This is a genomic window from Hyphomonas sp. J20-32 (genome assembly GCF_055808555.1).
The window spans coordinates 57,672-112,372 of sequence record NZ_CM147873.1 but is presented as its reverse complement, the minus strand read 5'-3'; the positions used below and the strand labels follow the sequence as shown (position 1 = coordinate 112,372).

At 63.1% G+C, this 54,701-nt stretch carries 54 protein-coding genes, 1 tRNA gene and 2 riboswitches (2 of these 57 cut by a window edge); of the genes, 33 read left to right on the top strand and 22 right to left on the bottom strand.

Going from position 1 to position 54,701, the window contains the following annotated elements; genetic code table 11:
- Positions 1-349: the 5' portion of an NUDIX hydrolase gene (locus tag AC0L7I_RS00500; protein ID WP_473397571.1), read on the bottom strand. Its footprint begins 110 nt before the window's first position; 349 of the gene's 459 nt are visible here — the first part of the coding sequence; its start codon is at positions 347-349; the stop codon falls past the left edge of the window.
- Positions 346-1,377 carry a glycosyltransferase family 2 protein gene (locus AC0L7I_RS00495; RefSeq protein WP_473397570.1) on the bottom strand — a complete coding sequence of 344 codons (1,032 nt, stop codon included), beginning with the start codon at positions 1,375-1,377 and terminating at the stop codon, positions 346-348. The genes AC0L7I_RS00500 and AC0L7I_RS00495 overlap by 4 nt, the downstream gene beginning before the upstream one ends.
- Positions 1,378-1,540: 163 nt before the next feature.
- Here AC0L7I_RS00495 and AC0L7I_RS00490 point away from each other — a divergent pair, with 163 nt between their 5' ends.
- Positions 1,541-2,545, top strand: coding sequence for a patatin-like phospholipase family protein (locus AC0L7I_RS00490; RefSeq protein ID WP_473397569.1), 1,005 nt, complete (start codon positions 1,541-1,543; stop codon positions 2,543-2,545).
- Here AC0L7I_RS00490 and rsmD read toward each other — a convergent pair.
- Positions 2,542-3,102, bottom strand: coding sequence for a 16S rRNA (guanine(966)-N(2))-methyltransferase RsmD (gene rsmD, locus AC0L7I_RS00485; RefSeq protein ID WP_473397568.1), 561 nt, complete (start codon positions 3,100-3,102; stop codon positions 2,542-2,544). The two genes, AC0L7I_RS00490 and rsmD, sit on opposite strands and share 4 nt — an antisense overlap.
- A 73-nt stretch (positions 3,103-3,175) precedes the next feature.
- Between rsmD and AC0L7I_RS00480 the strand changes: the two genes are divergently transcribed.
- The 4 genes from AC0L7I_RS00480 to AC0L7I_RS00465 all read left to right on the top strand — a co-directional run bounded on the left by AC0L7I_RS00480 (position 3,176) and on the right by AC0L7I_RS00465 (position 7,450).
- On the top strand, positions 3,176-3,616 hold the full coding sequence (locus AC0L7I_RS00480; protein WP_473397567.1) for a nucleoside deaminase: 441 nt from the start codon (positions 3,176-3,178) through the stop codon (positions 3,614-3,616).
- Positions 3,617-3,664: 48 nt separating this feature from the next.
- The gene (locus AC0L7I_RS00475) at positions 3,665-5,389 is read left to right on the top strand and encodes a cation:proton antiporter domain-containing protein (protein ID WP_473397566.1); all 1,725 of its coding nucleotides are present in this window, start codon (positions 3,665-3,667) and stop codon (positions 5,387-5,389) included.
- Positions 5,390-5,486: 97 nt separating this feature from the next.
- The gene (locus tag AC0L7I_RS00470; protein WP_473397565.1) at positions 5,487-6,155 is read left to right on the top strand and encodes a crotonase/enoyl-CoA hydratase family protein; all 669 of its coding nucleotides are present in this window, start codon (positions 5,487-5,489) and stop codon (positions 6,153-6,155) included.
- A gap of 206 nt (positions 6,156-6,361) precedes the next feature.
- On the top strand, positions 6,362-7,450 hold the full coding sequence (locus AC0L7I_RS00465) for an SMP-30/gluconolactonase/LRE family protein (RefSeq protein WP_473397564.1): 1,089 nt from the start codon (positions 6,362-6,364) through the stop codon (positions 7,448-7,450).
- 12 nt (positions 7,451-7,462) lie between these two features.
- On the opposite strand, the gene AC0L7I_RS00460 is transcribed toward AC0L7I_RS00465, so the two are convergent.
- Positions 7,463-8,356 (bottom strand): LysR family transcriptional regulator, encoded by an 894-nt coding sequence (locus AC0L7I_RS00460; RefSeq protein ID WP_473397563.1) that lies wholly within the window; start codon positions 8,354-8,356, stop codon positions 7,463-7,465.
- Between the two features lie 167 nt (positions 8,357-8,523).
- Positions 8,524-9,270 (bottom strand): TSUP family transporter, encoded by a 747-nt coding sequence (locus tag AC0L7I_RS00455; protein WP_473397562.1) that lies wholly within the window; start codon positions 9,268-9,270, stop codon positions 8,524-8,526.
- A gap of 154 nt (positions 9,271-9,424) precedes the next feature.
- Between AC0L7I_RS00455 and AC0L7I_RS00450 the strand changes: the two genes are divergently transcribed.
- The 4 genes from AC0L7I_RS00450 (at position 9,425) to AC0L7I_RS00435 (ending at position 12,886) form a co-directional block, all read left to right on the top strand.
- Complete coding sequence (locus AC0L7I_RS00450; RefSeq protein WP_473397561.1) at positions 9,425-10,726, top strand: acyl-CoA dehydrogenase family protein; 1,302 nt, start codon at positions 9,425-9,427, stop codon at positions 10,724-10,726.
- Between the two features lie 151 nt (positions 10,727-10,877).
- Positions 10,878-11,594, top strand: coding sequence for a hypothetical protein (locus AC0L7I_RS00445; RefSeq protein WP_473397560.1), 717 nt, complete (start codon positions 10,878-10,880; stop codon positions 11,592-11,594).
- A gap of 13 nt (positions 11,595-11,607) precedes the next feature.
- On the top strand, positions 11,608-12,306 hold the full coding sequence (locus tag AC0L7I_RS00440) for a PepSY domain-containing protein (RefSeq protein WP_473397559.1): 699 nt from the start codon (positions 11,608-11,610) through the stop codon (positions 12,304-12,306).
- Positions 12,307-12,385: 79 nt separating this feature from the next.
- The gene (locus tag AC0L7I_RS00435; protein WP_473397558.1) at positions 12,386-12,886 is read left to right on the top strand and encodes a DUF2165 family protein; all 501 of its coding nucleotides are present in this window, start codon (positions 12,386-12,388) and stop codon (positions 12,884-12,886) included.
- Here the strand turns inward: AC0L7I_RS00435 and ttcA are convergent.
- Complete coding sequence (gene ttcA, locus AC0L7I_RS00430) at positions 12,883-13,770, bottom strand: tRNA 2-thiocytidine(32) synthetase TtcA (protein WP_473397557.1); 888 nt, start codon at positions 13,768-13,770, stop codon at positions 12,883-12,885. The two genes, AC0L7I_RS00435 and ttcA, sit on opposite strands and share 4 nt — an antisense overlap.
- Before the next feature lie 375 nt (positions 13,771-14,145).
- On the opposite strand from ttcA, the gene AC0L7I_RS00425 reads away from it, so the two are divergent.
- The 3 genes from AC0L7I_RS00425 (at position 14,146) to AC0L7I_RS00415 (ending at position 16,764) form a co-directional block, all read left to right on the top strand.
- A complete protein-coding gene (locus tag AC0L7I_RS00425) occupies positions 14,146-14,688 on the top strand; it encodes a MarR family winged helix-turn-helix transcriptional regulator (protein ID WP_473397556.1) in 543 nt (180 codons plus the stop codon).
- Positions 14,685-16,025 (top strand): S41 family peptidase, encoded by a 1,341-nt coding sequence (locus tag AC0L7I_RS00420; protein ID WP_473397555.1) that lies wholly within the window; start codon positions 14,685-14,687, stop codon positions 16,023-16,025. Before AC0L7I_RS00425 ends, AC0L7I_RS00420 begins: the two co-directional genes overlap by 4 nt.
- Positions 16,026-16,392: 367 nt before the next feature.
- On the top strand, positions 16,393-16,764 hold the full coding sequence (locus AC0L7I_RS00415) for a hypothetical protein (RefSeq protein WP_473397554.1): 372 nt from the start codon (positions 16,393-16,395) through the stop codon (positions 16,762-16,764).
- Positions 16,765-16,840: 76 nt separating this feature from the next.
- Here AC0L7I_RS00415 and AC0L7I_RS00410 read toward each other — a convergent pair whose 3' ends face one another.
- Positions 16,841-17,263 carry a GIY-YIG nuclease family protein gene (locus AC0L7I_RS00410; protein ID WP_473397553.1) on the bottom strand — a complete coding sequence of 141 codons (423 nt, stop codon included), beginning with the start codon at positions 17,261-17,263 and terminating at the stop codon, positions 16,841-16,843.
- Positions 17,264-17,331: 68 nt separating this feature from the next.
- Entirely contained in the window at positions 17,332-17,922 is a 591-nt protein-coding gene (rnhB, locus tag AC0L7I_RS00405; RefSeq protein WP_473397552.1) for a ribonuclease HII, read from the bottom strand.
- A gap of 92 nt (positions 17,923-18,014) precedes the next feature.
- Here rnhB and AC0L7I_RS00400 point away from each other — a divergent pair, with 92 nt between their 5' ends.
- The 3 genes from AC0L7I_RS00400 to AC0L7I_RS00390 are packed head-to-tail and all read left to right on the top strand — an operon-like array spanning position 18,015 to position 20,939.
- A complete protein-coding gene (locus AC0L7I_RS00400) occupies positions 18,015-18,791 on the top strand; it encodes a TerC family protein (RefSeq protein WP_473397551.1) in 777 nt (258 codons plus the stop codon).
- Complete coding sequence (locus tag AC0L7I_RS00395; protein WP_473397550.1) at positions 18,792-19,763, top strand: quinone oxidoreductase family protein; 972 nt, start codon at positions 18,792-18,794, stop codon at positions 19,761-19,763.
- Positions 19,764-19,772: 9 nt separating this feature from the next.
- On the top strand, positions 19,773-20,939 hold the full coding sequence (locus AC0L7I_RS00390; RefSeq protein ID WP_473397549.1) for a winged helix-turn-helix domain-containing protein: 1,167 nt from the start codon (positions 19,773-19,775) through the stop codon (positions 20,937-20,939).
- 28 nt (positions 20,940-20,967) lie between these two features.
- On the opposite strand, the gene AC0L7I_RS00385 is transcribed toward AC0L7I_RS00390, so the two are convergent.
- From AC0L7I_RS00385 to AC0L7I_RS00375, 3 genes are all read right to left on the bottom strand, one after another.
- A complete protein-coding gene (locus tag AC0L7I_RS00385) occupies positions 20,968-21,399 on the bottom strand; it encodes a DUF2267 domain-containing protein (RefSeq protein WP_473397548.1) in 432 nt (143 codons plus the stop codon).
- A gap of 105 nt (positions 21,400-21,504) precedes the next feature.
- Positions 21,505-22,407 (bottom strand): M23 family metallopeptidase, encoded by a 903-nt coding sequence (locus AC0L7I_RS00380; RefSeq protein WP_473397547.1) that lies wholly within the window; start codon positions 22,405-22,407, stop codon positions 21,505-21,507.
- The gene (locus tag AC0L7I_RS00375; protein WP_473397546.1) at positions 22,404-22,616 is read right to left on the bottom strand and encodes a DUF2093 domain-containing protein; all 213 of its coding nucleotides are present in this window, start codon (positions 22,614-22,616) and stop codon (positions 22,404-22,406) included. Before AC0L7I_RS00375 ends, AC0L7I_RS00380 begins: the two co-directional genes overlap by 4 nt.
- Before the next feature lie 156 nt (positions 22,617-22,772).
- On the opposite strand from AC0L7I_RS00375, the gene recA reads away from it, so the two are divergent.
- Both recA and alaS read left to right on the top strand, forming a co-directional pair.
- A complete protein-coding gene (gene recA / locus AC0L7I_RS00370; RefSeq protein ID WP_473397545.1) occupies positions 22,773-23,870 on the top strand; it encodes a recombinase RecA in 1,098 nt (365 codons plus the stop codon).
- Between the two features lie 197 nt (positions 23,871-24,067).
- Positions 24,068-26,707 (top strand): alanine--tRNA ligase, encoded by a 2,640-nt coding sequence (gene alaS / locus AC0L7I_RS00365; protein WP_473397544.1) that lies wholly within the window; start codon positions 24,068-24,070, stop codon positions 26,705-26,707.
- A 16-nt stretch (positions 26,708-26,723) separates the two neighbouring features.
- Here alaS and AC0L7I_RS00360 read toward each other — a convergent pair.
- The 4 genes from AC0L7I_RS00360 to AC0L7I_RS00345 form a co-directional block, all read right to left on the bottom strand.
- Positions 26,724-26,800: transfer RNA gene (locus tag AC0L7I_RS00360), tRNA-Pro, on the bottom strand.
- Between the two features lie 48 nt (positions 26,801-26,848).
- The gene (locus AC0L7I_RS00355; protein WP_473397543.1) at positions 26,849-27,496 is read right to left on the bottom strand and encodes a glutathione S-transferase; all 648 of its coding nucleotides are present in this window, start codon (positions 27,494-27,496) and stop codon (positions 26,849-26,851) included.
- Positions 27,493-28,434: an oxygen-dependent tRNA uridine(34) hydroxylase TrhO gene (trhO, locus tag AC0L7I_RS00350; RefSeq protein ID WP_473397542.1), complete on the bottom strand. Its 942-nt coding sequence runs from the start codon at positions 28,432-28,434 to the stop codon at positions 27,493-27,495. Before trhO ends, AC0L7I_RS00355 begins: the two co-directional genes overlap by 4 nt.
- Positions 28,435-28,594: 160 nt before the next feature.
- Entirely contained in the window at positions 28,595-29,260 is a 666-nt protein-coding gene (locus AC0L7I_RS00345; protein WP_473397541.1) for a lysostaphin resistance A-like protein, read from the bottom strand.
- Between the two features lie 86 nt (positions 29,261-29,346).
- Between AC0L7I_RS00345 and AC0L7I_RS00340 the strand changes: the two genes are divergently transcribed.
- A complete protein-coding gene (locus tag AC0L7I_RS00340; RefSeq protein ID WP_473397540.1) occupies positions 29,347-29,898 on the top strand; it encodes a PadR family transcriptional regulator in 552 nt (183 codons plus the stop codon).
- Between the two features lie 88 nt (positions 29,899-29,986).
- Here AC0L7I_RS00340 and AC0L7I_RS00335 read toward each other — a convergent pair whose 3' ends face one another.
- Together AC0L7I_RS00335 and ispH are read right to left on the bottom strand one after the other, a co-directional pair.
- Positions 29,987-31,618 carry a DUF389 domain-containing protein gene (locus AC0L7I_RS00335; protein WP_473397539.1) on the bottom strand — a complete coding sequence of 544 codons (1,632 nt, stop codon included), beginning with the start codon at positions 31,616-31,618 and terminating at the stop codon, positions 29,987-29,989.
- A gap of 131 nt (positions 31,619-31,749) precedes the next feature.
- Complete coding sequence (gene ispH, locus AC0L7I_RS00330; protein ID WP_473397538.1) at positions 31,750-32,697, bottom strand: 4-hydroxy-3-methylbut-2-enyl diphosphate reductase; 948 nt, start codon at positions 32,695-32,697, stop codon at positions 31,750-31,752.
- A gap of 111 nt (positions 32,698-32,808) precedes the next feature.
- Here ispH and AC0L7I_RS00325 point away from each other — a divergent pair, with 111 nt between their 5' ends.
- The 8 genes from AC0L7I_RS00325 to gcvPB all read left to right on the top strand — a co-directional run bounded on the left by AC0L7I_RS00325 (position 32,809) and on the right by gcvPB (position 42,036).
- Positions 32,809-33,366, top strand: a complete 558-nt coding sequence (locus AC0L7I_RS00325; RefSeq protein ID WP_473397537.1) for a hypothetical protein — start codon at positions 32,809-32,811, stop codon at positions 33,364-33,366.
- A 3-nt stretch (positions 33,367-33,369) separates the two neighbouring features.
- Positions 33,370-35,139 carry an arginine--tRNA ligase gene (argS, locus tag AC0L7I_RS00320; protein ID WP_473397536.1) on the top strand — a complete coding sequence of 590 codons (1,770 nt, stop codon included), beginning with the start codon at positions 33,370-33,372 and terminating at the stop codon, positions 35,137-35,139.
- A 68-nt stretch (positions 35,140-35,207) separates the two neighbouring features.
- On the top strand, positions 35,208-36,335 hold the full coding sequence (locus AC0L7I_RS00315; RefSeq protein WP_473397535.1) for a DUF697 domain-containing protein: 1,128 nt from the start codon (positions 35,208-35,210) through the stop codon (positions 36,333-36,335).
- 90 nt (positions 36,336-36,425) lie between these two features.
- Positions 36,426-36,517, top strand: a riboswitch (glycine riboswitch).
- A 1-nt stretch (position 36,518) separates the two neighbouring features.
- A riboswitch (glycine riboswitch) is annotated at positions 36,519-36,645 on the top strand.
- A gap of 55 nt (positions 36,646-36,700) precedes the next feature.
- Positions 36,701-37,858 (top strand): glycine cleavage system aminomethyltransferase GcvT, encoded by a 1,158-nt coding sequence (gcvT, locus tag AC0L7I_RS00310; protein WP_473397534.1) that lies wholly within the window; start codon positions 36,701-36,703, stop codon positions 37,856-37,858.
- A 16-nt stretch (positions 37,859-37,874) separates the two neighbouring features.
- Positions 37,875-38,246, top strand: a complete 372-nt coding sequence (gene gcvH / locus AC0L7I_RS00305; RefSeq protein WP_473397533.1) for a glycine cleavage system protein GcvH — start codon at positions 37,875-37,877, stop codon at positions 38,244-38,246.
- Between the two features lie 3 nt (positions 38,247-38,249).
- Entirely contained in the window at positions 38,250-39,593 is a 1,344-nt protein-coding gene (gene gcvPA, locus AC0L7I_RS00300; RefSeq protein ID WP_473397532.1) for an aminomethyl-transferring glycine dehydrogenase subunit GcvPA, read from the top strand.
- Entirely contained in the window at positions 39,593-40,468 is an 876-nt protein-coding gene (locus AC0L7I_RS00295; protein ID WP_473397531.1) for an alpha/beta hydrolase, read from the top strand. The genes gcvPA and AC0L7I_RS00295 overlap by 1 nt, the downstream gene beginning before the upstream one ends.
- Positions 40,465-42,036, top strand: a complete 1,572-nt coding sequence (gene gcvPB / locus AC0L7I_RS00290; RefSeq protein WP_473397530.1) for an aminomethyl-transferring glycine dehydrogenase subunit GcvPB — start codon at positions 40,465-40,467, stop codon at positions 42,034-42,036. The genes AC0L7I_RS00295 and gcvPB overlap by 4 nt, the downstream gene beginning before the upstream one ends.
- A gap of 5 nt (positions 42,037-42,041) precedes the next feature.
- Here the strand turns inward: gcvPB and AC0L7I_RS00285 are convergent, their stop codons facing one another.
- Positions 42,042-43,409: an acyltransferase family protein gene (locus AC0L7I_RS00285; protein WP_473397529.1), complete on the bottom strand. Its 1,368-nt coding sequence runs from the start codon at positions 43,407-43,409 to the stop codon at positions 42,042-42,044.
- Between the two features lie 140 nt (positions 43,410-43,549).
- Here AC0L7I_RS00285 and AC0L7I_RS00280 point away from each other — a divergent pair, with 140 nt between their 5' ends.
- The 5 genes from AC0L7I_RS00280 to AC0L7I_RS00260 all read left to right on the top strand — a co-directional run bounded on the left by AC0L7I_RS00280 (position 43,550) and on the right by AC0L7I_RS00260 (position 47,954).
- Complete coding sequence (locus AC0L7I_RS00280) at positions 43,550-43,903, top strand: hypothetical protein (protein WP_473397528.1); 354 nt, start codon at positions 43,550-43,552, stop codon at positions 43,901-43,903.
- Between the two features lie 89 nt (positions 43,904-43,992).
- Positions 43,993-45,387 carry an amidohydrolase gene (locus AC0L7I_RS00275; RefSeq protein ID WP_473399169.1) on the top strand — a complete coding sequence of 465 codons (1,395 nt, stop codon included), beginning with the start codon at positions 43,993-43,995 and terminating at the stop codon, positions 45,385-45,387.
- A complete protein-coding gene (locus AC0L7I_RS00270; protein ID WP_473397527.1) occupies positions 45,384-46,664 on the top strand; it encodes an amidohydrolase family protein in 1,281 nt (426 codons plus the stop codon). The genes AC0L7I_RS00275 and AC0L7I_RS00270 overlap by 4 nt, the downstream gene beginning before the upstream one ends.
- 125 nt (positions 46,665-46,789) lie before the next feature.
- Positions 46,790-47,527 (top strand): hypothetical protein, encoded by a 738-nt coding sequence (locus AC0L7I_RS00265; protein WP_473397526.1) that lies wholly within the window; start codon positions 46,790-46,792, stop codon positions 47,525-47,527.
- Between the two features lie 10 nt (positions 47,528-47,537).
- On the top strand, positions 47,538-47,954 hold the full coding sequence (locus AC0L7I_RS00260; RefSeq protein ID WP_473397525.1) for a DUF1489 family protein: 417 nt from the start codon (positions 47,538-47,540) through the stop codon (positions 47,952-47,954).
- A 2-nt stretch (positions 47,955-47,956) separates the two neighbouring features.
- Here AC0L7I_RS00260 and AC0L7I_RS00255 read toward each other — a convergent pair whose 3' ends face one another.
- A complete protein-coding gene (locus AC0L7I_RS00255) occupies positions 47,957-49,114 on the bottom strand; it encodes a hypothetical protein (RefSeq protein ID WP_473397524.1) in 1,158 nt (385 codons plus the stop codon).
- Positions 49,115-49,309: 195 nt separating this feature from the next.
- On the opposite strand from AC0L7I_RS00255, the gene AC0L7I_RS00250 reads away from it, so the two are divergent.
- Both AC0L7I_RS00250 and AC0L7I_RS00245 read left to right on the top strand, forming a co-directional pair.
- Positions 49,310-50,992, top strand: a complete 1,683-nt coding sequence (locus AC0L7I_RS00250; RefSeq protein ID WP_473397523.1) for an SUMF1/EgtB/PvdO family nonheme iron enzyme — start codon at positions 49,310-49,312, stop codon at positions 50,990-50,992.
- 31 nt (positions 50,993-51,023) lie between these two features.
- Positions 51,024-51,848 (top strand): sulfite exporter TauE/SafE family protein, encoded by an 825-nt coding sequence (locus tag AC0L7I_RS00245; RefSeq protein ID WP_473397522.1) that lies wholly within the window; start codon positions 51,024-51,026, stop codon positions 51,846-51,848.
- A gap of 3 nt (positions 51,849-51,851) precedes the next feature.
- Here the strand turns inward: AC0L7I_RS00245 and AC0L7I_RS00240 are convergent, their stop codons facing one another.
- The 3 genes in view from AC0L7I_RS00240 to AC0L7I_RS00230 are tightly spaced (each overlapping or abutting the next) and all read right to left on the bottom strand, a layout consistent with a single transcriptional unit that may run on beyond the window.
- A complete protein-coding gene (locus tag AC0L7I_RS00240) occupies positions 51,852-52,823 on the bottom strand; it encodes a HupE/UreJ family protein (protein WP_473397521.1) in 972 nt (323 codons plus the stop codon).
- Positions 52,820-53,647 (bottom strand): peptidylprolyl isomerase, encoded by an 828-nt coding sequence (locus tag AC0L7I_RS00235; RefSeq protein WP_473397520.1) that lies wholly within the window; start codon positions 53,645-53,647, stop codon positions 52,820-52,822. The genes AC0L7I_RS00240 and AC0L7I_RS00235 overlap by 4 nt, the downstream gene beginning before the upstream one ends.
- Positions 53,648-54,701, bottom strand: partial view of a DUF3604 domain-containing protein gene (locus AC0L7I_RS00230; protein ID WP_473397519.1) — the 3' portion only. It continues 854 nt past the right edge of the window; 1,054 of the gene's 1,908 nt are visible here — the last part of the coding sequence; its start codon lies beyond the right edge, outside the window — the gene reads right to left on this strand; it ends in the stop codon at positions 53,648-53,650.

Sequence of the window (54,701 nt, the reverse complement as noted above, 5' to 3'; positions counted from 1 at the left end):
CATGATCGGCATCGTCGCCGGCGACGGGCTCGCCCGCTTTCCAGACAGCGGCGTAGTCGAACAGGAGATAGTGCCGGCGCGCCTCGCCGGACCGGCGCGAGGTGAAAATGGCATCGACCACGTCAACGAAACCAACGAGGCGCGCGGTGATCCCGGTTTCCTCGTGCAGTTCGCGCAAGGCCCCGTCAGCGGTGCGCTCGCCGAATTCCAGCCGCCCGCCCGGGATCGACCAGTCGCCGGCCAGCGGCTTGGTGCCGCGCCGGATCAGGAGGACATCGTCCCCGCGAAAGCAGGCCGTCCCGACCGAGGGCACAGGCCGCCGGATGATCGCGTCCTGACGCGCTGTCATTTTGCTGTGCCAGCAGATGACCGGTCGAGGTCCGCGATCATGGCCATGATCGCCGGCGGGGCCGGGCGCCGTTTCGGGAACAGGGATCGCAGCCGGGCGGCAACGGGCAGGTAGAGCAGCGTGAATGCCGCGGGCTGGCGCACCAGAAGCGACAGGATCGTTGCGATATCCGCGCGCTTGATGGCGCCGACGAGCCGGTCGAAACCGATGGCCCGGCGGATGGATTTCAGCCGCGCCGAATTGGCCGATCGAGTTTCGGGCGATTGTCCTGGCGCAGCAGCAGCGGTCGCCGCCGTGGCCTCCAGGGCAGTCAGCGCGGTCATGTCGAGGCGGTGGGAAATCGAGGCCGAATGCTTGCGATAGAAATAAAGTGTCTCCGGCAGCGTGGCCATGACACAGCCCTTGCCGAGCAGGCGGACAATGAGGTCATAGTCTTCGCCGATGCGCATGGTTTCATTGTAGCGGATGCCGTTTTCCTCCAGCGCGGCGCGCCGGATGACCGGTTTGGCATAGCCGAGCTTGGTGCCTTTGCCGAACAGGAAATTGGACCGGATATAGGTCTGCTCACTGATCGTCGATGGCGTTGTCGCGAGCGTGCCGTCGAACATGGTATCGATGCCGGACGCACCATCGCCGCCGAAAATCGCGAGATCGTCGATCAGGATATCGGCGCCCGACGCATCAAGGGCGGCCAGCATGCGGGAGAACCGCTCAGGGTGGATCAGGTCGTCGCTGTCGACCACCGCGACCCAGTCGCCGCGCGCCTGGTCGAGCGCGAAATTCCGGACCGGCGCCGGCCCGCCGAACCGCTTGCCGCTGAACACGCGCAGGCGCGGGTCGCTTGCCGCGATGCGCTCTGCCAGCGCGACGCTGCCATCCGCCGACCCGTCATCGACGAGGATCAGTTCGAGCGACGTGAAATCCTGGCCCAGCACGGAGGCGATGGCGGCGGCGAGATAGGGCTCGCTATTGTAATTGGCCATCAGCACGGAAACGGCAGGATGGTCGTCGCGAGTTCCGGTCGTCATGTGTGCATTGATTCCATGCGATATTGAGGGTTTTCAGGGCCTATCACTACTCGGCCCTGATCAAAAGCACGTCATCCCGGCGCAAAAGGGCCGCGCGGCGCGTCCGGGCTCTTCAATGCCCGGTCTTTCGGCTATAGCCGGAACGCATCGCAAGGAGTCCGGCATGGCAAAGCAAACGCGCCGCAAGATCAGTCTGGCCCTGCAGGGCGGGGGCGCCCATGGCGCCTATACGTGGGGTGTGCTCGACCGGCTGGCCGAGGAAGAGAACCTCGAGATTGCCGCCATGTCGGCCACGTCGGCCGGCGCGATGAATGCCGTCGCCTGGGCGGATGGCATGGCCGAGCATGGCCCGGAAGGCGCGAAGGCGAAACTCGAAGCGATCTGGCGCAGCGTCTCGCAATCCGGCTCCAGCATGGCGCCCTATGGCGGGCTCAGCGCCATGGCGTTTGCCTATGCCAGCGCCCTGCAAAGCCTTGCCAGCCCGTATGACCTCAATCCGTTCAACCTCAACCCGCTGCGCCGGTCGGTCGAATCGGTGATTGATTTCGATGCCGTGCACGCGTCCGGCATCCTCCTGTTCCTGTCGGCGACGAATGTGGAAACGGGGCGCGTGAAAGTGTTCGAGCGCGGCGAGATCACGGCCGACGCCGTGCTCGCCTCGGCCTGCCTGCCGCAGACATTCCAGGCCGTGGAGATCGATGGCAGCGCCTATTGGGATGGCGGCTATATGGGTAATCCCAGCCTGTTCCCGCTGATCTATTCCGGCGCGCCGCGCGACGTGTTGCTGGTGATGCTCAACCCGCTGGCCCGTCCCGGCGTGCCGAAACGGGCGGCCGAGATTCAGGAACGGATCAACGAGATCAGCTTCAATGCCTCGCTGGTCGGCGAGTTGCGCGCCATCGCCTTCGTGCAGCACCTGATCGATGACGGCATGCTGAAGGAGCCGATGATGAAGAAATACCGTCGCCTGAACATTCACGCCATACGGGGTGGGCAGGACCTGATCGATCTCGACCTGCGCACCAAGATGGACACGAGCTGGCATTTTCTCACCGGCCTGCGCGACCAGGGACGGGACGCAGCGGACAATTGGTTGAGGAAGGATGCGCACCTTATTGGCACGACAAAATCGAACCTCGATATGCGCAAGGAATTCCTCGACATCTAGGCCTGTTTGAGGAAGCTCACCTTGGCCGCGCCATAGGTGCGGGTGTCGAGCAATTCCCAGCCAGTGAAGGCCATCGTCTCGTCGGCGCCGGTCTCGACAATGGCGATCGCGTCATCCGCCAGCCAGCCGCCACTGGCGAGTTGGGCGAGGGCGGGTTCGACAAGCCCCTTGTGATAGGGCGGGTCGAGGAAGGCGATGGTGAAGGGCGCGCCGACACCTGCCGGGATTGGGCCAAGGTCGGTGGCCGAGCGGCGCTGGATGCGCGTCGATCCGAACAGGCCCAGCGTTTCGCAATTGTCGCGGATCGTGCCGCGTGCGCCGGCATCGCTTTCCACGAATACGCAGAAGTCCGCCCCGCGCGACATCGCCTCAAGGCCGAGCGCGCCGGACCCGGCGAACAGGTCGATCACGCGGGCGCCTTCGAGCGGCGGGGCCCAAACGGCATGGGCGATCAGGTTGAACACGGCTTCGCGCGTGCGGCCACCGGTCGGCCGGGTCGACTGGCCCTTCGGCGCCGCAATGGGGCGACCCTTGAATTTGCCTGCAATGATCCGCACGGGGGAAGCACCTGCTCTTTACTTTCCCGGCGTGTAGGGCGATCTCAGGCTGATGACAATTACCCTCTCCCCCATGACCCGCGCCCTTGAACTCGCGGCAATGGCCACCGAGGCAGGCGAAGTGCCGGTCGGCGCGGTGATCGTCGACCCGGCGACGGGCGAGATCGTCGCCGAGGGCGCGAACCAGCCGATTGCGGGCCATGACCCGACCGCGCATGCCGAGATCGTCGCCCTGCGCGCCGCTGCGGCGAAGCTGGGCAATTACCGCCTCACCGATCTGCACCTCTACGTGACGCTGGAACCCTGCGCCATGTGCGCCGGGGCGATCAGCCTTGCCCGCATCGGCAAGCTGGTGTTTGCCGCCTGCGATCCGAAGGGCGGCGCGGTGATCCATGGGGCGCGCTTCTTCGAACAGCCGACCTGCCATTGGCGCCCGGACGTCGAGCAGGACGAAGCATCGGGCGAAACCGCCAGCGCCTTGCTCAAGGATTTCTTCCGGGCGCGTCGAGGGTAACGTCATGACCTGTCTGTCCTATTGCCAGCAAACCGGGGGCCCGACCTGATGGCCGGGCATGGATATGAAGTCCTTGTCAAGGATGTGCTGATTTTCCTGTTCGCCGCCGGCGTTGTGGTGCCGGTGTTCCGCTATCTCCGTCTGCCATCTGTGGTCGGCTTCATGCTGGCCGGCGTGGCGCTCGGCCCCTTCGCGCTGGGGTCGCTGGCGCACGTCCTGCCGCTGCTGGAATATGTTTCGATTTCCGATCCCGAAGCGGCCGCGCCCTTTGCCGAACTGGGCATTTTGTTTCTCCTGTTCCTGCTCGGCCTCGAATTCTCGTTTGAGAAGCTCTGGTCGCTGAGGCGTGCCGTGTTCGGGGCAGGCGGGCTCCAGTCCATGCTCAGCGCTGCGGCCATTGCGGGGGTTGTATACTGGGCGGGCCTTCCGGCCGAAGCGGCGATCATTTGCGGACTGGCGCTGGCCCTCTCATCGACCGCGATCGTCATGCAGATCCTGGTCGAGCAGAAACGGGCCGCCGGGAAGGTCGGGCGCACGGCGCTGAGCGTGCTCCTGTTTCAGGACATACTCGTCGCCCCCATCCTGATCTTCATCGGCTTCCTGGCCATGGCGGAGGGGGCCAGTGTTTCCGCTGTCCTGATCGAGGCGGCGGTCAACGGACTGATTGCGATCGCGTTCATCATGCTGATCGGGCGCTTCGCCCTGCGTCCGGTGTTCCGTCTCGCGGCGCAGGTGGGCGGACGGGATTTCCTGATGGCGCTGACATTGCTGACGGTTGTCGGCGCCGCGACGATCACCGCCACGGCGGGCCTGTCGCTGGCGCTGGGGGCGTTCCTGGCGGGTCTCCTGCTCGGTGAGACCGAATTCAAGCATCAGACGGAAGTCGATCTCGAGCCGTTCAAGGGGCTCCTGCTGGGCGTGTTCTTCATGACCGTCGGCATGGCGCTCGATCTTCCGTCACTGGTGACCCAGCCGGGGCTGATCCTCGGTGGGCTGGCCGCTTTGCTCGCCGCCAAGTTCCTCATCGCGTTCCTGGCCTGCCGCCTGTTTGCCGGGGACAGGCTTGTCTCTCTTGAAACCGCCAGCCTGCTGGCGCCGGCGGGAGAGTTCGCCTTCGTCGTGGTTGCCGCCGCTGGTGCGGCCGGCGTGCTGGATGCCGGAACGTCAGGCAACATCGCCGCGATTGCCGGCCTGTCCATGCTGCTGATCCCGGTGCTCGGCCGCCTTGGCAGGCTCGCTGCCGCGCGGCTCGAAGGCGAAGAACCGACCGCGCATCTGGACGCGGATTTCTCGGACCTGAAAGGCCATGTGATCATCGCAGGCTTCGGCCGGGTGGGAGAGACGGTTGCGCGCATCCTCAACGAGGAAGACACCGAGATCGTGGCGCTTGAACGCAGTGCCGTGCGTCTGGCCAAGGCCCGGAATCACGGCTGGCGGGTGTTCCTGGGCGATGCGGCCCGGCCGGAAATCCTGCATAGTGCCGGCGCAGATGGTGCGCGCCTGTTCGTCGTCACCGTGGACGATGTCGCCGCCGCAGAAGCCATGGTGACATCCTTCCACAAGCTGCACCCCGACGTGCCGATTGTCGTGCGCGCACGCGACCATGAGCACGCTTCGCGACTGCACCGGGCGGGCGCGAGCCACGTCATTCCGGATGCAATTGAATCCGGGATGCAGATGGCCGGGCGGGCACTGGCAGAGTTTGGCTACGACGCGGAAACCGTTCGCAACCGCCTCGCGGTCGAACGCACCGAGGAATATAGCCGGTCCTGACGGCGCCGGTGCCGGCGTTTTGGAACCCGCCCCTGCGTCAGGCTTGCTTCCCGCTGGGGCAGTGGGGGTCTATCGTGCCTGAAACAGGGAGACCGCCATGAGCGCCACGATCAAGATCGAGAACGAAATCGCCGTCATCACCATGGATGATGGCAAGGCCAATGCCATCAACCCGACCATGCTGGCCTCATTGAATGCGGCGCTGGACCAGGCCGAGAAGGAGGCCAAGGCCGTGATCATCACCGGCCGGGCAGAGCGCTTCTCCGCCGGGTTCGATCTCAAGCTGATGGGCGCCTCGACGCCGGAGGACGTGACTAAGCTGGTCAAGGGCGGCGGCGCGCTGGCCTTGCGGCTGTTTACCTTCCCGATGCCTGTCATCGCCGCGTGCACCGGCCACGGCATTGCCATGGGTTGCTTCATCCTGCTCGGATGCGACAAGCGCTATGGCGCGACAGGCCCCTACAAGATCGGCGCCAACGAGACACAGATCGGCATGGTGCTGCCGGTCTTCGCGCTGGAGCTTTGCAAGGCGCGGCTGAACCCGCTCTACATGACCGAGTCCGTGATCATGGGCACGTTGTTCAGCCCGGAAGAGGCCGTGACGGTCGGCTATCTCGACAAGGCCGTGGCGCCGGACCAGGTGATGGCCGAAGCCATGGCCGAGGCCGAACGCCTGAAAGCGCTGCCGGGCAAGGCGCTGGCCGGCAACAAGAAGATCCTGCGCAAACCGACTGTTGATGCCATCGCGCCGACGGTCGCGCGCTAGGCCCCCTCGCACGATTGCCGCTATTCACGCGGGGTCAAACCGATTAGCTTCCCGGCAGGCCATTTCGGGGGACAGGATGATATTGCGCTCATCCCGGACGCCTTGCGTAAGCGGAACCGGACCGCGATTGGCCACCTGAATGTCGATGTCGGCCTGTGCTCCGGCTTCGTCACAAGAGTTTCCGGGACATTTGGGAGGGAAAACAATTGAAACCACGTATCGCCCTGTTCGTTGCCGCGCTCGGCGTCGCCGCCTGCACGCCAACAATCGACGAAGATTCCGGCACACCGGAAGCGGTTGTCGAGGCAAGCGCCACGGCATTTGACGAAGCAAGCCTGTTTCCAGCCGATCGCTCGCTGGTGCGGCCTGAAGACGGTGTCGCGCTCGGCGATGGCACGCTGCTGGTCGCCGACCAGCGCTACGGCCTTGTCGCGCTGTCGCCGGACGGATCGACGCGGCCGTTCGGCGACTTCGCCGCAGTTGGTTATGTGCACGAACCGCCGACGAAGACAGCCGGGCCGAACGGTGTCGCGCTCGAACCGGACGGCACGCATGTTCTCGTCGCCGACGTGTTCACTGGCGCCATCTGGCGTACCGATATTGCCAGCGAAACGACGCAGCTTGCCTATCAGCACGCTTTCGGCGTCAACACCGCCGTGCGCGACAGCACGGGCGCGATCTGGTTCTCGCAATCGACGGAAAATATCGGGCCGCACTCGGAAGAACGCCTGTTCGAAGCCATCGACATGCCGATGGCGGACGGCGCCCTGTTCCGGATCGCGCCTGCATCCGACGACACGCCGCCCGTTGCCGAACTGAAGGCGTCCGGCCTCTTCTTCGCCAATGGCGTGGTCGTCGACGAGACGCGCGGTGTCCTCTACCTGGCCGAAACGCTGGCAGACCGCGTCAGCGCCTTTCCCCTGTCTGTCACGGACGGCGTGCTTGGCGAGAAGCGCCTCCTGGCCAATGTGCTGACGCCGGACAATGTGGAATTGGATGACACGGGCCGGGTCTGGGTCGCGTCACCGCTCGGCAACGCGATTCTCCGTGTCGACCCGGACAGCGGCGATGTCCGTTCCGTCTTCCATCCCGAGAGCGCCGAAAGCGATCGCATCGTCGCAGAATGGCACCGCCGGGGTGAAGCTGGCGAGCCACGGCTCGACCTGATGAGCCCGGCCATGTCGGCGCCGCTGCCCGGCGGGCTGACGGGCGTGATCCTTTCGCCTGATGGCGGACCGGCCTACGCGTCCGGTCTCGGCGACGCGCTGGTGAGGCTGGACCCGGCGGAACAATGATCCTGCGCCGCGTCAGAGCTGCGCTGCGGCCTCCTGAATGAGGCCGCGCAGCCAGGCGAGGGCTGGGTCTTCGGCATCCTGCCGGCGCCAGTAGAGCACGCTGTCGAGCGCGGTGAACATGTCCGGCAGCGGCCGCACGGCAAGCCCCGCCCCCTCTGCCAGGGGCAAGGGCACAGTGAGGGCAAGCTGCGTGGTCCGCACGATCTCCAGCGCCGGCATGTAATGCGGCAGGCGCATCACCGGCGTGATGCGGTGCCCTGCGGCGCGGGCGATCTCCTCGACATAAGACCGGCCTTCGCGGCGGCTGGACACGACGACATGGCGCAGGCCAACGAAGCGTTCCATCGTGAGGTCGGCGCGGACCTGCGGATGATCCTGTGCCATGACGCAGGCATAGGGCGTGACCAGCAGCGTCAGGCGCTCGAGGTCCGCGCCGCGCAGGCCTGGCACGTCAATGGCAAGGTCGAGGCGCCCGGAGGCGAGTTCGGTCGAAATGGCGCCGCGCTGGACCTGGCTCCACGCGATCCTGATGCCGGGCGCCGCCGCCTCCAGCCGCTTGGCAAGTCCCGGCGCGATCATGAACGACCCCGCGTCGCGGGCCGAGATATTGAATACGCGGGTCGAGCGCGCCGGTTCGAAGACAGAGCGCGGTTCAAGCCCCGCCCGCAGCCGGTCGAGCGCATCGCGCACCGCCGGCATCAGCGCGTCGGCCATGGCGGTGGGTTTCACGCCGCGCCCCTCGCGCACGAACAGGGGGTCTTCGAAATGCGTGCGCAGGCGGGCAAGGGCGTTGCTGACGGCTGGCTGGGTGATGCGCAGGGTTTCGCTCGCGCGCGTCAGGCTGCGCTCGGTATAGATCGCCTCCAGCACCGGCAGGAGATTGAGGTCGATGCTGCGCAGGTTCATGGCGGGCTCGCATTAATATCACGAATAGTGATGATAATGCTTCATATAATAAAGTTGCCGAATAGTCGAGTTTGCGCCATTCCGAACCGGAATACAGGCCGTGGCCGGGAGCCCGAATGCCCTCTGACAATGTAGAGAAGATGGAATTTGGAGCGCGCGTCGCCGCGCTAGAGCCAGCCTGCGGCCTTCACCAGCATGACCGCGCCGATCGCCGTGACCAGGTATTTCATCCCGCGCTTGAAGTTCACGTCGGTCATCCGCTCCAGCACCTTGCCGCCCAGCGTCGTTCCCAGCATCGACAGGGGCACCGCCGCAAGGATCAGCCAGGCCGGGGGCAGGGCCTTCAGGCCGGCCGCCGCCAGCACGGGCGCGCTCCAGAAGATAATCTTCACGAAATGCGCCAGCACCTGCGTCACCGCCTTGGTGGCGACGATCGCCTGGCGCGTCATGTCGGTGCGCACGAAGAACAGGTCCAGCAGCGGCCCGGCCACGCCAGCCACCGTGTTGAGCGCCTGCACCACGAAACCGGCGCCCTCTGCCTGGAACCGTTTCTGGATATCGAGATCGACCACCGATTTGGGCAGCCAGACCAGCAGCGTCGTCAGGCCGAGCATCAGGTAGACCATCTGGCGGTCCGGGCGCCAGCTGAGCGCGAAGAGCAATCCGACGGCCGCAATCGAGCCGAGCGCATAGCGCCGGAAAATCGGCCAGTGGATATGATCGCGCCAGAGATAGGCGCGATAGCCGTTGGACACCATCTGGATCGATCCGTGAATGATCATCGCGGTGGCCACCGGCACAAGCGCAGCCAGCACGCCCATGAAGATGATGCCGCCAGCCATGCCGAAAATGCCGGAAATGATTGTCGTGACGAGGACTGTTGCAAGAATGATCAGGGCGCTCGTCAGGGTCATGTGCGGCGGCCTAGCGCAATTCGTATGACGCAGCCAGACGCCTGGCGAGCCAATCGGCAGGGTTTGCCGTCAAGACAGTCGACGACCCAAGCGACCGGGTGATAAGATCACAATCAAAGAATTTGAAACAGGAACACAGGAAGAGAGAAACACCATGCCAGACACACAACATGCCGCTGACCAGAATGCGGACCTGAACGACCTTCGCATGTCGGATGCGGCCCGCCCGCTCTACGATCATGTCCGCAAGTTCATCAAGGAAACCGTCAATCCGATGAGCGAGGAATTCCACCGCCTCGGCGAAGGCAAGAAAGACATCTGGTCCTATGCGCCCGGCCAGCTGGAATGCCTTGAGAAGGCCAAGGACGAAGCCAAGAAGCAGGGCCTCTGGAACTTCTTCCTGCCCGACGCTGAAACCGGCGAAGGCCTCGCCAACCTCGACTACGCCTATATCGCAGCCGAACTCGGCAAGAACCCGATGGCGTCCGAAACCATGAACTGCTCGGCGCCCGACACCGGCAACATGGAAGTCCTCGAACGCGTCGGCACGCCGGCCCAGAAGGAACAATGGCTGAAGCCGCTGCTCGAAGGCAAGATCCGCTCCGCCTTCGCCATGACCGAGCCGGGCCTGCCATCCTCGGACGCCAAGAACGTCTCCATGACCGCCGTCCTCGAAGGCGACGAATGGGTCCTCAATGGCGAGAAGTTCTACATTTCCGGCGCCGGCGACCCGCGCTGCAAGATCATGATCACCATGGTCAAGACCAGCCCGAATGCCGAGCCGCACAAGCAGCAGAGCCAGATCCTGGTGCCGCTGCCGCATCCCGGCGTCACGATTGTCGGCCCGATGCACGTGTTCGGCGATCCGGACGCCCCGCATGGCCACATGCACCTGAAGTTCGAGAACGTCCGGGTGCCGAAGGAAAACATGCTGCTCGGCGAAGGCCGTGGCTTCGAGATTTCCCAGCTCCGCCTCGGCCCTGGCCGCATCCACCACTGCATGCGCTCGATCGGCCAGGGTGAACGCGCCCTCGACCTGATGGTCCGCCGCGGCATCAGCCGCTCGGCCTTCGGCAAGCCGCTGGTCAAGCTCGGCGGCAATACCGAGATCATCTCGCGTGCCCGCATCGAAATCGAAGCCATGCGCATGATGGTCCTGAAGGCTGCGAAAGCCATGGACGTGCTGGGCAACAAGGAAGCCCGCGTCTGGATCTCGATGGCCAAGGCCATGGTGCCTGAGCGTGTCTGCCAGATCATCGACCAGGCGATCCAGATGCATGGCGCCGCCGGTGTGTCGCAATGGACGCCGCTGGCCCAGATGTATACCAGCCAGCGCACGCTGCGCCTCGCCGACGGCCCGGACGAAGTCCACCACATGGTCATCGGCCGCGCCGAAATCCGCAAGTATGAAGGCGGCGAGGAAGCTCCCGAACTGGCCTCCATCTGGCGCAAATAGACGCGGGAAAACGTTCGAGCCAAAATTGAAGGCGCGCAGGGCAACCCGCGCGCCTTTTTTGTTGATGCCTGCCGGGGGCGCCATGACACCACGGGTCTTGACCCACGCACCAATCGCATTGATCGTCCAACAACGTATAGGAGGCGGGCACATGCGTATCGCGGCAATCACTCTTCTTCTGTTGGCAATGGGCAGCTTGTTTCCCGCTCAAGCGCAGGAAAGTCGCATGCAAACTGTCACTGTTACTGCGAGCATGGTCGATGCTGGCGATTTGCGGGCTGCGACGGCCATCTATCGCCGCATTCCTGCTGACTTTGTCTTGATCGAAGTGAACTTCCAGTCGGCGAGCCGGGATCCCGGCGCGCGCCGAAGCGAGCTTGAGACCATGTTTGGGCGGCTCAAGAAGTCCGTGGCCGAAACGGCCGGATTTGAGCTGTCTGGTGGTGAGATCGGAGAGAGCAGTGCGCCCATCGACACAGTTCTCTTCGATGACATTTACAACGTTTACTCCAATCAGGGGCATTTCACGCTAACCCTTAGCGTTGATACCAGACCCGGCGAGACGTTCGACCTGCTGATGCAACGCGCGACGGCGTTTCTGTTCGGGATAAAAACGGCTGGTCGCTCAGAAGCCTATCTCGGAGACGAACAGTATCTGGGCGTGCGAGGGACCGACAAGCACCGGGAAGACCTTCTGGCCGACATTCGGCAAGAAGTTTCGAAGCTTCAGAATCGCTTTCAACCCGCTACCGTCACGATTGGCGGTCTTGAATCCCGGGTGGTGACCCAGCCTTCGGGGCCGCTGGAACTGGAGATATTCATTCCGTACACATTGAAGGTAGAGTCGGGAGTTGAACCGGCCCAATAGCTGCGTTCACATCATGCGTCCGATCCCCCGTCTCATTCCGCGTCTCCACAATATCCTCGGCCTCGTGGTTGGCGGGCAGGTCCTGCTCTGGATCGTGTCCGGCTTCTTTTTCACGATCTTTCCGATCGAGCAGGTTCGCGGCGAACACCTGCGCGCCGCAGCACCGGCGTCCATCGCGCTGCCGGCCGCCGGCTTCGCCCCGCTTGACGGCCTGATGAGCCCAGACATGCAAACGGTTCGTCTGAAACCCTTCCTCGCGGGCGCGGCCTATGAAACCGAGACGCCTCAGGGCAAGGCGCTGTTCGACGCCGCCACGGGCACGCCGCTCTCGCCGCTCAGCGAGGCGCTGGCCCGCGATGTGGCCGAAACCGGCTGGGCGGGCGACGGCGCACTGGCTGGCCTGGTCCTGGTCGACCCGGCCCCGCGAGAGGCCGGACGCGGCCATGGCCGTGCCATGTGGCGCGCCGAGTTCGCTGGCAACGATACCGCGACATTCTGGATCGATCCGCAGACGGGCGATGTCGCCGCCGTCCGCACCGGCCTGTGGCGCACCTTTGACCTGCTCTGGGGGCTGCACATCATGGACTGGACGTCGCGCGAAACCTTCACCACGTGGTGGATGAAACTCGCCGCCTTCCTGTCGCTAGTGCTGACGCTGGCCGGCATCTGGCTGGTCGTGGTGCGTGTGCGCCGGGGCAAGATCCTGCGCTAGGGCAATCCGCGCGGCGCCGCTATTCGCCTCGCGCGCCAAATGCGTGTAGCCTCGCCGGTACATTGGGATAGGGGAGGCAATGATGATCCGGATGTCGAAAATTGCGCTCGTGGTTTTTGTCGGCCTGCAAGGCCTGTTCTACGGGCTGAACAATATCGTGAATTTCAAGCAGGCGATCAGTTTCGTCACCGGCGTCCTGCCGATGGAAGGCCATGCCGCTTATCCGAATGCGTTCGGTCCGGCGATCACATGGCCCCCGCTGATCGTGGCAACGCTCTGCGTCATCATCATAGGCGAACTCCTGATCGCCGGGCTGTCTTTCAAGGGAGCGTACGACATGGTGCGGGCGCGCAACGAGCCGTCCGGCATGTTCAACATGGCCAAGAAATACGCCATTCTCGGCTGCGCCATGGCGCTGGTCGTCTGGTTCGGCATGTTCCTCGCCGTGGGCGGTGCCTATTTCCAGATGTGGCAAACAGACCTTGGCGCCGCGGCGATGACAGGCGCGTTCCAGTATTCCATGGCCAGCGGCATCATCCTGCTGTTCGTCCAGGCCCCCGACGTGCCTTCAGAAGGCTAGAACGGCACGTTCGGGTCGTCCTCGCCCTTGCCGCCGATCTCCAGCCCGGCAAAGTCGAACACGCGCGGGTCGTGCAAATGGCTTGGGCGCACGGTGGCCAGCGCATGCGCCATGACCTGCCGCACGCCGGGCTTCTTGCGTTCCCACTCGTCCAGCATCTGTTTCATCGCCACGCGCTGCAGGCCGTCCTGGCTGCCGCACAGGTTGCAGGGAATGATCGGGAAGGCCATCGCCTCGGCAAACTTCGCCAGGTCGTCTTCCGCCGCCGTGATCAGCGGGCGCAGCACGAAGCAGTCGCCCTCGTCGTTCAGCAGTTTCGGCGGCATCGCGGCCAGGCGCCCGCCATGCACGAAATTCATCATGAAGGTTTCCAGCGCGTCGTCGCGGTGATGGCCCAGCACGATGGCCTCGCAGCCTTCCTCCCGCGCGATCCGGTAGAGGATGCCCCGGCGCAGGCGCGAGCACATGGAACAATAGGTGCGGCCTGCCTCGACCTTTTCGGTGACGATGGAATAGGTGTCTTCCGTCTCGATCCGGTATTTGACGCCGGTCGTGTCCAGCCAGTCCGGCAAGACATGTTTTGGAAAGCCTGGTTGGCCCTGGTCCAGGTTGCAGGCAATCAGGTCCACCGGCAGCGCGCCCTGCCATTGCAGGTCCATGAGAACCGCCAGCAGGCCGTAGGAATCCTTGCCGCCCGACAGGCAGACCAGCCATTTCGGGCGGGGCTTGTCACCGGCATCCACCGCGCGCCGGTCGACCATCTTGAAATCGTCCACGGCCTTCAGCGCGCCGCGCACCAGCCGCTTGCGCAGCTTCTTGAAATTCACCGATGACGGGGCGTCGGCAAACAAGGGCGGGGCGAGGGGTGCGGTTGTATCAGCCATGGCGCGCAGCTTTGCCACGGGAAGCGGGCGGGAATTAATCGCCCTGTGCCATACCGCACCCTTGCCACCCCCTCACCTCCCACGCCCTGCGGGCGCTGGTCCACCTCTTCCAGAGTGAGAGGGAGGTATCGCGATGTCCGGCATAAAATACTAAATGGCTTCAACAATCCGATTTCGGTCATTGGGCATAGATTGTGTGGCCGTCTGGGACTCGCCAAAACACAGTCATACCGCTTGTTGCGTCTAACGACCGCTGCGGGCGTAGAAGCAGACATTCGTGATCGGACAAACTCGCGACCGAGATTGGCTGCAAGTAGAAATCCAATCTGTGCGGGTGAAAGCACACTGCTTGACATATACAATATATTGTACAATATGTTGTATATGTCGGGCCCATTTCTTTCTTTTGTAGATTGCCACGCAGCGCGCGAGGCATTTATTGGAAATCGGCTCGGCCGGTTGGTAGACCTTATTGTCGATCAGGGAGAAGCGTTGTTGCGTTCGCGGGGCGCGACGTTCCGCTCAACCACCGCGTCAACGATGTTGTTGATAAGTGAACGGAGCGGCCTCTCGACGGCGGATATCGCGCGCGAACTGCGTCAGCCGCACCAGTTGGCGACACAACGTGTAGAGGCGCTCCTTGAATTAGGCCTTGTCGAGCGCAATAGCGACCCGCGCGACGGACGGCGCAGTGTGCTGGCATTGTCGCCAAAGGGCAGAACGGAAGCGCAGCTGCTGGCAGACGTCCTTCGGGACGCAGATAAAGCATTTCGAGAGCTATACACCGAGATTGGCACCGATTTATCTGAGGTCGTTTTTGCAGCGATGGAGGAGCTGGTTCGTTGCCCGCTGGAGGAGCGCATTGCGAAAGGCCCAACTTCCTCCAACCGCCGCAATGCAAAAAGGGTGAAACAATGAAACTGGTGATGTCCACGCTGCTCACTGCAGCCATCATGCTTACAGCATGCGCTACGGCGTCAACGCCTGATACTCCACAATTCACCCGCGCTGAGATCGAGGAAGACTACGAAGCGCTTCTGGAGTTTATCACCAGCACGCACCCAGATATTGCTCGCAGTGCGGACTTCGAAGCGATTAGTACAAAAGCCCAGCAAGTGCGCGCCTCGCTACCTGCGTTTATGAGTTTGCCTGAAGCGTGGATGGCGATGGCAGTTGTAAATCCTCTGTTCGGTGATGCTCATACGGGCCTGCGACGTCCTGTGGCTGCCATCGAATCCTATCAAGCTGACGGCGGACGCCTGTTCCCCGCGCCCGTGACCATCGGTCAGGGCGGAATTTTGCGCATTGCCTATAATGCGGAAGCAGAAATGGGCGCTGCTCCCGGCGCGCAAATACTCGAAATCAATAACATCGACTCGCAAAGCATTGTCGCGCGACTCGCTCCGCGCATGCGTGGCGAAACGCCGGAATTGCAGCGCCTGATCATGGAGCGCTATTTCGCCGAATATTTTTGGCTCGCCTATGGCGGCTTCGATAAGTATCGTGTCAGCTTACTGAATCAGGACGGCACGCGCCAAACTGTGACAATGAAATTGGGCGTGAACGAGGTCAGCGACGATCCTGGATTCCAATATGAGCGCTTGGGTCACGGCGCGGCGCTGCTGAATGTGCCCACATTTGAGTTGCAGTATAGCACGCAGTTTGCAGCATTTCTCGAACGTGCTTTTGACGACATCCGTCTGTCTGGCGCAAACACTTTAATCATCGATCTGCGCGATAACGGCGGTGGCGCCCGCGATCTGTCCGACCTGCTGATTGGCTATCTTTCGAGTGAGTCCGTCGCCACCACCGCGCGCATAACAGCGCGAGTGACAGAGGAAAACGCGGCTCGTTTGCCTGGAGCCTCGCTCGGCACGGTGGTCACCGTGCCTTTACGGCAAATGACTCGCTTAGCATCGGAGCCACCGAAGCCGTTCGAAGGGCGCGTCTACGTATTGATTGGCAAACTTACCTATTCTCAGGCCGTCGTCTTTGCCGCCACAGTGCAGGATAACGACCTCGCTGTCATTGCAGGAGAAGAAACCGAGGGTCCAGCCAACCAGACAGCCCAGGTTCAAAGCGACGTGTTGCCGCATACGGGGTTGGAAGTGCTCGCTCCGCTCTATGTCTTTACCCGCGCCAGCGGCGAAGAGGGAACGCGCGGCCTTGTGCCCGATATTGGGATCAAGGATGACCCTGCCGACCCGGCGCGCAGCGTGGAGAAACTGTTAGCGTTGGTGCAAGCCGCCGAGTAGTGAGCCATTCGCCAACCCGGCGGTCCTGCGGCTCCAGCACTCGGTTTCTGATATGGGTATTTGTTATCAATTGCGTCTTTGGATCTGGCCGTAACGCGGTTGGCTTTCTTTCGTGTGAAACCAAATACAGCCTTCAGTAGGACACGAGGAAAACCAATCTCGATCTCTCATGTGCCAACTTGAAACGTCTGCAATCGGGATCATCCAGCCACTCCGAGCAACCGCGTTCGATGACGCGTAAGGGCCAATAACGATCGTTGAACGCCGCTTTTCCAATGTCTGCCTTTGGCCCACAGGCGACGTTCGTTTTGGGGCACAGCGCTGCTCTTATCCTCACCCTGCCGCACTCGGTGTATAATACGCCGCGATGCCATCTTTCAGCCTCCTCACTCCCATGCCCGGCCTGCCCTGGTACCTGTGGCCGATCTGGCCGCTGATCTTCTGGCGCATACGGCGTTTGAAACAATGGTTCCGCGCCGCCGGTGGTCCCGGCAGCCAGATGCTGTGGGGCGTGATGTGGAACGGGCGGGTCGTGGTCATCCAGCTCTCGGACGATTTCTCCGGGCATCCTTCGTGCGCTTTTCGTGCACCCGTCTCGGACGGACTGGCGCGCGCGCTGACAGATGCCCCGTTCCCATGTTCCCGGCGAATGCCGGGGCCTCAGGCCATTCTGTCCGGATGTACTGTCGACTATGCCGGCTTTCGCCGGGAATACGGGGTCAACATCCCCGATACCTGACCCATACCCCCACCGCACAACACCCAGACCTCACCCCAAGCGCCCCCTCAGGCGCCGTGCGTGCTGGACGCGGCGTTCAGCTGAAAAAGGGGATCCGGAACATGCGCTTGAAACGCCACCAGCGGCGCAGGCGCTTGTTGTTCGGTGCATCATCCGCGCCGCGCGGGACGAGGATATCGTTCATCTTCGGCTGGTAATTGCGGATCAGGTCTTCCTCGATCCGCGCCCGGTCGTTCGCCTTGTCGATCACGAGCACATGGCGTTCGGTCGCGCCGCGCTTCCACCAGGCTTCCCACCAGCGCTCATGGCCGATCAGGCGCGAGCGGAAATTGGTCGCCTTGCCGATATAGAGCGGGAACAGGAAGAATACGAAGCGCCTCTGGACGAAGATATAGATGCCGCCGCCATCGGGCAGGCCTTTCGGCGTCAGCGTGATCTTGAAGCGGTAAGGCCGGCCGGATTCGCCGAACCAGGTATGCCAACCAAACAATATCCACATGAGCTTCGTCTCCGTCCCCAAAGTGGCAGCCTGAAACAGCGTTGGTTAACGCCGGATTAAGCTTTGGATCAGCCGGCCAGCATCGCCGCGCGCACGGGCCGGAAACTCGTGCGGTGCGCAGGGCTGGGGCCGAGGCGGGTCAGGGCTTCAGCATGCGCCGCCGTGCCATAGCCCTTGTGGCGGGCAAAACCATAGCCGGGATGGCGTGCATCAAGGTCCTGCATCAGGGCGTCGCGCACCGTCTTGGCGAGGATCGATGCGGCCGAAATGGCCGGCTCGGTCAGGTCGCCCTTCACAATGGCGCGGGCCTCGCAGGGCAGGCGTTTCGGCAATGCATTGCCGTCGATCAGGATCATGCCGAGGGCGCATTGATCGGCCACGCCCTCTACCGCCCGGGTCATGGCCAGGAAAGTGGCTTCGCGAATGTTCATGGTGTCGATTTCCGCGACGCTGGCATGGGCGACACAGAAGGCCAGCGCCCGCTCGCGGATCAGCGGGGCCAGGGCATCGCGCCTGGCTTCGCTGAGGGCTTTGGAATCGGTCAGCCCCTCGATCGGCGCGGCGGGGTCGAGCACGACGGCGGCTGCCGTGACCGGCCCGGCCCAGGGGCCGCGCCCGGCCTCATCGACGCCGCAGGTGAAGACAAGTCGCTGGTTCATGCTGCCAGTGCAGCGCGAGTCGGTCTTGCTATCCACCCTTTGCTCCGCTTCACTGCAGCCTCTCCGATTCCCAAAAAAGAGGATGTCCTGCCATGTTCGAATTCCTGGCCTCTCCCGCCTTCTGGGGAAGTCTCGCCACGCTGACCTTCCTGGAAGTCGTTCTCGGGATCGACAACCTCCTGTTCGTGTCGATTGCAACCGGCAAGCTGCAGGGCAAGGAGAAGGCGCAAGCGACCCGAATCGGCATCTGGGGCGCCATGATTCTGCGCGTTGCCATGCTGTCGCTGATCTTCGTCATCATCGGCCTCGACAAGAATGCCCTTTTCCAGATGCCGCACGCATTCGCGCAGATTCTGTCCGGCGGCGATGAGGCGCTTATGCACCATGTCGAGGATGTGACCCTGAAGGACCTGATCCTGCTGGGCGGCGGCCTGTTCCTGCTGTGGAAGGGCACCGAAGAGATTCACGCCGCTGTCGAAGGCACGGGCCATGAGGAAAGCGATGCCAAGAGCGGGTTCTCGGCAGTCATCATCCAGCTCTTCGTCATCAATGCCGTCTTCTCGCTCGACAGCGTCATCACGGCGGTCGGCATGACGGACGACCTGGTCGTGATGGTCAGCGCGGTTGTCCTGTCGACCATCGTCATGGCCGTGGCGGCAGACCCGCTCGCCAAATTCATCGGCGAGCACCCGACCACTAAGATGCTGGCCCTGTCCTTCATCCTTCTTGTCGGCGTGGCCCTTGTTGCCGACGGTCTCGGCTTCCACATCCCCCGTGGCTACCTCTATTTTGCGATTGCCTTCTCGCTCGCCGTGGAACTGCTCAACATCCGCGCGCGGGGCAACGCGATCGCCAACGGAGACCACTAGATGACCCACCCTTACGCCATCCGCATTCATGAAACCGGCGGCCCGGAGGTTCTCACGAAGGAAGCCTTCGAACCGAAACAGCCCGGCCCCGGACAGGCCCTGGTCCGCCAGTCGGCGGTTGGCCTCAATTTCATCGACACCTACCAGCGCACCGGTCTCTATCCGGTGAAGTTCCCGTACACGCCGGGCGGCGAGGGGGCTGGCATCGTCGAGGCTGTCGGCGAGGGCGTGACCCATGTGAAACCCGGCGACCGGGTCGGCTATGTGGCATCGGGCACCTATGCAACGCATGTGACGGCGCCGGCCGCCATGCTGCTGCCCCTGCCGGATGGCGTCAGCGAGGAAGACGCCGCCGCCGTAATGCTGAAAGGCCTGACAGCCTGGATGCTCCTGTTCGAGATCCGTCCTGTCAAAAAGGGCGACACGCTGCTCGTATGGGCGCCCGTCGGCGGCGTCGGCAGCCTGCTCGTGCCGTGGGCGGCCAGCCTTGGCGCGCGGGTGATTGCGGTCACCTCGTCTGAAAAGAAAGCCGGGATGGCCCGGGCTGCCGGCGCCAGCGATGTGATCGTCGGCTATGACAATGTTGCCCAGCAAGTGCGCGCGCTGACCGATGGCCAGGGCGTGGATGTTGCGCTCGACAGTGTCGGCAAAGTGAGTTTCGAGGCGTCCCTCAACAGCCTGAAAAAACGCGGCTGGATGATTTCCTATGGCAATGCGTCCGGTGCGCCCGATCCGGTGCCGCCGGGCCGGCTGGCGCAGGGCGGCTCCTTGATACTGACGCGCCCCACCCTGTTTCATTTCATCGATTCCCCAGAGGCGCTGGCCCGCGGCGCCGGCCTGCTGCTTGGCGCGCTGAAGGATGGCACCCTGAAAGCCGATATCGGCCAGCGGTTTGCCCTGTCGGACGCAGGCGACGCGCATCGTGCCATCGAGAGCGGCAAGACCACCGGCGCCACATTGCTGATCCCCTGAGGCGGGTCGATGGCTCTCAGGATTTCCAACCGGGATGCCCGCCGCCTGTGGCTGGATGTCCAGCTTCTGTCGGCGGCGCCAACGGGGCCTCTGGACTTGGCGGGCATCATTCGGGGGCTGGGATTTGTCCAGCTCGACACGATCCGCGTCGTCGCGCGCGCGCATGACCATATCCTGTGGAGCCGCAACCAGAATTTCCGCGAACCGATGCTGGAAAAATGCCTCGCTCGCGATCGGCATGTGTTCGAGCATTTTACTCACGACGCCTCGCTCATCCCGATGGATTTCTATCCCATGTGGCGCCGCCAGTTCCGCCGGCTCGAGGAAAAGGTGCGCGGCTGGGAATGGCATCGCGGCATGCTGGACGAAGATGGTCGCGCCGGTATTCGCGCACGCATCGAGGCGGAAGGCCCGCTCAGCACCAAGGCGTTCGACACCAAGATCGCGGGCAAGCGCGAAATGTGGCGCCGCCCGCCGCACAAGCTGGCGCTCGATTACATGTGGTATGCGGGCGAGCTCTCGACGTCGCACCGGGAGAATTTCACCAAATACTACGACCTGACGCATCGCGTGATCCCGGATGACATGCGTGAGGCTGAGCACAGCGACGCGGCACAGGTCGACTGGCTTTGCCGCGAAGCGCTGGCGCGGCTGGCCTTCGGGACGGAAGGCGATGTGCAGCGCTTCTGGGCGGCAGCGGACTTGCCGGAAGTGAAGGCGTGGACGGCGGCGAATGCCGACGAACTCGTGCCGGTGGAAGTCGAATCCTCGAACGGCACGTGGAACGCAGCGCTTGCCCTTCCGGATATCGAAGCGCGCCTATCAGCCGTCCCGGCGCCGACGTCGCGCCTGCGCATCCTCAATCCGTTCGACCCTGTGATCCGCGATCGCACCCGCCTTTCGCGCTTGTTCGGTTTCGACTACCGGGTTGAGATTTTCGTGCCCGCCGCCAAGCGCCAATGGGGCTATTATGTCTATCCGCTGCTGGAGGGCGACCGGTTCGTCGGGCGGATCGAGGTGAAGTCGGACCGCGACAAGGGCGAGCTTAGCGTGCACCAGCTGTGGCCCGAGCCGGGCGTGAAATGGACCGATGCGCGTCAGGCAAAGCTGGATGCCGAACTCGGCCGCATGGCGCGATTTGTCGGCGCGAGCGACGTCGTCTGGCGGACGGACTGATGCGTCTGGGAGTGAGCGGCGCTGTGACCTAGGTCGCAGGCCAGAGGTTGCGCAAGTCCTTGCGCATGGAGTTCTTGACCTGGTCGATCTCGCCTTTCGAAATACGTTCGCTGAGCACTGCGAACACGGCGGACACGCAAAGTTGCGGGTTCTTCAGTGGATCGGTTCTGAATTCGTGCTGAACGCGTTCGTAGAATTGTTCCAGCTTGCGTTCTGGCACAGGTGTCGCCGACGGGTTCCAGCCTTCATAATAGATGCCGCGGACAAGCATCGGCAGCTGGGCGGCCAGATCGGCGGCTTCATCGACGCTGAGCCAGTCGCGGAGAGTATGCAAGGTGGCGCGCAGCAAGCGATAGCTGCGGTTCTTGTCTTCCCAATGCGCATGCCTGGACACGTCGTTGAGCCAAATATTGACGTCCTGCGTGGCGTTGTCGAGGACACTGATTCCTGTATGGGACATCTGAACTGCTCCTTTGTTGGAGCAAGTATCCCGCACTCGCAGTCTGAGCGCATTGACCCGCATCAACTGCACCGAAAAAAGCCGCAGGATGCCCCACCTAGTTGGTCATTCTGGATCGGACACCGGCAAGTCCAGCAGCAGGGCCGGGTCGATATAGAAATCGCCGCTGCGGTCAGCGTTCGCGACATTGCGCCATTTGACGGCCCAGTGAAGGTGCGGACCGGTCGTGCGGCCTGTATTGCCGGTCTTGGCGAGCAGGTCCCCGCGCTTCACCACATCGCCGGTGGAAACATCGACTTCGGAAAGGTGCATGAACACCGAGGTCAGACCGTGCCCGTGATCGAGGAACACGGCGCCACCTTCATAATAGAGGTCCGGGTCGGCAAGGATGACCATGCCCGCTGCGGGCGCCACAACCGGCGTGCCGACGGGAGCGGCCATGTCATAGCCTTGGTGGACGGAGGTTTTTTCGCACGGCTTGCCGGTAACTTTCGAGACGCCGATATATTTTCGTGTCGGGCCGAAGGGCGACGAGGCAGGCACACTGGCTGGCCTGATGAAGCCGTGGAGGGCGCCGACGCCAGGATTCAGGCTGGCAAAGGCGGCCTGCTTGGCCTGCCAGCTGCGCGCGGCATGCGCCTTCTGTTCGGGCGAGCGGGCATCGACCTTGTCGCAATCGAAACCTGTGATCGTGCGGAATTCATCGTCACGCGCGGCAATGGCCAGGTCGCCATAGGCGCCGCTCGCAGCAGACCAGCCAATCACGGGGGGTGCGCTGGTATTGATGCCGAACTGGGCCGTGCCGGTGTCATCAACCACCTGTTTCACGCCAGCGACCGTCATCGTTTCGCCGGGGGCCGCGTAACAGACGACAAGGCCGCCCTGCTTGAGGGCGCCGCCGCAGGTCGGGGAGGCTGGGGTCGCGGCTTGGCGTTCGTCGGCGGCAGGTACTTGTGCGCACGCTCCTGAACACATCACGACCGCCAGCAGGAGTTCGCGCAGCATCATCCCTTGGCGGGCACCATGCGGGTGCCGGCTGCTGCGGCGTCCCAATAGGCTTCCTGCAGGTCGACGCTCCAATAGCGCAGGGCCTGCAGCGGGATCTTCCGGCCGGTTACGGCGCACACAACAAAATCGCCCGGTGCAAGCACCTGGACGTCAGCATCTAGGTAGCGAAGCCGCGCTTCGCCCGCCTGTCGGTTGGATCGGGTCAACATGTCACCACCATGCCTGATCGGCGCGGAAAAGAAAAGGTGCAGCGGACAGGAAGTTTCTGCTTTGTTCTTGAGAACAAACATGGTACATGCGGAACATGGACGGCAATAGGGGGCCTTGCCAAACTGACCCCCATAGTGGACCTAAGGAGACGACTCATGGCCAAACCAGCGCTTCAACTAGTGGATAAGGAATCCGGTGTGGATAAGCAGAAGGCTCTTGAAACGGCTCTAGGTAATATTGAACGTGCATTCGGCAAGGGCTCGGTGATGCGCCTTGGCGATCGCAAGGTCATGGACATCGAAGCGGTTTCGACCGGTTCGCTCGGTCTCGACATTGCGCTGGGAATTGGCGGCATTCCGCGCGGGCGGATCATCGAGGTCTACGGCCCCGAAAGCTCGGGCAAGACGACGCTGGCCCTGCATTGTGTGGCTGAAGCGCAGAAGAATGGCGGTGTGTGCGCCTTTGTTGATGCCGAACACGCGCTGGACCCGGTCTATGCTGGCAAGCTGGGCGTCGATCTGGATGATCTCCTTATCTCGCAGCCGGACACCGGCGAACAGGCGCTGGAAATTGCTGACACGCTGGTACGGTCCGGCGCAGTGGAATTGCTGGTCATCGACTCCGTGGCTGCGCTCACCCCGCGCGCGGAACTTGAAGGCGAGATGGGCGATTCCCTTCCCGGCCTGCAGGCGCGCCTGATGAGCCAGGCCCTGCGCAAGCTCACCGGTTCGATTTCGAAATCGAAATGTACCGTGATCTTTATCAACCAGATCCGCATGAAGATCGGTGTCATGTTCGGCAGCCCGGAAACCACGTCTGGCGGCAATGCGCTGAAATTCTATGCGTCGGTCCGTCTTGATATCCGCCGCATCGGCCAGATCAAGGACCGTGACGAGGTCATCGGCAACCAGACGCGCGTCAAAGTGGTCAAGAACAAGGTGGCCCCGCCATTCCGGCAGGTCGAGTTCGACATCATCTATGGCGAAGGCATTTCCAAGACCGGCGAGCTGATCGACCTCGGGGTCAAGGCGGAAGTCATCGAGAAGTCGGGGTCATGGTATTCCTACAAGGGTGAACGCATGGGCCAGGGACGTGAGAAAACGCGGACCTTCCTGAAGGAAAACCCGGCCATAGCCGACGAGGTCGAGGATTTGATTCGCCGGAATGCGGGTCTCCTCGCCGACGAACTCCTTACGGCAGGCATGGAAGCGGGCTCGGATGACGATATCGAACCGGATGCAGCCAAAGGCTGACCAGCCCCGTTCTGCGCCCTGAAAAGCCTGAAAACAGGCAGTTCAGGGCTTGGTTTGCAGTCAGGTCTTTCACCTGATCTTGTCCCTTTGTGGCGCACCCGGCTTGGCGCGCCGCAAAGGGACCTTTATATCGCCGGTTGGAACCGGCGCAGGACTGTCCTCGCCGCACATGAATAATTTCGGCTAGGACACTGAACATGACCGGCGTCAACGATATCCGCGAAGCTTTCCTCTCCTTTTTCGAGAAGCAGGGACATGCGCGCCGCGCCTCTGCGCCGCTTGTGCCGCAGAACGATCCGACCCTGCTGTTCGTCAATGCGGGCATGGTCCCGTTCAAGAACATCTTCACTGGCGCCGAAACCCCGTTCGCGCCGCGCGCCACCACGTCGCAAAAGTGTGTCCGGGCTGGCGGCAAGCACAATGACCTCGACAATGTCGGCTATACGGCCCGTCACCACACATTCTTTGAGATGCTCGGCAATTTCTCGTTCGGCGACTATTTCAAGGAACAGGCGATCGTCTATGGCTGGGAGCTGGTGACCAAACAGTTCGGTCTCGATCCGAAGCGCCTGCTCGTAACCGTCTATGCCGAGGACGACGAAGCCGCCGCGCTGTGGAAAAAAGTTGCAGGATTGTCCGACGACCGGATCATTCGCATCGGTACATCGGACAATTTCTGGTCCATGGGCGATACCGGCCCCTGCGGGCCGTGCTCGGAAATCTTCTACGATCACGGCGACAAGATTGCCGGCGGCCCTCCCGGCAGCCCGGACGAGGATGGCGACCGTTTCATCGAGATATGGAACCTGGTCTTCATGCAGTTCGACCAGTCGGCGGACGGATCGCGCAAGCCATTGCCCAAGCCGTCGATCGATACCGGCATGGGCCTCGAGCGCATCGCGGCGGTGATGCAGGGCGTGCACAACAATTACGAGATCGACCTCTTCGCAAACCTGATCAAGGCGGAAGAGGCCCTCTATGGCGCGAAGGCGGCAGGCGACCATCTGGCGTCGTTCCGTGTGATTGCAGACCATTTGCGTACCTCCGCTTTCCTGATCGCCGATGGCGTGCTGCCCTCGAATGAAGGGCGCGGCTATGTCCTGCGCCGCATCATGCGACGCGCCATGCGCCACGGCCATTTGCTTGGCGCCCGCGAACCGATGATGCACCGCCTCACGCCAGCCCTGATCGGCGAAATGGGCAAGGCCTATCCGGAACTGGGCCGCGCGAAAGCCGCGATCGAATCGGCCCTCGAACAGGAAGAATCCCGCTTCCAGCGTACGCTCGGGCGCGGCCTTTCGCTGCTCGAGGAGGCAACGACCGGCCTTGGCAAAGGCGATGCCTTGTCAGGCGACACGGCCTTCCGCCTCTATGACACGTTCGGTTTTCCGCTCGACCTCACGCAGGATATCCTGCGGGCGCGCGGCATGTCGGTCGATACGGCCGGTTTCGATGCTGCGATGGATGTCCAGCGCGAAGGTTCGCGCAGCGCGGGCTTCTCGTCAGGCGATGCAGCAACCGATGACATCTGGTTCGCCGTGCGTGAGAAATCCGGCGCCACGAAGTTCGGCGGCTATTCCGGCACCGAGGGGCAGGGCAAGCTTGTTGCCATCGCTTCTGGCGGCGCACTGGTCGACACGCTCCAGCCGGGCGCAGCCGAACTCGTGTTCGACGCGACGCCCTTCTATGCCGAGAGCGGCGGCCAGGCCGGCGACCATGGCGAGATCACGTTCGACGGCGGCGCGCGCTTCATCGTGCGCGACGTGCAGAAGCGGGCTGGCGATGTGAATGTCCATGTCGGCGAACTCGTCAGCGGCTCGGCCAAGCTTGGTGCGAAGGCGAAACTGCATGTCGACGCGACGCGGCGGCGCGCCATCATGGCGAACCATTCCGCAACCCACCTGCTGCATGCCGCCCTGCGCAATGTGCTCGGTGAGCACGTCACGCAAAAAGGCTCGCTGGTCGAAGCCGACCGCCTGCGGTTTGATTTCTCGCACGGCGCGCCGGTGTCGGCGGCGGAGCTTGAGGCCATCGAGGACCAGGTCAATGCCGTGATCCGCCAGAACGCTGCGACCGACATCAAGGTGACGTCGCCAGAGAAAGCCATCGAGGCAGGCGCGCTGGCCCTGTTCGGCGAGAAGTACGGAGATGAAGTCCGCGTCCTGTCGATGGGCAAGGGCGACGGCAAGGCATATTCGGTCGAACTTTGCGGTGGCACGCATGTCGATCGTTCAGGCGACATCGCCGTGTTCGTGATTACGTCCGAGAGCGGTGTATCCGCTGGCGTTCGACGGATCGAAGCAGCAACCGGCGCCGAGGCGCTGGCCTATCTCAAGGGCCGCGCACGGATTGCCGAGGACCTGGCCGAGAACCTGAAAGTGCCTCTCAAGGATGTCCCGCGCAAGGTCACCGTCCTGACGGAAGAACGCCGTGCGCTGGAGAAGGAACTGGCCGATGCCAAGCGCAAGCTGGCCATGGGCGGAGGCGGCGGCGCGCCTGCGGGGCCGGAAGTGGTCAATGGCGTCAACCTGATCGCGCGGGTCGCGGAAGGCGTCGGCGGCAAGGACCTGCGCGCGCTGGTTGACGAGGCCAAGGCAAAAATCGGGTCCGGCGTCGTGGTCTTTGTCGGCGTGGCCGATGGCAAGGCCGGGGTCGCGATCGGTGTTACCGCCGACCTGACCGCAAAATATTCGGCGGTGGACCTTGTGAAGCTTGCCGCAGCCGCACTCGGCGGCCAGGGCGGTGGCGGGCGTCCGGACATGGCGCAGGCCGGTGGGCCGGATGCGGGCAAGGCGGATGAGGCGCTGGCGGCGGTGAAAGCCGCGCTGGCGGGGTAATTTCGTTGCCGGGAAATGGTCGGAGTGAGAGGATTTGAACCTCCGACCCCCGCCTCCCGAAGGCGGTGCTCTACCAGGCTGAGCCACACTCCGAACCGAAGAGCGGCGTATTTACGCCTGCCGCAGAATTTTTCAAGAGGGTCAGATGGCCTGTGCCAGCAGCGGTTCGGCACCGCCGGGCTGCCATTGGGCGTGCTTGGTCATGATCGATTTGAACAGCGGGCTGGCGAGGTGGTTTTCCAGCCAGGGCTTCAGCGCGGGCAGGGACTGCGTAGCGAACCATGTGCGGTCGGTGGCGGCGAACTGGCGCACGAAGGGGAAAATCGCCATGTCGGCAAGGGTGCGGTGAGGGGCTAGCAAGTGGGTGCCTGAGGGGGTGATACGGGTGTCCCACGTCCGCAGGATGGCCAGTCCCGCCGCGCGCTGGGCGACTGGATCAACGCCGTCATAGCGGGTCGGGTATTTGTACCGGTCGAGCGCGTGCTTGAACGGGCCGTCGCATTCATCGATCAGCGCAGCAGTCTCGGCGGGGTCGGCGCCGAGCCAGTTTTCGGGATCGTTCCGGGCCAGCGCCCAGCGCATGACATCGAGGCTCTCGTCGATGACCTGGCCATCGGGCAGGACGAGGACCGGGACGGTGCCCTTGGGACTGGCGGCGAGCATCTCGGCCGGTTTGTCGCGCAGGACCACCTCGCGGACGCGGACTTTGGCGCCGCTGATGGCGAGGGCGAGGCGGGCGCGCATGGCATAGGGACAGCGGCGGAATGTGTAGAGCACTGGAAGGTTCATGCGTCCTCGTTCCGGCGCGCCTCCGGGCCCATATGCTGTTGCCCACGGGCCCTGGCGAGATCGATCTGCTTCTGGCGCTCGGCGAAGCGGGCGCGCTGTGCGTCGCTCATTTCGCCCATGCAATGCGGACAGGCGACACCGGGCTCATAGGCGGGATGGGCCATGTCGGCCTCGGACAGCGGCCGCTTGCAGGCATGGCACATGTCATAGGAGCCGGGGGTGAGGTCGTGGCGGACCGAAACGCGCTCGTCGAAGACGAAACACTCGCCCTGCCATTTGGTGTCGGATTCCGGCACCGTCTCGAGATATTTCAGGATGCCGCCCTCAAGGTGGAAAACGTCGTCGATGCCTTCGGCCTTGACGAAGCTGGTGGCCTTCTCGCAGCGGATGCCGCCGGTACAGAACATGGCCACTTTTGGCGTGCGGCCTTCCGCTTCCAGTTTTGCCCGGAAGTCGCGGAACCAGTCAGGGAATTCGCGGAAGGTCTTTGTCTGCGGGTCGATGGCGCCTTCGAACGTGCCGATGGCGACTTCGTAATCGTTACGCGTATCGATGAGCACGGTATCGGGATCCGAGATCAGGGCGTTCCAGGCCGCGGGCGCGACATAGGTGCCGACAAGCGCGTTCGGGTCGGTGCCGGGCACGCCCATGGATACGATCTCGCGCTTCAGGCGCACTTTCAGGCGCAGGAAAGGCATCTCGTCTGTCTCGGCGAATTTGGCCTCCAGCGTTTCGCAACCGGGCAAGGCGCGCAGGGCGGCGAGGGCCGTTTCGATGGCGTCCGCACTGCCGGCGATGGTGCCATTGACGCCCTCGGAGGCAAGCAGGACGGTGCCTTTCACGCCAGCAGCGGCAAGCGTTTCGGCCAGCGCGGGCTGGCGGGATTCAAAATCGGGCAGGGCAACGAACTTGTAGAAGGCGGCAACGGTATAGGTCATGGGCGCGCTTATGGCAGATCAGCGGGAGAATTTGAATAAGGACCAGCACGTACGGCGCCCGAGGGGGGCGTGAGGAGGGAAAAGGATGGCATCGCTGCGCATTATACGCGCAGGCCAGCAGGGGGCGGGTAAGGTGGAGGCTTTCCACCATGACGGCAGGTCAGGCGCCGAACAAAGGCGAGACGAATGGGTGGCCAAGATAGAGCTCGGTTATGCCGAGCAGGTTGACTGTCATATGGGTGAAGACGGCCGGTGCGAGCCGGCGCCCGGATGCCAGATAGGTGATCCCGAAAACCAGGCCCACCAGACCCGTGGCGACAACACCGGGCAGGCCCTGGTAGAGATGGGCCAACCCGAATACGACCGCAGAGGCAATTGCGAGCAGGGGGCCTGCGCGCGATCCGAACAGGCGCGTGCCCCAGCCGATAATATAGCCGCGGAAAACCAGCTCCTCGGCGATGCCGCCGAAGAGCAATCCGACGGCTAACAATACCAAATAGTTCGTGAGATTGCCTTCGACCGCATCGAAATTGCTGAGATCAACAGGCTGGTTGAAGACATTCTGCAAGGCCGGTTCGATCATGGTCGACATGGTGAAATGCGTGACCAAGCCGATAGTCAGGCCGAGCAGGAGCGACGTTACTGGTCCGCGTTTCCAAAGAGGCAGGGCTGCACTGCGCGCATCGCGATGAAAAACCAGCGCGGCGAGGACAATTGCGAGGGAGCAGAGGACTCCCACTCCCGGTATCGCCAGTGCCAGGATGAGCGGCGCTGCCCACAGGACCAGCGTTGCCGGACGCTGGATACGACTCGATTTCATGGTCATCACACAATCCTTGCAATAGTGCGTTTCGCACTATAATAGCCAAGCAATCCAAAACGGCAAGTGGCCCCGGAGGCAGACAAGGCATCATGACAGAGCTGGAGGCATGCGTGATTGCCCTCATTGCGCGGGACGGGCCTTGTACGGCCTATTACGTGCGCATGAGCTTCGAGCAGTCAGCCGCATCGACCTGGCGCGCAAGCACAGGGTCGATTTACCCCCTGATCAGGCGACTTGTCGCGCGTGGCCTTATTCGGTCCGAGCAGGACGGCGACGACAAGCGAGGGGCCAAGCAACTATTCGTGACACCGTCCGGTCGTGAGGCTGTCCGAGATTGGCTGATGGAATCTCCGGACTGGATTGGCGACGCCTCGGCCGACCCGATTCGCACGCGGGTGCATTTCCTGATGCTTCTCGGCGGCCATGAGCGCGTGAACGCCATCAAGGGAATGATTGCAACGACCCAAACGTCTCTCGCTGCGATCAACGAAAAAATGCTGCGCCTGAAATCAGCGGGCGAAGACATTGAATGGCTGGTTCACGAAGGTGCTCGCGCGATGTTGCAGGCGCGCCTGGAATGGCTGGGTGAGGTCGCGAACTACTTTCAGGCCGCGGCTGCCGGTGGTGCGTCCGACCCCTGACCCCGCACGACTCAGCCAATATGCCCCGCTTCGCTGTCACAACGGCCGGGCCGCAGCAAATGCTGCAAGCGGTTGCGACCGCCTGGTCTTACGAGCCCGGGCGGATGAGAACGGTCTGGAAGCGCTGGTAGCCGAGCTGGCGTTCATCGGCAGTCTGACGATAGGCGCGATATTCGCCGACGGGCGAGGCGGTGAAGCCGGCCTGGGTGAGGCGGTCGGCGACGGTGACAGCGCGTTGATAGGCAAGGGTGCGATTGTCGAAACGCTGGAGCGCGCCGGATGTCGACGCATAGCCGACGACTTCGACCGATTTCGACGACCAGCGTTCAAGCGCCCAGATACTGTCACCGAGAACGGACTCGCCGGCTGGCGAGATCGTGTTCTCGCCATTGTCGAATGCGATCAGCGGCAGTTCGGCGACCGGCGGAACGATGTGGATCGTCCAGTTCGGGAAGTTGGTTTTCAGGCCTTCTTCCATGGTGCGATAGGCCGAGATCGACAGGCCATCATGCGGTGCGGCGATCAGTTTGGCGGTTTTGTGTTCGGCGTCGATGTCTGCCGCGGCAAGCTGGAACGGAACGGCGGCGCGCAGCTCGGCTTCGGACTGGCGGAGCTTTCCGAGGCTTTCGAGCCGGGAGATTTCGGCGCGCAGCGGCGCAGCGATCGATGAGTCCGCCATGCGCAGATAGGCCTCTGCTTCGAGTGTCTTGTCCTCGTCGATCAGCACCTGGCCGAGATTGACCGCGACCGGGCGGCCAAGGCGAGTTGTGAGATCGGCGGCGAGGACGGTTTCGGCATCCGGTACGCGGGTGCGGGTGAGCACGGTGGCATCGACGCGGATCTCCGATCCTTTCGGGAAGGTCACCGATACATCCGACACGCGGGAGTCATGGTCGGAAAAAGGATTGAGCAGGGCCGACTTGACCGTGTTGATGGCCGTCGTCTCATAGGCAATGTCGCGCAGGGCGAGCCCGAGCGGGACGGAGAGCGCAGCGAAGACGGACAGGATCAGCGCGCCTTGCCAGAGCGTGCTGCGTTTGCCGTGGCCGGCACCGAAACTGTAGAGGCGGGACAGGACGGTGACCGAGAGGGCAATCGCGAGCAGGTTGGTCATGAACAGGAAGAAGGAGCCGCCTGCGACCTGCATGGAGCCGACCGCGAGGCCATAGCCGGTGACGGCGAGCGGCGGCATCAGGGCGGTGGCGATGGCCACGCCGACAATGGTTTCGCCCTTGCGCTGGATAACGGCATATCCGCCTGCGAGGCCTGAGAAAATGGCGACGAGGAGGTCGAAAAAGTTCGGCCGTGTACGTGCGACGATTTCGGGCGTGATCTCGGTGAGCGGCGAGAGCTTGACGATCAGGAAGGAGATCGTGATCGAGGCGGCGACGCCGCAGGCCATCGAGAACATGGCGCGGCGCATGGCCGGGAGGTCAAGGATGCTGAGCGAGAAGCCCATCAGCATGATCGGGCCCATGAGCGGGGAAATCAGCATGGCGCCGATGATGACCGCAGGCGAGGAGAGCAGGAGGCCGAGAGTTGCGATGGCACAGGACATGACCGCCATGAAAATATAGCGGCCCGACATCTGGCCTTCTTCGCGGACATGATCGACCACGTCCTGATGGTCGATAGGACGGGCGAGTTGGCGCAGGAACAGCTTGGCCCGCCGCTTGAGGACGTTCATCTGCTCGGATGGTTCTGACTTGTCGAATGCCATGGGACGCAGCTCTCGTGGTTCTGGGGCAGGATCGCCTGCCAATACGGCAAAATCGATACATAATCATTAGCATTATGCATTGAAAAACAGGTAAGTTACAGCGCCCCGGACCAGTCTCAAGCCGTGCCTGCCTAGTCGGAAAGGATGCGGGGAAGCTTGAAAGTGACAGACTCGCGGGCGGTTTCGACCGTGTCTAGCGTCACCTCAAAACGCGTGCGGCAGGCGTCGATGACACCCTGGACAAGGTCTTCCGGCGCGCTGGCGCCGGCGGTCAGGCCCAGCGTGGCAACATTGTCGAACCATGACCAGTCGATGTTTTCGGCGCTGGCGACGAGTTCGGCGCGCCTGGCCCCGGCGCGCAGGGCGACTTCGACGAGGCGGACGGAATTGGAGCTGGTGCGGGCGCCGATGACGAGGACCAGCCCGGCGCCGGGCGCGAGCACTTTTACGGCGTCCTGACGATTGGTCGTGGCGTAGCAGATGTCTTCCTTGTGGGGGCTGGCGATCTCGGGGAACCGGGCCTGCAGGGCGGCGACAATTTCGGCCGTATCGTCCACCGACAGGGTGGTTTGTGTAACAAAAGCGAGGTTTTTCGGATCTTTCGGTACGAAGCGTTCCACATCTGCAATGGTCTCGATCAGCGTGATTCCACCGCCGAGAAGCTGGCCCATCGTGCCGATCACTTCCGGATGGCCCGCATGGCCGATGAGGACGATCTCGCGGCCCTCGGTATGATGGCGTTCGGCCTCGACATGGACCTTGGAGACGAGCGGGCAGGTGGCATCGACATAGATCATCTGGCGGGCAGCGGCTTCTGCGGGCACCGATTTCGGCACGCCATGGGCGGAAAAGATGACCGGCCGGTCGGTCGGACATTCGTCCAGTTCTTCAACGAATATGGCGCCCATGGCCTCAAGGCGGCTGACAACATGGGCATTGTGGACGATTTCGTGCCGGACATAGACCGGTGCGCCCCATTTTCCGAGGGCTTCCTCGACAATCTGGATCGCTCGGTCGACCCCGGCGCAGAAACCGCGGGGCGCCGCAAGGCGAATGGTCAGGGCAGGCCTGTCGGTCATTTAATATTCTCCTGCCTCTGCGGCGTTGCGCCGAAGCGCGCAGCCCTTTAACACATCTCCAGCTACAGATGGACAGGCCTTTTCCTCAGGCCAAGAAGGACACGCCGACGCATGCGCATATTTGTTACCCTTCTCGCGGCGGCGATGCTCGTCGGATGCCAGTCGAAAATCGCCGAGACATTCGACACGCGCCAGAATGCCGGGCCGTGCCCGCCGATGGGGTCGATTTATGATGTCGCCCGTTATGTGAAGTTCGTGGACGGTGCCGAAGAACTCTATACGAATATCCGATATACCGCTGAAATCACCGATGTGCGCATGTTCTGCCGCTATTCGGACGATGACCCGCTGGTGGCGCAGATGGAAGTGGATTTTGCTTTCGGCAAGGGCGATGCAGCCACCTCCGACAAGCATGCCTATCCGTATTTCGTCGCTGTGACGCGGCGCAACGGCAAGGTGCTGGCCAAGGAGTATTTTTCGGTCGAGGCCGATTTCAAGGGCCGGAAACTGGCTGGCAAGACCGAATCCTTCGACAGGATCGAAATCCCCCGGCTGGATGAATCGATCGCCGGGTCGAACTTCGAGATCGTGGTCGGCTTCGACCTGACGCCGGAACAGCTGGAATTCAACCGGGCGGGCAAGCGCTTCCGCCTCAACGCTGAAAAGTAAACCATGGCGAACCTGATCAGAGACCTGACGGCCGCTGCTGGCGCCGCCTTCTCTGCCATGGGGCTGGAGGCGCGCTGGGGCGACGTGCGCCGGTCCGACAAGCCGGAACTGGCCGATTTCCAGTGCAATGGCGCGATGGGCGCGGCGAAATCTGCCGGCCGGAACCCGCGCGAGATTGCCGGCGAGATTGCCGAGGCGCTGAAGGGGCACCCGCTGGTCCTGTCGGCCGAGGTGGCAGGCCCGGGCTTTATCAATATCCGGGTATCCGACGATGCCCTGTCGGCCCGCGCGGCGGATATCCTGGCGAGCGACAAAGCGGGCGCGGAACCGGCGAACGATCCGCAGGTGACGGTGATCGATTTTGGCGGGCCGAACGTGGCCAAGCCGATGCATGTCGGGCATTTGCGCTCGGCGGTGATCGGCGACACGCTGCAGCGATTGCTGAAATTCCTCGGCGATACGGTGACGTCCGACACGCACCTGGGCGACTGGGGCCTGCAAATGGGGCACCTGGTCACCGAACTGCATGACGAGCAGCCGGACCTGGTCTATTTCGACGAGAGCTATTCCGGGCCCTATCCGGACGAACCGCCGGTGACGATCGAGGATCTCGGGCGGCTGTATCCGGCCGCCAGCGCCAAGGCGAAGGACGATCCGGCGCGCAACCAGCGTTCGCAGAATGCCGTGGCGGAGCTGCAGGCGGGCCGGGCAGGCTATCGCGCGCTGCTCAAGCATTTCATCCAGGTGTCGGTGGCGGCGCTGAAAGTGGACTATGCCTTCCTCAATGTCTCGTTCGACCTGTGGAAGGGCGAGAGCGATGTCGACCACCTGATCCCCGGCCTGATCGAACAGTACCGCAAGGCGGGCCTTGCCGCGGAAAGCCAGGGCGCGCTGATCGTGCCGGTGGCGCGCGAGAGCGACAAGAAGGAGATGCCGCCGGTCATGCTGCTGAATTCGCGCGGCGGCACGGGCTATCACACGACCGACCTGGCGACGATCGAGGACCGGATGACGGTGATGACGCCGACCCCGGAGCGGATGCTGTATGTCGTCGACCAGCGCCAGGCGCTGCATTTCGAGCAGGTGTTCCGGGCCGCCGACCTGCTGGGCCTGATCCGCGAGGACCAGCTGGAACATATCGGCTTCGGCACGGTGAACGGGCCGGACGGCAAGCCGTTCAAGACGCGCGAGGGCGGGGTGCTGCGACTGGCGGACCTGAACGCGATGGCGCTGGAAGAGGCGGACCGAAAGCTTGGCGCGGCGAACCTGCCCGATGACATGGGGCCGGAAGAACGGGCGAGCGTGGCGCGGGCAGTCGCGGTGGCAGCGCTGCGCTTTGCCGACCTGCAGAACACGCGCACGACGAATTACGTGTTCGACCTCGACCGGTTCACGAGTTTCGAGGGCAAGACGGGACCGTACCTGATGTACGCCGCGGTGCGGATCAAGTCGCTGTTGCGGCGGGCCGAAGCGGACGGCAATGCGCCGGGCGAGATCGCGGTGGGGCATGACGCCGAACGGGCGCTGGTGCTGGCGCTGGACGGGTTCGGTGCGGCGCTGCTGGGCGCGCGCGAGAAGCGCATGCCGCACATATTGTGCGAGCACGTGTTCGGCCTGAGCCAGGCCTTCAGCGGCTTCTATGGCGCGCTGCCGATTGCGAATGAGACTGACCCGGCGCTGCGGGCGAGCCGGCTGGCGCTGGCAACAGCCGTATTGAGGCAGCTGGAAGCGGGCCTCGGGATTCTCGGCATCGACGTGCCTGAGCGCATGTAGGGCATCGCGCCCTTGTGTGCCTATATCTTCTGTAGCGACGGATCGACCGCGATGCAGAGGAGACGACAATGGCGAAGGCACTCAAAGACGAAAGCGCCGGGGCAGGCGAAGGCGTTCAGTGGGAACTTGCCTCGCAATGGGCGCAGGGCTGGCGGTTCCTGAAATGGTCAGCGACCGCGTTCATCGTGATCGCCTTCCTCGTCGTCATCGGGCAGGGATTCCTGTTCTACCGCATGTTCGACGATGTGCATCCGGTTCTGGGCTATGCCTATGTGGTGATCCTGGCGCTCATTCTCGCCATCATGGTCGGCCGGCCGATCCGATCCTTCCTGGCCATGCCGGTTGCGGCGAGGCCCCCCTCCATTGTGATCGATCCGAAAGCGCCTGAGCCGTCGGCGCTAGCCGCACGGCTGAAATACGACCTGAAATACCTCGACATGCTGGCCCGGAACCCGCTGGTGCAGGATGAAAGCGACGCCATTCGCGAGGGCGTCGCCAAGGGGCGTGCCCTGCTGGAGCGCTCATTGCAGGCGTCAAAGGACGAGGCCATGGCCGTGTCCGTGGAGCTTGAAGCCTTCGAGCGGGACCATATCGAAGCCCTTCTGAAGCCGCTGGACGCGAAAGTGAATTCGCTGATCCATGCCGAGGCTGTCGGTGTGGGCGTGGCGACGGCCGTGTCGATGAATGGGACGGTCGATGCCTTCATTGTGCTCTGGCGGAATGCCAATCTGATTGCGCGGGTGTCGCGGATCTATTTTGGCCGGCCGCATCTGGGCGGGAGCCTGCGCATCCTGCGGGATGTCGCCGCCATCGTTGTCGTGTCGCGAGCGCTGGAAGACGTGACCGACATAACAGGCGATGTGATCGGCAGCCTGCTCGGCCGCATGGGCGGGCTGGTGGCCGGACCGCTGATGGATGGGGGCATCAATGCGATGATGACGCTGAAGCTCGGCTACCTGGCGAAACGCCGTTGCCGCAGCTTCAAGGGCTGGTCGGCCGGACAGGCCAAGGCGATATCGGAAGAGGCGCTGGAGGGTGTGAAGCAGGAATCCGGTTCGGTCGTCACCGACCTGCTGAAACGATGCGGCGGGCTGACCTCGCATGCCGCGCGGGCGACCGAAAAGGCATTTGCCGGATCGAAGAATGCGTGGAGCCTGGTCCAGAGCTGGTTCGGAGGCAGGCCTGCGGGGGCCTGACCGATCAGCAGGCACAATTGTGGATAGGGCGCGAGTCGCAGCAGTCGTTGCTTGCCGGGCGTTCGAATCCGTTCTAGTTCGAAGCCAATTCAACTCTGTCCCGGGAGAGAGCAGCTCTTGAAGCTGCCGCCGAAGGCGCAACCGCCCCGGAAACGCTCAGGCAAACGGACCGGGCAGGGCCAACACGCTGGAAAGAGGCCCTCGAGGCCTCGCCGAAGGAGCAAGCCACGGCTCGTCCTTCGACTTCGCTCAGGATGAGCCGAGTCGAGTGAAGAGCGGGCGGAATCTCTCAGGCGCCCAGGACAGCGGGGGCGACGGTCTTTCGGCTTGAGTGCCGATCCGTCACCTTTTGGATTGATGGCGCCATGGCAGACACCCCAACCGATGCGTTGAAGCGTACGCCGCTTTACGACCTGCATGTTGCGCGCGGCGCCAAGCTGGTGCCGTTCGCGGGCTATGAAATGCCGGTGCAATACCCGATGGGCGTGATGGACGAGCATAAGTGGACGCGCACGCATGCGGGCCTGTTCGACGTGTCGCACATGGGCCCGTGTTTCCTGTCCCTGGAAGAGGGGATTGGCGGCGGCGACGCAGCGCATGCGAAGATTGCGGCGCTGGTCGAGACGCTGGTGCCGTCTGATATTGCGGGCCTGAAACAGGGCCAGGCGCGCCTGACCGTGCTGCTGAACGCAGATGGCGGCATCCTCGACGATCTGATCATCACGCGGCCGCTGGGCGATGAGGCGCAGGGCAGCCTGTACATCGTCGTCAACGGCGCGGTGAAGGAGCAGGACTGGGCGATCTTCGAAAAGGCGCTGGCGGGTAAGGCCGTGCTGACGCGCGCCGACGACCGCATCCTGTTCGCGCTGCAGGGGCCGGAAGCCGTGGACGTGATAAGCGATTTCTTTCCCGGCTGCGAAGAGCTGAAATTCATGCATCACATGCCGTTCGAGCTGAGCGGGACGCGCTGCATCGTGTCACGCTGCGGCTATACGGGCGAGGACGGGTTCGAGGTATTAGTGGCGCCGTCTGCCGGCCTGTCATTGGTCGAGGAAATGCTCACCGACGAGCGGGTCGAGATGATCGGCCTTGGCGCGCGCGATTCGCTGCGTCTGGAAGCCGGGCTGTGCCTGTATGGGCATGACATGGACACACGCCGCGACCCGGTTGAGGCCGATCTTGCCTGGGTGATCCAGAAGAAGCGGCGCGAGGCGGGCAATTTCCCCGGCGCGGCGCGGATCCTGTCGGCGCTGAAGGACGGCCCGGCGGAGAAGCGCGTAGGTATCCGTCCGCTGGAGCGGGCCCCGGCACGCGAGGGAACGGAAGTGCACGTGGGTGGCAAGGCTGTGGGCGTGGTGACCTCCGGCGGCTTTGGCCCCAGCGTCGATCATCCGGTGGCGATGGGCTATGTCGCCGCCGCCCATGCGGCGCCCGGTACGAAAATCGATCTGATGGTGCGTGGCAAGGCGCGGCCCGGCGAAATCGTCGCGCTGCCTTTCGTTCCGCACAATTACAAACGCTAAACAGGGGGAGAGACCCATGGCGACCTATTACACAGAAGACCATGAGTGGGTCAGCGTTGACGGTGACAAGGGCACCGTCGGCATCACGAAATATGCTGCCGAGCAGCTGGGCGACGTCGTGTTCGTCGAGACGCCTGACATCGGAAAGACAGTGAAGAAGGGCGACGACATGGCCGTCGTCGAGAGCGTCAAGGCAGCGTCTGACGTGTACGCACCTGTCAGCGGCGAAGTGGTCGATGCCAATGGCGCGCTGGCGGATGCGCCGGAGACGGTGAACGAACATGCGGAAACCGACGGCTGGTTCTGTGTCATCAAGCTGTCCGACGCCGGAGAGCTGGACGGACTGATGGACGCCGCCGCTTATGCCGAATTTTGCAAGGGCCTCTAATCCATGCGCTACCTTCCCCTGACTGATGATGACCGCAAGGCGATGCTGAAGGTGATCGGCGCCAAAAGCGTCGATGACTTCTACGCCGATGTGCCCAAGGCCGTCCGGCTGGGCGGCAAGGTGGCCGGCCTGCCGGACCATCAGGGGGAGCTGGCAGTTGAGCGCCATCTCTCGAAACTTGCGGCCAAGAACCGCTCGGCCTCGTCCGGCCCGTTCTTTGTCGGCTGCGGCGCCTACAAGCACCATATCCCGGCCAGCGTGGACATGGTGATCCAGCGCTCCGAATTCCTGACGACCTACACGCCTTACCAGCCGGAAATCGCGCAGGGCACGTTGCAGACCCTGTTCGAATTCCAGACGCAGGTCGCGGCGCTGACGGCGATGGATGTGGCGAACGCGTCGATGTATGACGGCTCGACCGCATGCGCCGAGGCCGCCGTGATGGCGACCCGCGTGACGCGCCGGAAGAAGGTGATCCTGTCGGGCGGCCTGCACCCGCATTATGCGGCGGCGACGAAGCTGTTGTGCGAGGCGCAGGGACTGGAAGTGGTGCAACTGGCGGTGGCCGTCGATGGCGAGATGGCGCTGGCCGACGCGGTGGATGATGAAACAGCCTGCGTAATCGGGCAGAGCCCCAACATTTTCGGCACGGTGACGGACATGTCCGGCGTGGCCGATGCCGCGCACGGCAAGGGCGCGCTGTTTGTCTCCGTGTTTACCGAGGCTGTGGCGCTGGGCCTCGTGACGCCTCCGGGCGAGATGGGCGCGGACATTGCCGTGGGCGAGGGCCAGTCAATCGGCGTGCCGCTCGGTTTTGGCGGGCCCTATGTGGGCCTCTTTGCCTGCACGGAGAAACTGGTGCGCCAGATGCCGGGACGCCTGTGCGGCGAGACTGTGGACGCCGACGGCAAGCGCGGCTTCGTGCTGACCCTGTCGACGCGCGAGCAGCATATCCGCCGCGACAAGGCGACATCGAATATCTGTACTAATTCCGGCCTCTGTGCGCTGGCTTTTACCGCTCACATGACGCTGCTGGGCGACAAGGGCCTGCAGGGCCTCGCGCTGCTGAACCATGAGGCAGCGTGCGACCTGGCAAATGCGCTGGAGGCGGTGCCGGGCGTGGAAATCCTGACGCCGCGCTTCTTCAACGAGTTTGCGTTCCGTACGCCAATGAATGCCGAGGCGGTGCTGGCCATGCTGGACGAGGCCGGCGTTGTCGGCGGCGTGCGGGCCAGCCGCCTGTTCCCGGGCGAGAAGATGGGCGACGTGATCATCTGCGCGGCAACCGAGTGCACGACACCGGAAGATATTGCGGCCTATGCGGCTGCGCTGAAGGAGATTGTGTAGTGAAGCTGACGGCTATCTTGCTTGCGGCTGTAGCGACGGTCCTTGCCTTGGTATTTGGCGGTGCCTACGCCATGCAGGACAAGGTGCTTTTTCACCCGGATTCGACGCGCGTGGCGCCGAAGGCAGGATACATTGAGGTTGAAGACATTCAGACCAAGGATGGCGAGGACCTTGTCGGTTGGTATACGCCTCCTTCGCCCGGGTGTCCGATTATCCTGTTCCTGCACGGCAATGGAAGCCGACTTGATCGGGATGTGTGGCGGTATGAACGCATACATGATCAAGGCGTGGGCTTGCTGGCGCTAGCCTGGCGTGGCTATTCGGGCTCTTCAGGAAAACCCTCGGAGCGGGGCTTCAATGCAGACGCAGATGCGGCCTGGTCGTGGCTCATGACCAAAGGCTATGCGTCACATGATGTGATCATTCAGGGCTTCTCGATCGGATCGGGCCCAGCGACGCGCCTTGCTAGCTTGCAGGATGCCGGGGCGCTAATTCTTGAGGCGCCTTACTATTCAATGGCAGACCTCATTCGCCAAAAGACGGCCGGTGTGCCGGTGGATTTTGTTCTCAAGCATCCTTTTCATAGCGATCGCCGGATCAAGCAAGTTGAGGAGCCCGTTTTGATGGCGCACGGCGGCGTCGATCGCGTCATTCCGTCCAGCCAGTCGAAACGACTGTTTGAATTGGCGAACACGCCAAAAACCTACCGCCTTTTCGACGCATCCGACCACAACACATTGGTTCGGGACGGCCTGTATGAGCAGGCAATCTGGCCCTTCATTTCCGCCCATTGGACTGCAGGAACGCGGCCAGATACCAGCAAGCCAACGAACTGCTACCTGTCGCAAAATACTGTTTCGGGAGAAACCCTATGACCATGAACACGCAAGGCCGCCCGACGGCGCCGACATCGACCTCCGTGTCTGCCATCGAGACCGTGTCCGGTTCACGCGGCCTGTTGCAGGCTGAGGGGCTGATCTTCGAGATCGGGACAGCTGAGACGACCGGTGTGGACCTGCCCGCGCCGCAGAACCGGACGGGCCGTCTCGGCGGCGTGTCGCGCAAGGTGCCGACCGGCCTGCCGGGCCTGTCTGAGCCGGAAATGGTGCGCCATTACATGCGCCTGTCGCAGAGGAATTATGCCATCGACCTCGGCTTCTTCCCGCTGGGCAGCTGTACGATGAAACACAATCCGCGCCTCAACGAGAAGATGGCGCGCCTCGCGGGTTTTGGCGACATCCACCCGATGCAGCCGCAGGCGACCGTGCAGGGCGCGCTGGAACTGATCGACGAGCTGGCGACCTGGCTGAAAGTGCTGACCAACATGCCGGCCGTGGCGATGAGCCCGAAAGCGGGCGCGCATGGCGAGCTGGCGGGCATGCTGGCGATCCGGCAGGCGCTGATTGCGCGCGGCGAGGGCGAGACGCGCAAGCGTGTCCTGGTGCCCGCCTCGGCGCACGGCACGAACCCGGCGACAGCAGTGCAGTGCGGGTTCATCGTGGACGAGATCAAGGCGAACAAGCGGGGCCGTGTCGACATGGACATGCTGCGCGAGAAACTGAAGCATACGGACGACATTGCCGGCATCATGCTGACCAATCCGAACACGTGCGGCCTGTTCGAAACCGACATCCGCGAGATTGCCGACCTGGTCCATGCGGCGGGCGGCTATTTCTATTGCGACGGGGCGAACTTCAACGCCATCGTGGGCCGCGTGCGGCCGGGCGACCTGGGCATTGATGCGATGCACATCAACCTGCACAAGACATTTTCCACGCCGCATGGCGGTGGCGGGCCCGGCTCGGGCCCGACGGTTCTGTCCGAAGCGCTGGCGCCGTATGCACCCGTGCCCTTCGTGGTGAAGGACGAGGACGGCGTGTTCCGGCTGGTTGAGGACATGGACGGCGATGCGAGCGAGAGCTTTGGCCGCATGGTGGCCTTCCATGGCCAGATGGGCATGTTCGTGCGGGCGCTGACCTATATCCTCAGCCATGGCGCGGACGGCTTGAAACAGGTTGCCGAGGACGCCGTGCTGAACGCAAACTACATCGCGGCCAAGCTGAAGCATGTGATGACACCGGCGTTCGAGGGCTATTGCATGCACGAGGCGCTGTTCTCGGATGCGTTCACCGCGGACGGGATCGAGACGCTGGATATCGCCAAGGCACTGATCGATGAGGGCTACCACCCGATGACCATGTACTTCCCTCTGGTTGTACATGGCGCGATGCTGATCGAGCCGACCGAGACCGAAAGCAAGGCGGAGCTGGACCGGTTCTGCGCGTCACTCGAGAGCATCGCGCGGCGCGCGGCGCAGGGCGACGAGACGCTGAAAGGCGCGCCTTACCTCGCCCCGGCGCGGCGCCTCGACGAGACCCGGGCGGCCCGCAAGCCGGTGCTGAAATGGACGGCACCGACGGCGGACACGGTCGCAGCGGAATAGGTGGCCTAGCCGGCGGAGGCCGGGTCAGGTTTGCGGTGGAAGAGGCGTTCGCGCAGCTTGCCAAAACCGATGATCAACGGCCGTTCGATGAAACGGTACGATAGCGCTGCGGCCGGCAATGTGGCTGCAAGCGAAACCGCGATCAGCGCGATATTGTCGAGGGGGCCTGCGCGGCCCAGCTGGAATACCGGTGCGAGCCATGGCACTTTTGCGGCCTCTGCGAAGGCAAGCCGGACCGGGGCGAGCAGGAGCGGGTGGCAGAGATAGAGTGAGAACGACCAGTCGCCGACGCGCGCCAGGCCGCGATGAACCCGCATGAATCCAGGAGTCATGGCGCGAATTCGACCCGGCATGGCCTGGCCGGCGAGCCAGCCGGCCCAGAGGACGGCGAACATGGCCAGCGCGCCGACGATGACTGTTACGATGGTGGCGCCTAGGCGGTCGGAGAAGGCGCTTTCGGCCACGAAATTATAGAGCAGGCTGATCATGGCGGCGATGAGCGCGCCGATTCCGACGGGCACAAGCCAGGCCTGGCGGTCCGACAGCTCGAGCGTGGCGAAGCCGTAGACCAGCAGGGTGCAGGGCAGGCCGAACCAGACGACGCGCCCCCACATCATGAGATTGGCGTCATCGACGCCCTGGAAGGTGAGGCTGGCCATCAGCCAGAGCACGGCCACCAGCGTGACGACGCCGCTGCGCCAGGCGATGCCTGAGCTGACGGCGAGCCCGACGACGGCGCCCATGATGAATTCCATGGTCATGGGGTAGAACAGGAGCGCGCTGAAATCTGCGGCAAATGGCTTGGTCAGGCCGAACGCCGAGCCGCCTGCGACCATAGCGCCCCAGGCGAGAAGGATCCAGAGCCAGAACCGGCGCGGCACCAGCAGCATCAGCGTGAAGGTGGCGTAGAAATACATCTCATGGACGAGTGTCCATCCGACGCCGAGTACCGGGTGAGCATTCTGCGGCACGAGAAAGAAGGATTTGATGAGATAGGGCACCATTGGCTGGCCCTGACTGACGCGATCCCAGCCAGCGCCCAAGCCGGCCCCGTTATAGACTGCGAACATGAGCAGCATCAGCCCGGCAAACACCCACCAGAGCGGATAGATCCGGGTGGCGCGGGCGAACAGGAAATCGAGGCTCGACTTCACGCCCGCCCGCATGCCTTCGGTGACGTAAACCATGATGAAGCCCGAAATCACGAAGAACAGGTCGACACCGGCAAAGCCATTGGTCACGAACCCGTTGAGCAACGGTATCTCGCCGAGGCCGTTCTTGCCGATGGCCAGCGCTTCCATGGCGCGGATGTGATAGAGGACGACCAGAAGTGCCGCGAGGCCGCGCAGTATCTGGATGGACTGTAATTTCATGCTGTCCTCATGCCCGGTTCCCGCAATTGACAGCAAGAATTTTCACATTTGTAGCAATCGGGTAACGCTGTTGCCAGACTTTGAACACATCCTGATGTTTTCATTGGCCGGACCACTACAGAACCCCCATATCACCGCAAATGGCTGACGACGAAGTAAACTCGATGACCGAAACGACAACCCTGCCGCCCCAAAGGCCGGCTGATCCACTCCGTTCCGGTTTCAATACCGCGTTCCGCCAGGTCCTGGCCCTGATCGGCCTGTTGATGATCGCCCTGTCGATTCCGATTGGCATCGTGACGCCGCTGATTCCGATCGGCCTGCCATTCGGCATCCTTGGCGTTGTCCTGCTGGGGCGCAATTCGGTCTGGGGCCATCGCTGGATGGAAAGCGTGCTGAAACGCCACCCGCGAGTCGAACGGTTTGCACCAAACTGGCTGATGAAGCTGGTTTTCGCCCGCGAAAAGAACGTTTCGCCACCCCGCAAGCGCTGAACGCGGCGCCCCCCTTGCCGCAGAGGCAAATCTGAGCACAAATGCGCCTGTAATCATTACAGCGAGCGGGGCTGACAGACATGAATTGAATTTCCCTGGCGGGCCTATCGTGCCTTGCCCTGATTCTGGCCGCGTGCGGCGGCTCGGACAAGGCCGACGGCACGGACAAGATCACGGTTCCCAAGGATCCGTTTCCCTCGACCTATGCGCCTTATCCGAACCCGTCGGTGTTCATCTCGAATGCGACGATCATCGATGGCACCGGCGCACTTATCGAGAATGGCAGCCTCCTCATCGAAAACGGGAAAGTGTCGGCGATCGGCAAGGACCTGAAGGCGCCGGGCGATGCCAAGGTGATCGATGCGGCGGGCCGCTGGGTGACTCCCGGTATCATCGACAATCACAGCCATCTCGGCGTCTATCCCTCGCCGGGTGTGAGCGCGCATGGTGATGGCAACGAGATTTCCGGACCGGTGACGGCGGAAGTCTGGTCCGAACATGGCATCTGGCCTCAGGATCCGGGATTCACGCGGGCACTGGCGGGCGGCGTCACGTCGCTGCAGGTGCTGCCTGGCAGCGCGAACCTGTTTGGCGGTCGCGGGGTGACGCTGAAGAACGTGCCAAGCCGGACGGTGCAGGGCATGAAGTTCCCGGGCGCGCCCTACACGCTGAAAATGGCCTGCGGCGAGAATCCGAAACGGGTCTACGGCTATGGCAATGGCAGCTATCCCGGCGGTTCGCCCTATTCGCGGATGGGCAATGTCGCCGGATATCGCGAGTCGTGGATCCGTGCGGCCGACTACAAGCGCAAGTGGGAAAAATACGAGAAAGAAGGTGGCGATGCCCCGATGCGCGACCTTGAACTGGACACGCTGAAAGGCGTCCTCGACGGCGACATCCTTGTCCACATGCATTGCTACCGCGCCGACGAAATGGCGCAAGTCATGGATATTTCGAGAGAATTTGGCTACAAGGTTACCGCCTTCCACCATGCCGTCGAAAGCTACAAGATTGCCGACAAGCTGGCTGAATACGGTGCCTGTTCGTCGATGTGGGCCGACTGGTGGGGTTTCAAGATGGAAGCCTATGACGGAATCAAGGAGAATATCCCCCTGGTTCACAAGGCCGGCGCCTGCGCGATTGTCCATTCAGACAGCGATATCGGAATCCAGCGCCTGAATCAGGAGGCTGCCAAGGCCTGGGCCGACGGCAAGAAGATCGGCATCAACATTCCCGAACAGGAAGCGTGGCAATGGCTGTCGCTGAACCCCGCAAAATCGCTGGGGATCGATGGCAAGACCGGCAGCCTCGTGCCTGGCAAGATGGCCGACGTGGTTGTCTGGTCCGGCAATCCGTTCAGCGTCTACACCAAGGCCGACCAGGTCTTCGTGGACGGCGCCCTGATGTACGACCGCAGCGACGCGGCGAACCGGCCCGTGATGGATTTCGAACTCGGCCAGCCTGGTGAAGGAGACATGAAATGAGCGGACGCCGTATTGCCAGCCTGATCGCCGTGGTGGCGAGTTTTGCGCTGCCTGTGTTGGCCGCGCCTGTTGCGATTGTCGGTGGAGATGTGTGGACCGGAACGAGCGAGGGCACGATCCCGAGCGGGATTGTCGTGATCGACAAGGGACGGGTCGTCTCTGTCGGCAAGGCCGGTTCGGCTGTTCCGCTGGACGCAACTGTCATAGACGCCACCGGAAAATGGGTCAGCCCGGGCATCATCTCCGCATTCTCGCGCACCGGGATCGTGGAGGTTGACGCGGAAGACGCGACCAATGACACGTCGGCTGACGGCTCCGACTATTCGGTTGCGCTGGATGCTGCAGACGGGTTCAATCCGGATTCGACAGCCGTGGCAGTGACGCGTGTCGAAGGGGTCACGCGGATTGTGGTGGCACCTGAAGCAAGTTCGAACCTGTTTGCCGGTCAGGGCTTTGTCGCTGATACCAGCGGCGGTGTGGATACAGATATTTCGCGCAAGGCGTTTCTCCTTATGTCGCTGGGCGATCGCGGCGCCGCATTGGCGGGCGGTTCGCGTCCGGCGGCCTGGGCACAGTTCCGGGCAGCGCTGGACGATGCAGGCGCCTATCCGGCCCGGTATTTTACCAGCAATGACGGCACAGCGCTTGGCCGGGTGGATGCGGCCGCTCTTGGCCCGGCGTCGCGCGGGGAGCAGCTGATTCTGATCGAAGCACACAAGGCCAGCGACCTCAACGCGATCATGGACTTTGCCACGGCAAACCCGAAACTGAGGATTGCCATTGTGGGGGCCGATGAAGGCTGGCGCGTGGCACCGCGATTGGCGAGATCCGGCATTCCGGTGATCGTCGATGCCTTTTCGAACCTGCCGGCCAGCTTCGAGCAACTCGGCGCCACGGCGGAAAATGCGTCGCGCATGATGGATGCCGGCGTGACGGTTGCGATTTCGCATCTCGGCGATTCGAGCCATCAGGCCCGTCTGGCGATCCAGGTGGCCGGCAATGCGGTGGCCAATGGCATGTCGCATGATGATGCGATGAAAGCGCTGACAACGGCGCCTGCGGAAATATTCGGGCTGCAGGGGCTTGGCGTGATCGGTCCGGGCGCACGGGCGGATATCGTGGTCTGGGACGGCGACCCGCTGGAAGTGACGTCCAATGCCGATGTCGTGATGATTGACGGGGACGTCCAGTCCCTTGAAACGCGCCAGACGGAATTGCGGGACCGATACCTGAAGCTCGACGAGAGCGGCCGGCCGATTGCCTATGTGAAACCCTGACAGACAGCGCCGTTCAACTCCCATAAATCCTTGGCCGCCTAGGATGGCAGCCAAACGTGCTTTTGCTCCTTTGCCGCATGGATGCCGCAAATGTGGATAAAAGTGCAATCGGGATGGTTTTGTCGATGTGGCTTGCACTACTCATGGCGTTTTCGCTGGTAACCGGGTCCGGCCCGATGGATTCAGCGCTGTCGGCAACCGAGGCCCCGAAAACGCTGCGCGCCGCCTTTACCGTGGAACTGGAGAGCGACCGGGCCAAGCGTGTATATGCCTTTGATCCCCGCAAGACGGGCGCCGAACGCTGGCAAGTGGTCGACTGGCAGGGCGAGGATGATGAACTGGAGGAAGTGGCCGCGAACTGGGCCGCCGAAGCCGCGCCTGATGGGAGATTGTTTCCCGACGACCTGCGCGCCAGCCTTGGCCAAAGGGTCCAGGTCGACGACCGGGGGCACGCTTGGCAAATTTCCTTCCGGCACACGCCATCCAAGAATGACGGCGAATTCGATGTCTGGGCGGCCGAGCGGCTGCAAGCGACGGCCTGGCTCGACCCGGTGGGTGAGCGATTCCTGCGGATAGATTATACGCTGCCGTACCCGGTGGCGGGGCCTGAAGGCGGCAAGCTGACAAAGTACAACCAGAGCTATTTCCTGCGCACCGAACCGCGTTGGAGCATGAGCTATGTGTCCGGGTTCTCAGTGGAACTGGAAGCGCGGGCAGCCTTCCGTAAGATTGAGCGGCGCTATTCGGCCAGCGTGGTGAACGCGGAATTCTTCTTTGCCAGTGCCGAGGCGCAGCAGGATTTCGAGCGAGGCAAAACAGCCAGGCCGACATTGATGACTGGATTGGACGGCCGGGCACGCTAGACTTTGCTACATGACGATTCACATGGTGAAACTGTGCGTGGGCGCCGACACGATCGAAGACCTCGCTGACTGGCAAACCCGCCTGCTGCAGCGCCTGGAGCATCCCGTCCACCACACGCGCATGGCGCCGAAACGCGCTGAGGAAATGCTCGACGGCGGCTCGATCTACTGGGTGATCAAGCGGGCGATCCTGGTGCGCCAACGGATCATCGACATCCGCGCGATCAAGGATGATGAAGGCCGCGCCATGTGCGAACTGGTATTCGACCCGACGCTGGTGCGAACCTATGCGCAGGCCAAACGCCCGTTCCAGGGCTGGCGCTACCTGAAACCGACAGACGCGCCGCGCGACCTGAAAACCGGAGAGGCAGCGCTCGATATTCCGCCCGACCTCGATGCGGCGCTTAAGCAGGCCGGCGTCTGGTAGTCTCAGAGGACAAACCGGGCGTGCTCGTTTGCGTCCAGGAATTCGATCATTTCATCGGTCGATGCTTTCTCAAGCGCCTTCAATGCATCGACTTTCCGGGCGGCCGAGTTGCTTGACGTGAACTGCTGTAGCGCCGCGTTCACCTGGGCTGCGTAAAGCTCCATCCGGGCGAGCTCTCGCTGAGGGTGCAGGCCTTCCTCGACCGAACGGGTGCCGACGGCAAGGATCGCGAAGATGATTGCGAAGGACCCCACGACCGTCTGCTCGAATGAGGGGACCGGCCAGATTGCGATCATGAGGGCCAGAAAGTTTGACAGGAAGGCCAACAGCACCAGGATGAACATCGTATTGCCCAACATGGATATCTGCTTGCGCGGCAGTGACCAGAACGATCCTTCGGACGACAATATATAGTTTGTGTACTGGACCTGCCCGAGAAGGCGGGTTTCCTCGCAGGCGGAGAAAACCTCGTCGAGAATTCCATCCGGATCGGCAGGCAGTTTGCGGGCGGCCGCTTTGGCCCAGGCCGGATCGATCCAGTAGGATTGCTGGCCTGCCTGGTCGATCATGGTCTGGCCCATATGCCCGACGGCTTCCCGACGGGTGTATTTCGTATATTCGCTGCTGATCTGGCTGAGAAAGGAACGCTGGAACCGCTCGAAAGCGAGGTCGCGGTTCGTGACATATTCGGCGCGTCCTGTTTCAGAGCCGGCGGCTGGAACAATGTCGGCCATGTGCGCGATGATATATTGAGCCTGCCATTGGCGCATGCGCTCGGTCATCAGGCGCATCTGCAGCCAGCGACGTTTGCTCTTGCCGAAGGCGAGACCGAGATTTCCGAAGATCACGGCCAGAACGCCGCAAACAGCACCGACAATGGCGATGGCCTTGAACAGGTCGAGCGACACGGCCGTCGCGCCGGACGCAGCCGTGATGAGGGGCTCAAGCGGGAAGGTCAAAAGAGACGCCACGGCGAAACTGAGTGTCAGGCATCCAATGGACCGGCTGCGCTTCTTGGCGGCATTGGCCAGCCGGTCAACCCGTTCGAATTCGGTGCGCAAGTCAGGATGGTCCATGGCAAAGTAGACGCGCGGATACTTTTTCTGGGCGAGGTCGCGATCATCGGCGCTGAGCAAGAGCTCATCGTTGAACCTGAACATTCCACTCACCCCTTCGCGGTGCACCGCACGGTACGATCCGCCAGCAGCCTGATGCAATCCTGCTTTGGGCAAAGCAGGATTGCAATGGCCGCCGGCGGAAATCGATCGCGTTTGGAAAACCGAAATTTCTGTGTCATCGTAATCGCTTAGCTGGCTTTCCTGACGTATCCAAACAGCCGCTTCAAGGGGACGTGAATGGCGAATGTTTTTCTCTCCTACAGCCGCGCGGACAGGCCGAAAGCGCAGCAGGTGGCCGCAGCGCTGGAAGAAGAAGGCCTTACCGTCTGGTGGGACAAGGTGCTCAAGGCAGGCCAGACCTATGATGAGGTGACCGAAGGCATGCTGCGCAACGCCGATGTCGTGGTTGTCCTCTGGTCGACCGTGTCGGTGAAGTCCAAATGGGTGCGTGCCGAAGCAACGCTTGGCGAACGCTATTCGGCCGTGATACCTGCGATGATCCAGAACGCCGACAGGCCGATCCTGTTCGAGCTGACGCAGACGGCCGACCTGATCGACTGGGACGGAGACCGGAGCGAACAGCGGTGGATCGACTTTGTCACCGACCTTCGGCATGCCATTTCTCGCAAGACCGTCGCAAAAGCCGAAACGGTGCCCGCCCCGAAGCCGGCTGCCGTGCCAGGCAAACCAGCGCCCGCCGTTGCCGCGCCTGTCGCCGATGACGGCACGATCCAGAACACGTTCTGGACATCCATCCAGTCATCGACCGATGCCGCCGACTTTGCCGCCTACCTGAAGCGCTACCCGGCGGGCCATTTTGCCGATCTCGCCCGCAATCGCATCGCGGCGCTGGAGACGAAGGCAAAGACGCCCGCCGCCGCAACGGCGCCTGCGGTTTCGAAAAGTATAAAGTACAGGCCATCCCTCGTGCCGATGATTGCCGGTGGCCTGGTCCTGCTGTTCGGCGCCGGATGGGGCGTGAGCAAGCTGATGCCATCCCGTGGCGACGGGGCCTCCGCCGCTGAAACAGCGGACATGGGAGACTCAGTGCCCGTTGACGTCGCTGCCGCCGTGCCAATCGATCCGGCGTCCGTCATGTCTTTGGAGACTGCTGAGGCAGCGGGTATCGAGGACGTCGTGGCGGAAACCGCGCCGGAAGGCCCTGAAGCTGCAGACGCACCGCCTGAAGTCGACCTGCCGGAACCGGAGCAGTCTGGTCCGCAGCAAGACTGTGAAACCTGTCCTGTGATCGTTTCCGTCCCGGGGGGCGCATTCATGATGGGGTCGCCCGATTCAGAATCCGGCCGGGTTGGCAATGAAGGGCCGCTGCGCAGCGTGACGCTCGCGCCTTTCGTGATGAGCCGCAGCGAGATCACATATGAAGACTGGGACGCCTGTCTCGCGGATGGCGGATGCCGAGGCTACCGTCCTGGAGATCCGGGAACACGCGGCGACATGCCGGCCATGTCGATTTCCTGGCGTGACGCGCAAGCCTATGTGGAATGGCTGTCGGGCAAGGCCGGGCGGACATATCGCCTGCCGACCGAGGCGGAATGGGAATATGCCGCGCGTGGCGGAACGCAAACAGCCTATTGGTGGGGCGACGGTTTCGACCGGTCGAAGGTCGCGACCGGCGGTCCGCAGGCGACCGCGAGCCTGCCGGAGAACGGGTTTGGCCTGGTCGGGACCCTGGGAAACGTCCGGGAATGGGTTGAGGACTGTTACGTAAACAATTACTCGGCGGCCCCGACGGATGGCGGTGCCGTGCTGAACGGAAGCTGTGACCTGCGCGTCATCCGTGGCGGGGCATGGTCGGACAATGCGGCCACTCACCGGGCGGCAAACCGGGCCCGGGTGTCACGCGGTACGCGGGACCGTAAGATCGGATTCCGGGTCGTTTCGTCAGAACCGGCCCCCTAGCCAGTTGCAGGCAGGCCCGCTAAGCGAAAACATGATCGATATTTTCCTGCAGTACTGGCCGCTATTGCTTGGTCTTGCGGTAGCCGGCGCGGCTGCGGGGCTCGCGGCGGGCATGTTCGGCATCGGCGGCGGTGCGGTGATCGTGCCTGTGTTGTTCTTCCTGTTTGATGGCATGGGCTACAGCGAAACGGCGATGCATGTGGCTGTGGCCACGTCGCTGGCGACGATCATCCTGACATCGGCGCGCAGCGTGATGGCACATAACAGCCATGGCGCGGTGGACTGGGGCATTATCCGGACATGGGCGCCGTGGATCGTGATTGGCGCCCTGACAGGCATGGGCCTGAGCGGCTTCCTCTCCAAACAGGCCCTGCTCGGCATTTTCGGCACAATGGCCTTTGTCCTGTCGGCGCAATTGTTCTTCGGGCGGCCGACCTGGCGGCTGGCGGACGAGATGCCGGGGGGAGTTGCACGCGGCGGGCTGGGCATGTCGATCGGGGCGCTCTCGGCGCTGATGGGGATTGGCGGGGGCACGTTCGGGGTCAGCCTGATGACGCTTTATGGCAGGCCGATCCACCGGGCGGTGGCGACGGCCGCCGGTTGGGGCGTTGCGATTGGCCTGCCGTCGGCGATCGTGGCGATCTTCATCGGATGGGGACGCCCGCACCTGCCACCGTTTTCGCTCGGCTATGTAAACCTCGCCGCCTTTGCCCTGATTTCCGTGTTCACGGTGACGATGGCTCCCGTTGGGGCGAAACTGGCGCACAGCCTGGACGCCGTGTTGCTCAAGCGCCTGTTTGCCGTGTTGCTGGCACTGGTGGCGGCGCGGATGTTGTGGAAAGCGCTGGGGATATAGGCGTCAGGCGACAACGTTGACGATCCGCTCGATTGCCCAATAGGCGCCGGTGATGCCGATGGCATACGCGGCGGCGATGCGGGCCGGCGCCAGCGGCAGGCGGGCGAGGCGCATGGCGACGAAGACCAGCAGCAGGACAGCGCCGACAAAGGCGACCTGGCCGATCTCGACGCCGAGGTTGAACAGCAGCAAGGCCAGCACTTCGGCGCCTTTCGGCAAGCCGATTTCGGCCAGCGCGCCAGCAAATCCAAACCCGTGCACCAGGCCGAAGCCGAAGGCGATGAGCCAGGGCTTGCGCTGGCTGAGCGTCTCGCGGCCCCGGCTGCGATAGATAGTTTCAGCGCCGAGCAGCGCGATGCTCATGGCGATCACGATTTCGACCGGCGGGCCGGGCAGGGTGATGCCTCCCAGCGAAGCAGCGGCAAGCGTGATGGAATGCGCCAGGGTGAAGGCGGTGACGGTCGCAAGCAGCTGGCGGGGCTGGACCAGCAGGACCAGGCCGAGCACGAAGAGCAGGTGGTCGAAACCGAACAGGATGTGTTCCACGCCGATCCGGAAATAGGTGGCCGTCGGCGCACCTGTCGGAGAGGAGAGGTCCAGCCGCAGGGCGCCGGGACGGAGGACGGCCGAGAGATCGTCGCCGGTGAGGCGGTCCACGCGGACAAAGGCATCCGTGAGGGTGCGCTCCAGACCGGCGATTTCAATATGGCCTGTCGAGAGATCGCACTGCATCTCCCAGCGCTGGACCAGGGTGCCAGCAGTGGCATCGGCGCGTTCGCTCTGCCGGTCGCAGCCATCTGGAAACACGGGGTCGAGCTTCAGGCGCTTGCCGTCGAGCACAGGCTGTTTCCAGGTGACGGCGAATGTGCCCGGACCTGTTTCCGTCACTTCTAGATAGGCAGGGCGGACCTCATGTGCGGTGGCTGGCAGCAGGATGCAGCACAGGGCAAGGAGCGCGAAGACGACCCGTCTCATTCGGCGCCTTCGATGCGCACCTTGTAGCGCTTGATGATTTCGGCGATGGCGGTCTCGTTAGCGGTGCGAAGGGTCTCGTCGCGCCAGTCAGCTTCCACTTGCGTGCGAACGTCCTCGAAGGGGCGTAGGCTACCCTCATTTTTCACGATCAGGTGTACGAGGTGGAGCCCGAGGGCCGACCTGACGGGGCCTTGCCAGGTATCGCCTGCGTCGAGCGAGAAGAGTGCGGTGGCGAAATCTGTCCCGAACAGGCGAACGGTTTCGCGAAACGGGAGATCGCCATAGGCACGCTGGAGGATGAAGGGATCGCCCAAAGTGTGCCAGTCGGGGGGCGACGGGCCGTTGAGCGTGGCCAGGAGGCTGGTTACGTCTGCACGCGTGCCAGCGTCAGTGCTGAGGAAGACGTGTTCGAAGGTGACGTTCGGCGGTGCGGTGTAGGTGTCCTTGTGAGTGTTGTACCAAGACCGCAACGTCTTCTCGTCGGGTTCCGGCACGTTGGCGAGATCGGAAACCATGAAGCTCATCTTCTGGGCGAGCCGACGTTCGATGATCGTGTCGTCGGCATCGAGGCCGATGCGCCGGGCTTCGCGGGACAGGGCTTCATCGCGGATCTGGTCCGACACCATCGCAGCCATGTCCTCCGGGGAGGGCAGCGCACCGGATTCTGACGCGTAGAGCGCGGCCATGCGTTGCATGTCTTCCTGGGTCACGATGATGGTGCCATTCCGGGCGGCGACGTGCGCCGTCCACGCCGCATGGCCGGCGAACACGAGCAATGCGACGATGATGAAATGGACAAGCGGCTCGCGCAGCAGCTGTCTCATCTAGGCTGGCGGGATGTACCAGATCGGCGACGTATAGGCGCGTTCCTGGATTGTTGTTGGCAGGTCGGGATTGGGCGGCGTTCCGTTGCGGTTGGCCTCCCATGTCGACCAGCGGCAGGTCGGGTTTTCGAGCACGCGGACATAGTATGTCGCGCGCTGGCCGGGCACGAAGTCGGGGTCGGTCCAGAGGGCTTTCAGTTCGCCAGCACCGCTGCCGACTGTCGTGGCGCAGGTCGTGACATCGACACTCGCGCCATTGTCGGGACACCGATGGTTGGTGTCGGGTGTAGCGCCGCCGGAACAGGCCGCGTCAAAAACGGCTTCGCCGCTGCTGGTGACCTTGACCACCTGCACGCGCTGGAGGGGCGCAGAGTTCGCGTCCTGGATGGCCCAGGCAATGAAGCTTGGCGCTTCGCCAGTTCCGACCAGATCGCCGCCCATCGGAACGCCACCGGCATAGGCCTGTCTGGCGAGGTCGGTGGCATTGAGCGTGTCGGCGGTGTAGCCAAAGCCGCCGAAGAAGCGGACCTTCATGCGAGGACCAGTCGTGGCGAAGGTTTCCTTGCGGCGGAAGGCATCAAAGATGGCGTCGCGTGTATTTTCTTCTGCCCAGACGCCGGTCAGGCCGGAGGCTGACCAGCGTGAAAACCAGTGCCTTGCATTCTGTGTGGTCTGGTTGTCCGGCTGGTCGGCCCAGTCCTTGATGCCGGGCATGGGCACAGAACCGCGCTGGAAAGGCAGGCCATCGACAATGCCGATCTTCGACCAATAATCCGTTTCCGAATAGGCACCGCCGGCAACATGGCTGTCGGATGCTGCGGTCAGGCCGAAACGGAAGGGATCAAATCCCTTTTCTTCCTGCATCTTGAGGCCATTGCGATAGGCCTCGCGCACATACGACCCGGATGTCCTTGAAACCGTGTTACTGGCAAGCAGCTCTTCATAGATTTCGAAATCGGCCCACTCGTCATTGGGTGACAGGTCGGGATGGGTCTCGCTCGTGCCCTTGACTTGCGTGACCTCGACAAGGGGTTCGTTGCGCATGCGCTGGTCG

Coding starts and splice junctions, on each gene's coding strand:
- AC0L7I_RS00495 (WP_473397570.1), bottom strand. CDS start 1,377: ATGACGACCGGAACTCGCGACGACCATCCTGCCGTTTCCGTGCTGATG.
- AC0L7I_RS00490 (WP_473397569.1), top strand. CDS start 1,541: ATGGCAAAGCAAACGCGCCGCAAGATCAGTCTGGCCCTGCAGGGCGGG.
- AC0L7I_RS00480 (WP_473397567.1), top strand. CDS start 3,176: ATGACCCGCGCCCTTGAACTCGCGGCAATGGCCACCGAGGCAGGCGAA.
- AC0L7I_RS00475 (WP_473397566.1), top strand. CDS start 3,665: ATGGCCGGGCATGGATATGAAGTCCTTGTCAAGGATGTGCTGATTTTC.
- AC0L7I_RS00470 (WP_473397565.1), top strand. CDS start 5,487: ATGAGCGCCACGATCAAGATCGAGAACGAAATCGCCGTCATCACCATG.
- AC0L7I_RS00460 (WP_473397563.1), bottom strand. CDS start 8,356: ATGAACCTGCGCAGCATCGACCTCAATCTCCTGCCGGTGCTGGAGGCG.
- AC0L7I_RS00455 (WP_473397562.1), bottom strand. CDS start 9,270: ATGACCCTGACGAGCGCCCTGATCATTCTTGCAACAGTCCTCGTCACG.
- AC0L7I_RS00450 (WP_473397561.1), top strand. CDS start 9,425: ATGCCAGACACACAACATGCCGCTGACCAGAATGCGGACCTGAACGAC.
- AC0L7I_RS00445 (WP_473397560.1), top strand. CDS start 10,878: ATGCGTATCGCGGCAATCACTCTTCTTCTGTTGGCAATGGGCAGCTTG.
- AC0L7I_RS00440 (WP_473397559.1), top strand. CDS start 11,608: ATGCGTCCGATCCCCCGTCTCATTCCGCGTCTCCACAATATCCTCGGC.
- AC0L7I_RS00435 (WP_473397558.1), top strand. CDS start 12,386: ATGATGATCCGGATGTCGAAAATTGCGCTCGTGGTTTTTGTCGGCCTG.
- ttcA (WP_473397557.1), bottom strand. CDS start 13,770: ATGGCTGATACAACCGCACCCCTCGCCCCGCCCTTGTTTGCCGACGCC.
- AC0L7I_RS00425 (WP_473397556.1), top strand. CDS start 14,146: ATGTTGTATATGTCGGGCCCATTTCTTTCTTTTGTAGATTGCCACGCA.
- AC0L7I_RS00420 (WP_473397555.1), top strand. CDS start 14,685: ATGAAACTGGTGATGTCCACGCTGCTCACTGCAGCCATCATGCTTACA.
- AC0L7I_RS00415 (WP_473397554.1), top strand. CDS start 16,393: ATGCCATCTTTCAGCCTCCTCACTCCCATGCCCGGCCTGCCCTGGTAC.
- AC0L7I_RS00410 (WP_473397553.1), bottom strand. CDS start 17,263: ATGTGGATATTGTTTGGTTGGCATACCTGGTTCGGCGAATCCGGCCGG.
- rnhB (WP_473397552.1), bottom strand. CDS start 17,922: ATGAACCAGCGACTTGTCTTCACCTGCGGCGTCGATGAGGCCGGGCGC.
- AC0L7I_RS00400 (WP_473397551.1), top strand. CDS start 18,015: ATGTTCGAATTCCTGGCCTCTCCCGCCTTCTGGGGAAGTCTCGCCACG.
- AC0L7I_RS00395 (WP_473397550.1), top strand. CDS start 18,792: ATGACCCACCCTTACGCCATCCGCATTCATGAAACCGGCGGCCCGGAG.
- AC0L7I_RS00390 (WP_473397549.1), top strand. CDS start 19,773: ATGGCTCTCAGGATTTCCAACCGGGATGCCCGCCGCCTGTGGCTGGAT.
- AC0L7I_RS00385 (WP_473397548.1), bottom strand. CDS start 21,399: ATGTCCCATACAGGAATCAGTGTCCTCGACAACGCCACGCAGGACGTC.
- AC0L7I_RS00380 (WP_473397547.1), bottom strand. CDS start 22,407: ATGATGCTGCGCGAACTCCTGCTGGCGGTCGTGATGTGTTCAGGAGCG.
- AC0L7I_RS00375 (WP_473397546.1), bottom strand. CDS start 22,616: ATGTTGACCCGATCCAACCGACAGGCGGGCGAAGCGCGGCTTCGCTAC.
- recA (WP_473397545.1), top strand. CDS start 22,773: ATGGCCAAACCAGCGCTTCAACTAGTGGATAAGGAATCCGGTGTGGAT.
- alaS (WP_473397544.1), top strand. CDS start 24,068: ATGACCGGCGTCAACGATATCCGCGAAGCTTTCCTCTCCTTTTTCGAG.
- AC0L7I_RS00355 (WP_473397543.1), bottom strand. CDS start 27,496: ATGAACCTTCCAGTGCTCTACACATTCCGCCGCTGTCCCTATGCCATG.
- trhO (WP_473397542.1), bottom strand. CDS start 28,434: ATGACCTATACCGTTGCCGCCTTCTACAAGTTCGTTGCCCTGCCCGAT.
- AC0L7I_RS00345 (WP_473397541.1), bottom strand. CDS start 29,260: ATGACCATGAAATCGAGTCGTATCCAGCGTCCGGCAACGCTGGTCCTG.
- AC0L7I_RS00340 (WP_473397540.1), top strand. CDS start 29,347: ATGACAGAGCTGGAGGCATGCGTGATTGCCCTCATTGCGCGGGACGGG.
- AC0L7I_RS00335 (WP_473397539.1), bottom strand. CDS start 31,618: ATGGCATTCGACAAGTCAGAACCATCCGAGCAGATGAACGTCCTCAAG.
- ispH (WP_473397538.1), bottom strand. CDS start 32,697: ATGACCGACAGGCCTGCCCTGACCATTCGCCTTGCGGCGCCCCGCGGT.
- AC0L7I_RS00325 (WP_473397537.1), top strand. CDS start 32,809: ATGCGCATATTTGTTACCCTTCTCGCGGCGGCGATGCTCGTCGGATGC.
- argS (WP_473397536.1), top strand. CDS start 33,370: ATGGCGAACCTGATCAGAGACCTGACGGCCGCTGCTGGCGCCGCCTTC.
- AC0L7I_RS00315 (WP_473397535.1), top strand. CDS start 35,208: ATGGCGAAGGCACTCAAAGACGAAAGCGCCGGGGCAGGCGAAGGCGTT.
- gcvT (WP_473397534.1), top strand. CDS start 36,701: ATGGCAGACACCCCAACCGATGCGTTGAAGCGTACGCCGCTTTACGAC.
- gcvH (WP_473397533.1), top strand. CDS start 37,875: ATGGCGACCTATTACACAGAAGACCATGAGTGGGTCAGCGTTGACGGT.
- gcvPA (WP_473397532.1), top strand. CDS start 38,250: ATGCGCTACCTTCCCCTGACTGATGATGACCGCAAGGCGATGCTGAAG.
- gcvPB (WP_473397530.1), top strand. CDS start 40,465: ATGACCATGAACACGCAAGGCCGCCCGACGGCGCCGACATCGACCTCC.
- AC0L7I_RS00285 (WP_473397529.1), bottom strand. CDS start 43,409: ATGAAATTACAGTCCATCCAGATACTGCGCGGCCTCGCGGCACTTCTG.
- AC0L7I_RS00280 (WP_473397528.1), top strand. CDS start 43,550: ATGGCTGACGACGAAGTAAACTCGATGACCGAAACGACAACCCTGCCG.
- AC0L7I_RS00270 (WP_473397527.1), top strand. CDS start 45,384: ATGAGCGGACGCCGTATTGCCAGCCTGATCGCCGTGGTGGCGAGTTTT.
- AC0L7I_RS00265 (WP_473397526.1), top strand. CDS start 46,790: ATGTGGCTTGCACTACTCATGGCGTTTTCGCTGGTAACCGGGTCCGGC.
- AC0L7I_RS00260 (WP_473397525.1), top strand. CDS start 47,538: ATGACGATTCACATGGTGAAACTGTGCGTGGGCGCCGACACGATCGAA.
- AC0L7I_RS00255 (WP_473397524.1), bottom strand. CDS start 49,114: ATGTTCAGGTTCAACGATGAGCTCTTGCTCAGCGCCGATGATCGCGAC.
- AC0L7I_RS00250 (WP_473397523.1), top strand. CDS start 49,310: ATGGCGAATGTTTTTCTCTCCTACAGCCGCGCGGACAGGCCGAAAGCG.
- AC0L7I_RS00245 (WP_473397522.1), top strand. CDS start 51,024: ATGATCGATATTTTCCTGCAGTACTGGCCGCTATTGCTTGGTCTTGCG.
- AC0L7I_RS00240 (WP_473397521.1), bottom strand. CDS start 52,823: ATGAGACGGGTCGTCTTCGCGCTCCTTGCCCTGTGCTGCATCCTGCTG.
- AC0L7I_RS00235 (WP_473397520.1), bottom strand. CDS start 53,647: ATGAGACAGCTGCTGCGCGAGCCGCTTGTCCATTTCATCATCGTCGCA.